Raw genomic sequence first — 51,483 nt, 5'->3', positions numbered from 1 at the left:
TCCCGCTGGAGCGTTCCTGCAAGCGTTGATACAGGGCTTGGGTGGTCTGCGGTGTGGGTTGGTCGAACAGCCCGGCTGCCTGCAATTGCACCAACAGCACCTGGCACAATAGTGTCTGCAAAGGCTCCAGCATTAGCCCGCCACGCAATTGCAGCGAGCCACGACCTTCGACGGCCATGGCAAACAGCGCGAGCATGTTTGCCATCCGTTGTGTTTCGCAAGGCATCACGCTGATCAGTTGCCGCGGGCATTCCAATGCCAGCGGCGTGCGTGCCTCCCGCCCCGTCCCTGCAACGCGCAGCCATGGCCGGGACAACGCCAGGTCAACCACCTCCATTGCCGCCGACAAACCGATCAAGCCGGCGCCTGTTTTCTCACGTAGCACTTGCAGCGCAGGCGAACCGGCCAATGCGCCTGCGTCCGCCCAGTAACCCCAGTCGATAACGGCGACCGCACAAGGCAAGTGCTGCGCCAAATAGCCGCCCAGTTCATCGATGAAACAACACCCGGCTGCATAGTTGCTCTGATTGGGCGATCGCTCGAAGGCATTGATCGAGGAGAAAAACACCAGGAAATCCAAGGGCGGTCGTTGCAGCGCCTGCTCCAGCGCCGCGCCGGTAGCGACCTTTGCCGCCAGCACCTGGCTGAACTCGTCGCGGCTCATACGTTGAACACTCTTGCCCCGCATGACCATGGCTGCATGGATCACGCCATGCACCTGGGCGTGCTGGCCATGCACCCAGTCCAGAGCCTCGCGCAACGCTTGCGGATCGCCCGCATCGGCAGGCAGGTAAATCGGGGCCGGCCCTTCACTCGCCAGACGCTCGATGTCGGCGCGGATGTTTTCGTCCAGAGGTCGCCGGCCTATCCAGTACACCTGAGCCTGGTAATCGACGATCAGGCGTCGCGTCCAGGCCACACCGATCCCGCCGGCACCACCGATGATGATGTAGCACCCACCCTTTCGGTAGACCGGAGGCGCCGCGCAATAATTGACCTCCCGCAGCACCTGGCAATACCACTGACCTTCGCGCCACGCCCCGCTCGCGCCTACCGGCAGGGCAGCCAGTGGCGCAAGCGACGGTGAAGCCGCCATCGGCGCCAGGGGCAGGTCCACCACGCGGACCTGCCACGTTGGGCACTCGTTCGCCAGCGTGCCCGCCAGACCGTGCACGGGCGCATGCGTGGGGTCATGGCGCTCGCCCGGCAGCACCTGCAGTGCCTGGCGAGTCACCACCAGCAACTCCAGCGGGTGCTCGCGCACCTTCAGCATCAACAGCCCCTGGCACAGCGCGAACAGCGCCATTACCCCGTGTTCCTGCGCAGCAGTGGCAGCCTGTGCAGACCAGGCTTCGCCGCTCGGGATCGGGGCCAGCCAGATCAGGCGTTCGAAAGAGCCGGCATTGCCGAGCGCGTCCCGCCATTGCTCTGCCGACCAATCCGATTGACCTGCCAGCACGCTGGCCTGGGTGCTGCCAGCTGACCAGGCCTGTGCCTGTGCCGGGTCGGCGCTGATAATCAACGTGCGGCGCTGTGCCTCTGCATGCCCTTCTTCAACAGGGTGCAGCACACGCCATTCGACGCTGTGGACCTTGGCCTTGGGCGATTGCTCTTGTTGGACTGGGGCGGCCTTGAGTACAAAATCTTTGGCCGTGGCGCAAACGCGTCCGTCCTCGGCGATCCATTCAATATTGAATCGGCACTGCTGCGCGCCCGTCGTGGCAGCGCTGACATGCACCCAGTAGCGCTCAGGCAACGGAGCCGACAGCTGCAACTGGCCGACCGAAAATCCCAGCCTGGCTTGCTCACCGGATTGACGTATGGCCAAAAGCACCGCTGCTTGAAAAGCCGCATCGACAGCGGCGGGAGAAAACGGCAGGTCATCGGCCGCACCCGCAGGCACCACGACCAACGCCAGCAACGATTGATCACCTTGCAGGTGGCTGTCCTGCAACACCCGGTATGTTGGCCCATATGCCATGCCGACGTTGCGTAATTGCTCATACAGCACCTCCCGCGTCAGCCAGGCGTCAGGGTGAGCCCGCCTCAACGCGTGCACGTCACGCCGCACCTCATCAGTCTGGCCGGGCGCCAGTGTGCCGCTGCACAACGGATGCACCAGGCCCTCGAGGCGCACCTCGAAATCGGTTGCCCCGGCGCTTGCTGGTCGCAGGCTCACACGCAGCAGCGCACCCTGTAGCGGCACGTCCAGGGCCTGCAGCCACGCCACCTGGCTGGCGCACCAGCCCCCCGCCGGCAGCGCCCCCCAGGCGCGAGCCGCGACCGCCAGCGTCACAGCCCCGGCGACCCGATGCTGGTCGGCAATCACATGGTCACCAATCGACGGGTCATGCCGTTGCAGGCGGTACTCCAGCAGATCGGTCGGCGCGGTCGGCAACCAGAAGCGGTCACGGGCGAACGGGTAACTCGGCAGGCCCAGGTGGTGGCGCGCCTGGTCACTGAACAGCACGCTGAACTTCACCGGCACCGCGCAGCAATAATGCTCGGCCAGCGTTTGCAGGTGGGCCAGGTAGGCCGACGGCTCGTGTGCCAGCGTCGGCAGTGCCTTGATCAGGCGTGCGGCATCAAGTTGGCGCACCGCTGCGCCCTCCTCGTCCATCTCAGGTGCCTGGACCTCGGCCTGCGAGGCAGCCAGTAGTTGAGCAGTCAGCGTGTCGCGATCACTGACCACCCAGGCCTGCCGGCAGGCCAGGTGTTCGCGGCCGGTGAGCAATGCCTGGCTGAGTTGCGCCAGGCTGGCAGATGCGCCGGCACCCTGCAGCCAGTCATGCAACGTGCTGCATTGGCGGCGCAAGCTGGCCGGTGTCTTGGCCGATAATGCGATGAGCCAGCCGGGACGGGCCGCCACGTCGACCTCGGCACACGCGGGCGGTTGTTCCAGGATAAGGTGACCGTTGGTCCCCCCGAATCCGAAGGAACTGACCCCTGCCCTGCGTACCCCTGACGCTGGTTCCCAAGGCTGCAGGCGGGTCACCGGGTAGAAGGGACTGCCTTGCAGGTCGATCCGCGAACTGAGTGCAGAAAAATGGCAAAGGGGAGCCAGTTGCCCGGCCTTGAACGAGAGCAAGACCTTGATCACCCCCGCGACGCCCGCCGCCGCCTCCAAATGGCCGATATTGGATTTGGCCGAGCCCACCCCACAGGTCTGCGGTTCGCTTGCCTGCGGGCAAAATGCCTGGCGCAGGCCTTGGATCTCGATAGGGTCACCCTTGGGGGTGCCGGTGCCATGGGCTTCGATATAACTGACACTCGACGCCGGAATGTGCGCATCCCCAAGCGCCTGCTCTATCACCTGCGCCTGTGCCGCAGAGCTGGGGTAGGTCAGCGTATGGGTCTTGCCACAGTGATTGACTGCGCTGCCCTTGATCACGCCGTGGATCGGATCACCGTCCGCCAGCGCCTTGGCCAGGGGCTTGAGCAGCAGCAAACCGGCGCCCTCGCTGCGCACATATCCGTCCGCCGCTTCATCAAAACTCTTGCAGGCCCCCGTGGGGGACAACATGCCGGTTTTCGCAAACGCGATATGCCGGGTTGGTGTCAGCAGCAGGTTGACCCCGCCAGCCAGGGCCAGCTCGGTTTCACCCAGGCGCAGTGACTGCACGGCATGATGGATGGCACTCAGCGAACCGGAACAGGCGGTGTCCACCAGCACGCTGGGGCCGTGAAGGTCGTAGAAGTGCGAAATACGGTTGGCAATCACGGCCGCTGCGTTGCCCGTGGAGTGATGGGCATCGATGGGCAACCCGGCGCTTTCCAGCAGTTGCTTGTAGTCATAATTGAACGCGGCAACGAACACCCCGGTGCGCGAGCCGGCCAGCGCGGACGGCACCACGCCTGCGTCTTCAAGGCAGGCCCAGCTCAGCTCCAGCATGATGCGTTGCTGGGGGTCCATGATCCGCGCACTGGCAGGCGCGATGCCGAAGAAGCGTGCGTCGAACGCATCGACCGCATCGATGCACCCGGCATGACGTGCGTGACTTCTATCGTCTTCACTCGTGGGGTCGCCCCAGAATGCTCGCCAATCCCAACGGCTCGCCGGAATCTCCGTGACGCTGTCCCGCGCGTTCGCCAGGTTCTCCCAAAACTGCTGGTAGTCGCCCGCGCCCGGTACCCGGCAGGCCATCCCGATGATCGCGATATCACCGGGGTGACGATGCTTGCCGGCCTCCGCGGCATCGCCGACGCCTCCCTCAGTGTGCGTGTGCCCGGCCAGACGACGAATCAAGGATGACAGTCGATTCTTCATGTCCGCACACTCCCGGCGATGCGTAAGGGGGCGCCCTCGTAGGCGGGCCGCCCCTCCGTCTGCGCCGGCGCTGCGGGCGTCAGCATGGCGCGCAAGCGGGTGTTCAAATAAGCGGCGGCGGCGTTCATCAGCCGCTCGGCCACGAGGTCGACGTGCCGGTTGCGCCAGTCCTCCAGGTCGGTACCCTTGACCCATTGGTTAAACGCGCCCATCGAGGGCCCGCAATGCACCTGGTAATCAACGCGCTGCGCCTCGCTGCCAGTCATGGCCAAGCGTGTGCTGTGAATGAAATACCAGCGGAACACCAGCGCCATTTTGTGCTTGGGGTTGCTAAGAGCCTTGTCGATTTCCTGCGGCGCAACCTTGCTGTAGTAGGCACGCGTTTCTTCGAAGACTTCATCAAAGCTACGCTTGAAGAAACTGTCCTGAATCTGCCGGGCGGTCTTTTCATCCAGCTCGTCCAGTGAGTCGTAACGACGCCACAGGTCGTAGAGTTTGTTGGCCCGTGCCGGGAAAAACACCCCGCGCTTGAGTACCTGTACCCTGGCACCCAGTTCGAACATGTCACCGGCAGGCGCGTAATCGGTGTCCTGCACGTTGATGTCCTGCAGCAGAGTCTTCACCACATCGCTGGTACCGGCCTCGGGCGTGCATTGGTTGATCGAACCGGTCACCACAAAGTCGGCCCCCAGCATGAAGGCCGCCGCCACAGACTCGGGTGAGCCGATGCCGCCTGCGGCCCCCACCCGTACCCGTTCGGTATACCCGGCAGCCTGGCATAGGCTGTCACGCAAACGGATGATCGTCGGCAGCAAGACCACGGTGACGCCCATGTCGGTATGCCCACCGGAATCGGCCTCTACGACCAGATCGTCCGCCATCGGCACCGACTGCGCCCATTGCGCCTGCTCGGGCGTCACCAGCCCTTGCGCAAGCAGCTTTTCCACCACCCGCGCAGGTGCCGGATCAAGAAACTGCTGGGCCACCTCCGGCCGCGAGACTTTGGCGACGATCCGGTGGCGCGCCTCGATCCGGTCACCCACCTTGATCAGGCCGCGCAACCGGTACAGCGCCAGCGCCGGGGTGATTTGCATGAAGGCCGCGGCTTCTATCACCGTAACGCCTTTACGCATGAACAACTCGACCAGCTCGATTTCCTTGTGGGGGTTGGACAGGTTGCAGACCAGGTTCATGCCGAAAGCGCGCGGTTGGGTGCGTTGAGCGATTTCGACAATGGCCTGTTCGACCGCTGCGGTACTCAAGCCGCCCGCGCCGAAGAACGCCAGATACCCTGAGTTGACAAGCTTGACCACCAGTTCCACCGACGCGATGCCCTTGTACATGCCACCGGCCATATAGGCATACCGCAGGTTGTAGGCCTGGCGGAATGCGGCGCTCCCCAACCCCTCGGCTGTCAGCGCCAGGCCCGGCACGCCGTCGTCATGCCGCGCAGCCAAAGGCAGCGGTGCAACCACGGCAGATGCCACGACTGGCTGGGCTGGCGAACGGTTTTTTTCGATTTTCGCTTGCAGATTGGTCAATACATTGCCGGGGCCGATCTCCTTGAACTGGGTGATGCCGGCCTGCAGTAAATACTCGATGCTTTCGACCCACTGCACCGATGACGTCATTTGCCGCGCCAACTGGCTGGCGATAGCTTCCTGCTCATAAGGGCGTGCGTCGACATTGGCGATCACCGGCAGCATCAGGGGCTTGAAGGTCACACGGGCCAGCTCAGCCGCAAACGCTTCTTGGGCGCCACGCATGTAGCGGGAGTGGAAAGGCGCGCTGACATTCAACGCGACACAAATACCCGAGGCGTCTTCAATCTGCGTACGCACGCTTTCCAGTGCGTCGAGCGGTCCGGCCAATACGGTCTGTTGCGGGGCATTGAAGTTGGCGAAATCCAGCTGTGTACTCCCAGCCTGGCGCAACACCTGTTTGATCGTCGCAAGATCCAGATTCAGCACAGCCGACATGCCGCCCCCGGTGGCCTCGGACATGAGTTCGCCGCGCCGCTTGACCAGGCGCAATCCGGTTTCGAAGTCATAGGCGCCGGCGGCAAACAAAGCGCAGAACTCGCCGAGGCTGTGCCCGAGCACATAGTCGGGGGGCGCGGCATCGCCAGCCTGAGCCAGGTACGACAGTACATTGACCACATACAGGGCAGGTTGGGTGAAGCGGGTCTGGCCAAGTTCGTTGCGCGGATCGTTTTCGCACAGCTCACGGATCGAGTAGCCCAGCACGCGATCGGCACAGGCCGTCAGTTCGGCAAAGCGTTCGAACAAGCCCTCACCCATTCCGCGAAACTGCGAGCCTTGCCCGGGAAACATGTACACCGTTTTGCTTTGTTTCATAGCCATGATCTCCGCGCTGACAACGCGCTGTGCCGAAGAAGTGATGCGCCGCTCGAAGGAGCGTGCCGAGGTATCGAAGGGACTCAGAATGAGGCTGTCGGTGGATGCCGAGTGGGCACTGCGACAGCGTTTGGCGAAATTGGCCATCGACCCGGACGGGCCGGCGTCGAGGTATTCATGGGGGCCCAGGCCTTCAAGGTATTCAATGGCGGGGGCCAACTGCAGTGTCGAGCGCACCACATGCCACAGGTGCTCGGGGGCGAACTGGCTGACGGGGCCGCCAAGGGTTGACGAGACATAGCCCATCCGCGGTGTGCGCAGTTGCAATGCCTGGCTGGTTTGAATGAATGCGTCGCGCAATGGATCCATGTGCGAAGAATGAAATGGGCGGTTCACATCAAGCCTCTGAAACACCACGTTGCGCCGCGCCAACTGCATTTGCGCCGCCGCCAATGCAGAGACTGTCCCGCTGATGACCAGATGTTGCGGATAGTTGATCGCCGCCAGCTCAACCTCGATGCCGTCGGCCTGCAATTGCTCGAACACGGCGATATCGGCCAGTACGGCGGTCATCCCTCCCGCCGGGCAATGCTCATGGAATAATCGAGCCTGACGAACCACAAAGCCCAACGCCTGCTCGGCGTCAAGCGCACCACTCACAGCCGCCGCAGCCACTTCTCCCAGGCTGGAGCCGAGTACATGGTCGGGGTATACACCGTGCTCGATCAGCGACTGCGCCAACGCATACTCGACCATGAAGATGGCCGGGTGCGTCACCAGAATGTCGTCCAGCGCCGCTGCCTGGGGCTGGTCGCCATACAACCCATCCAGCACCGAATACCCGCCGGTTTGTCGCACGACCTCATCCAGCGCGCGCATGTGCCGGCCAAACCCGGCGTGCCGCTCATACAACGCCCGCCCCATGTGACGGTATTGCGACCCCTGTCCTGAAAACATGAAAACAATGGACACGCTGGTTTCTCCTATGAACTGCTCAAACCCGGGCACGGCCGCGCCCTTGAGGCGGAGCCTTGCCGCTCCACCTTCAGAATTCGCCTGCGCGTCGCCCTTGGGACTTACCACCCGGTGTATCAAGGTGCAGGCGTAGCGCACGCGCCAAGGTATGGACGTTGCCCGGGTTGAGCATCGACATATGGCCACCGTCCACCGTGGCCACATGGGGGCTCGCGGTCAGGTAGGCGCAATAGCGCGCCAGGGTGTGGGGAAGACTGCTTGCGCCGAGAATGCTTTGCGCCGCGATGATCACGCAGGTGTCGCCGGTGAAGGTGTGGGTGGGGCGATAGTCGACACTCATGGCGATCTGCGCCGCCAGCCATGCACCCGGACCCTGTGCGGGGCCCTGGTTGAGGCTGGCATCACGCATCAGCTCGCGTACCTGCTTGAGGGACACCACGGCGCCTTTGTCCTGGGCGTCCAGCAGGCGTGCGCAGAGCGGTGTATCACCCAGGAAGTAGCGCAACTGCGCGCTGGTCAACACCTCACCTTGAAGCTCTTGAGGCACATAGAAAAAGCTGTCGAGCATGAACAACTGCACCTGGCGTCCGCGTGCCTGGAGTTCAACCGCCACCTCGAAAGCCACGCTGGCCCCAAAAGAGTGTCCGAGCAAACGGACGACGCCAGCGGGGCAGCGACGGGTGACGGTATGAACATGCGCAGCGACCATGCGCTGCATCGACAGATCTGGCGGTGCCTGCGTATCCAGCGGTGGGTACTCCAGCACCTGCAACTGCGCGACATCGCCAAGGGCCGCGGCCAATGCATGAAAAGACTGCGCGCCCGCACCCGCGGCGGGGAAACAGAAGAGCCCTTGCTCGCCAGCGTGATTGAGCAGCGTCACGACCGGGGCGGGCTCACGCAACGGCGACGCAGGCATGCGGCTGAGCGCGGACGCTGGCGAGTCCGCGCCCGCCAGCGAACGCCAATCCACGTCCAGGCCCTGGGACCACAGCTGCAATAACGGCAAGGTGCCGCCTTGATCCAGCCAGCCCTGCACTTGATCGGCCAGGCCTGGCAATGCCATGACGCGATTGAGCACACTGGCATCGACCTCGGCGTTACCCACTTGAGCGTAAGCGCTGTGCTCATCGGTTTGCAGATAGGCGCGCAACTGCTCGGCCAATGCCTCCAGGCTGGCCACACTGAGCCCCAACCGTACGGGCATCAAGCCACTGCCGGCCTGGGTCACCCTGGCGAGGGTGTGCAGGTCCACGTCATGGTCGGCCTGGCCGTCGATCAGGTGCAACAAGTTGTCCGCCACCTGCCGTAACTGCGCCGCACTGCCGGCCGATAACAGCACCACGACCGGGCTTTGCCGGTCGGCCCGTTGCTCAGGCTCCGCCAGGGTAACCACGCGTTGAGGAGCCGGGCGCTCCTGCACCTGCGGCACCCGCAGCGAAGCCGGCTCTGCGCCATGGCGCTGCGCCTGTACCTGAGCCACCAAACCGGCCACAGTCGCATCTTCCAGAACACTCCCGGGGTCGAGTTCGACGCCGTAGGTACTGCTGATCTGTGCCAACAGTTGAGTCAGCAGTACCGAGTCGAAACCGAAGTCATGCAGATCGGTGTGCGGGTCGATATCGCCCGCGACGGTTTTCAACAATTGACACACCAATGCCACCAACTCATCGAGCAGCGCTGTATCAGCAATTACCCCACCGCCAGCGCTGGGCTGGCGCTCGATATCGGCACACGCCATCACCACCTGGATGTCGGCAATCGCGGTGGTCAATTCAACCACGTTGCCAAAAGCCTGGAACGTATCGGCGGCCAATTGGATATCGAAGCGTTCGTTGAGCAGCCCGGTCATTTGGACACTGCTCACCGAGTCCATCCCGTAGTCACTCCAGGGATCATCATCGCCGATGTCCTCCAAACGCACTTTGAGGGCCTCGGCGACCACTTCCCGCACACCCTGGGCAACCTGCGCCCGGGTCAAGCCCGGTGCCGGCGGCTGCGATTCGGCCGTCCGCGCCCCTTGCAGGTGCGCCGCCAGCGTTTGCAGCGTCGGATGCTCAAACAGCGCCGCGGTACCCAGTTCGAGTGTGTAGGTGCGATTGATGGCGGTTGCCAGCTCGGTCAGCATCACCGAGTCAAAGCCCATGTCCGCAAATGCCGTGGTGTCGTCGATCTCTTGCGCGTCGACTTTGAGGATCTGCCCGACCAGCCCACGCAAAGTATCGCTTGGGTCCACCTGACTGCGCGGTGCCACGGCAGCGGCAACCCCCACGCCAAGCCCGGCTACCAGTGCCTCGAAGGTGGCGCCCTGCCCTGGCAGTACCAACCAGCGTGCGCCGCCTTGGTGGATGATATGGCGCAGCACCTGTAGTCCCTGCGTCGTCGCCAAAGGCCGCAGGCCGGTTGCCTTGGTCATCGCGCCCATGTGCTCAGGGCTCAACTGCATGCCTCCGTCCTCCCACAGCGGCCAGTCGATCGCGATGGTATGGCCCTGTCGAGTGCCGTCAGCCACCTGTCGATTACGATATTCAGCGAATTGATCCATGAACGCGTTGGCGCAGGCATAGTCGCTTTGACCCGCATTACCCAAGGCACCCGCGATGGAGGCAAAGGCCAGGAAGAACTCCAGGGGCTGGTCTTGCGTCGCGCAGTCCAGGTTCCACAGGCCGTCAACCTTGGGCAGCAACACCTGGCGCAGGTGCTCGGCCGATTTGTTCCTGAGCAACCCATCCTGACGACAGCCGGCGATGTGCAGCACACCCGTGAGCGATCCCACGCGAGCTGATACTTCCTGCACAAGTGCGCGTAAAGCTGTCGCGTCCGCGAGGTCGGCCGTGCGATGCAACACCTGCGCGCCCAAGCTCTCGAGTTGCTCGATATGGGCCGCCATGTCGTCATCCGGCACTCCACGCCCCACCAGTACCAGGCTCACGCCCTCTGCTGCGCGGGCGATATCCAGCGCGATGCTGCGTGCCAGGGCGCCAGAAGCTCCCGTGAGCAGGTAAACCCCCGTAGGTTTCCACGGCGCGGCACCCGGCTCGGCCGGCAGTTGTTCGTCAGGCCGGCGCTGCCAGCTGGCGCTGAACAGTTGACCATCACGACGGTGCAGGGCGAGTTCCGCATCTGCGGTGCAGGCGCTCTGCAGCAGTGGCGGCAACGCATCGCCCGGCTGCAGGTGGAGCAGTTGCACCCGCAATGAAGTTTGCTCGCGGGCAAATGATCGCAGCAGCCCGAACAACCCGGCGAACAGGCCTGAGCTATCGTCGTCGGCGACGACCAGTTGCGCCAGGCAACCTTGCCCGTCGTGCGGTAATTGGCGCAGGTGCTCGCTCAATGCTTGCGCGGCCCGGCAGTAGCGCTCAGGCAATGTCAGCCCCTGATCATCGCCGGATTCGAGCAGTACGCATTGGGCTTGGGGAAAGTGCTCGGCAACCTGGGCGGCGTAAGCTTCGCTGCCCGGGCACAGGTAAATCCGGTGAGCGTGTGAAAGGCCGGCCCAAGCAGGTTCGACAAATGCCTCAAGGCCGGGTGTCATCAAGGCCAGGCTGGGCGGCGCAGGCGCTCGTGCCATGACCCGTGAGCGCAGGCCATGCAGATGCACACAGGGCTCGCCTTGAGCGTCGAACACCTCCACATCGAAGGCAAAGCTGCCACGACCGCCACCCGATGTGTGTGCAGTAAGCCTCACCCAGGCGGGTGTGCGCCTGGAACGGCCCAGGGTCAATTGCTCCAGGGAGAAAGGCACCTGGGGCCCTTGCGATGACTCACTGCCTGTGGTGAAACCCATGGCTGCCTGCAGTGCACTGTCGAGCAGACAAGGATGCAAGCGGAACTCATCACCCGGCTTGAGGAAGTCTGGCAAGCGCACATGCCCCAGCACTTGCTCGGCGCCGCCACGCAAGGCATGCAGGCCCTGATGGCCAGGGCCATATTCGATACCCACGGCGGCAAAATGGCGATAGAACTCGGTGGTCGACGCCGCGCCTTGCGCCAGCGCCGCGAGTGCGTTCACGTCCAGGTGGGCCAGGGGGGCGGGCTCTGCAGGCACCGACGCCTGGCCGCGGCAATAGACCTGGCGCACCGGTTCGCCCCCCGGCTCACGGGTAAGCCAGGCAAAGAACTCGAACTCCCAACCGCTGCCCTTGCGAGCCTGTTCCACAGCCAGGGTAAGGGTGACTGGATCGTTAAAGCACTCGAAGGGGCGCACCCACAGGATGCTGTTCAGGGCCAGGTCGGCTTGCCCAGAAACCCGCGAAAGCGCCGCCAGCGCCATTTCGAGGTAGACCACGCCCGGCAGCACCTTGCGCCCGTTGACACGGTGGTGGTCGAGAAAAAATTCGTCGCCGCAAAACTGCGCTTCAAATTGCTGGCTGTCACCTGCCGTGATCTGTCGTGACAGCAGCGGATGCGGGCCGTCGCCGGGTGCAGCGAAGCGCCCGGGCACTGCAGTCTGCGGCGCAGGTGGCACCCAGCAGCGTTCCCGAACGAACGGGTACAGCGGCAGGCTGATTCGGGCCGGCTGGAACCCTTGATACAACTGCGCCCACTCGACCTGACCGCCGCTGACCCAGTGACGCATCACCGCCTGGTTATCGTCCATGGCCGGCGATTGCACTGGCACCGCCGTTTCGCCCGCACGCAGGCGTACCGGCTTGAGCGCCTGGCCAATGAGCACGTCGGGATGCTGGGCCCCGTCTGCCAAGGCAACCAAGCGTTCCTTGAGCACCTGCACTGATTGGGCCGTGAACGCGGCCCGCGCGTCCAGGGCTTCGCGGCCCACCTGCAAGGTGTAGGCAAGATCATGCAAACCCGCCAGGTCGCAGGCCAGTGGCGTTTGCTCCAGGCGCCCCAGCAACAGCGCCGCTACCGCCTGCAGGCGCTCATGCGTGCGTGCCGACAGCACGATGAGGACGTCGCTCGGCAACGTCGGTACGTGGGTGTGGGCCTGCGCCTGGGGGGAATACTCCTCGACCACCAGGTGCGCGTTCGAACCGCCGGCACCAAATGACGAAATACCTGCACGGCGCGGTTGCACAGCATCGGCGGCGCCCTTGGGTAGCCAGGGCTCCAGGGTTTGTTGGACGTGAAACGGGCTGCCGGCAAAATCAATATTGCGATTGAGCTGCGTGGAGTGCAGCGACGGCACCAACTGGCGGTGCTTGAGCTGCAACAAGACCTTGGTCAGGCCGGCTATCCCCGCGGCGCTTTCACAATGGCCGATATTCGATTTGATCGAGCCGATGGCGCAGGTTTGCGGTTCAAAGCCGTCAGCTTCGAACACGGTGCGCAAACCTTCGATTTCGATCAGGTCGCCTAGGGCCGTGCCGGTGCCATGCGCTTCTATGTAGCTCAGGTCGCTGGACGCCAGGCCGGCCTGGTGCAACGCCGAACGCACGGCCACGGCCTGGGCCGACGATTTGGGCACGGTAAACCCGGTCGCCCGTCCGCCATGGTTGATTGAACTGCCCTTTATCACTGCATGGATACGGTCGCCGTCGGCGATGGCCTGGGGCAACGGTTTGAGCAACACGGCGCCCACGCCTTCGGCCGGCACATAGCCGTCGCCCCCTTGGCCAAAGGTCTTGCAGCAACCCACACTGGACGCGAAACGGCCCTGGGCATGCAGCAGGTACTTGTTGGGATGGATCGACACATTAACGCCACCGGCAATGGCGTACTCCGACTCGCCACTGCGCAGGCTCTGACACGCCAGGTGAATAGTGGTCAGCGAGGATGAGCACATGCTGTCGAGCGTGAGGCTGGGGCCGCGAAAATCACAGAAGAATGACACGCGGTTGGCGATGGAGGCAGGCAGTGCGGCGACCAGCGTCTGTGCGGTGCTGAAGGCGGTGTATTCGGTGTACTGAACGCCAACATAGACGCCAACCCGGCCTTTGGCGCTCAAGCTCTGGCGTGTGTAGCCGGCGTCCTCGAGCACGTGGTAGGCGCACTGCAGAAACAGGCGCTCCTGCGGGTCCATGATCTCGGCTTCACGCGGTGAAATGTTGAAAAAGCGCGGATCGAATTCATCGACTCCACGCAGGAAGCCGCCCCACTTGCTGTAGGTCTTGCCGGAGACACCCTTGGATGGGTCATAGATCGCGTCGTGGTCCCAACGTTGCGAAGGGACCGTGGTAATGCAATCGCGACCCAGCTTGAGGTTTTCCCAAAGCTCCTCGATATTTTCGGCCTGGGGATAGCGGCCCGCCAGCCCGATAATCGCAATGTCGAAAGCATGCGGGTGGGTATCCGACCCGGACGCATTGCCGGCATTCTCATTGCTGTCGAAGTCTTTGACCATGTTCAGTATCGACCCTTGGAGAATTCTTGAGGAATGGCCGCCAGGCGACCCCACATCATTCTCAACTTACAAGAATTCGATCCTGACCAAACCTATGAGCGGTTATAGGTTTGCCCATACAGCCAAGGTAGCCCGCCGGTTTCAGGCATCACTCACCCGTTGCAACAATGTCTGGCAGCGCAGCCCATCGGCATTGGCAGTCAACATCACCAGGCCGCCATGCACCTGCTGCGCACGCGCCTGGTAATCGCACAGGTTGATCAGCGAATCAGCGGAAAAACAATGCCCCACCCGCGTCACGTTATCCACATACAACTGTGTACCGCTCACCCCCTGCCGGCCTTCCTTGATCTTGAGCACTGGCAGGAACACGTTGCTGCACACCACCTGTTCCAGGTCCGCCGTATTAATCTGCTGGCGGTGCATAAACTGCTCATGCACCTCACGGAACAGCCGGGTGTCATCCTCCTTGGGGTCGTGTGCCAGCCCGGCATTTGACCTGGCCAGGCTGCCGAGCATCTCGAAGCCGCGGCGGCGCCCTGAAGTCACCAGGCAACTGGCAGCACCATCACTGAACAACGCGTAATGCTGGAACCGGAAAGCTTCGTCTTCGATACGATTGGCCGAGACCACCAGCACATTGTCCAGCCCGGCCAATACCTGGGCGCGGGCGACCTCAAGGCCTGCCAACAGCATGGTGCAATCGCCCCATGTCACGCCCAGCGGGAAGGCGCGAGCCAGTTGCAGCTCGCGCAGCAGCGGCAGATAGTCCACCACCTGGCCCGACTCGAAATTGCTGCTGCACACCACCAGCGCATCAATGTCACAGCCCCGTAAGCCGCTGCTGGCCAATGTGCTGGCGACTGACTCAACCAGCAGTTCGCCGACCGAGCGTGTCGTACGCCAGTAGGTGCCCCAGCCAAACACACTGGCGAAATCGGGCATGCTGTGTTGCTTGCACACCGCCTCGAAAGAAGCCGCGTCGCGATAATCATGGGCCTGTTCACCCAGGACATAGGCGGTGGAGGCCAAATAGGCAGTTCTCATCGTTACTTACCTGCGACATTGAAAGTCATGGTTGCTACCGCTGCGCCAACACGTCTTCGACCACTGCGCAAGCGCTGTCAGCCGCCAAGGCGCCACTCTGCACCTGGTTCAGGATCGTATCGAGCAAGTCATCGGAGCTGTGTACAACCTGCACCCGGCGATCGACCTCATCCGCCAGGGACTTGAGCGTGGGCCAGGTGTAGATCGCGTCGGCCGCTAGTTGAATGGAAAAGTGCCGGCTGACCCCGCGCATCCATTGTGTGCCTGTGACCGAGTCCATTCCCAGGTCCAGGAACTGCGCGCCACTGCGCAACTGCCCAGGGTCGAGAAACAACAGTTCACCCAGGCTTTGCTTGAGGTAGTCCTGGATCGACTCGCGTTGCGCACTTGCCTGCGCGCCAGGCTGCGGTGCCGATGCCACTGGCTCGCGCTGGACCGGCGCAGCCGTTGCTTGAGTTGGCTGAAGCTGGGTGCCCACCCATTGCGTAAAGGCCTTGAATACCGGATAGGTATAAATGCCGTCGGCGGGAATCTTCAACTGGTAGTGCTTGTTGATTTCACGGATCCATTGCGCGGCGATCACCGAGTCCAGGCCCAACTCCAGGAAGCGGCTCCCGTCGCGTATTTGGCCTGGCTCGCAATACAGCATGGCCGCCAGGCTCTGGCGCAGGAACTGTGCACATTCGTCGTCGGCCACTGGGACGACCGGCGCCGCCTTGGCCGCTAAAGGCGCGGGTTGGCTGAGTATCCGCGGCGCGGGCGGCACGATGGGTGCGCTATCAGCCACAGGCAAAGTATCCAGTGCACGCAGGCGAATCTTGCCGCCCTGCGCCACGGACGCCACAGACTCAACCGAGACCGCCACCTCACTCGGCGCCCAATAACGTTGCCGGGCAAACGGGTACGTCGGCAGGCCAAGGCGCGCTGGACGGTGCGAGTGATACAGCGGTGACCAGTCAACCGCTTCGCCTTGCACCCAGCGACGCAGGATGCCCCCCAAGTCAGCCTGGTCGAACATCTGCCGAATGGCGGCGCAGGCTTGCTCACTGGGACGCGTCGCCAGGCTGTGCGCCTCGGGAAGGCAGCCGGACCACCAGGACGGCCCCTCTAGCGCGCCATCGATAAAGGCGCGCAGCTCACGCACCAGTTCGTCGCCCGAAGTGACCAACAGCGCCACCCGCCACTCCCAGGCCTCGCGCCCCACTTGCAGCGTGTAGGCCAGGGCTTGCAGGTCTGGCTCGCGATTGGCCGCAGCGTCCAACCACCAGTCCACGAGCCGCTGCGCCACCTCCAGCAAGGCTTCGCGAGAGCGTGCAGAGAGAACGATGGGTAACGGCGCAGTCACTGTCATCGCCGCGTGAGCAGCTTGGGCCAGCGGCGCCTCGCTGACGATCAGGTGAGCATTGGCCCCGCCGGCGCCAAAGGAGGAAATGGCAGCCATGCGCAGGCCCGGGACGCCATCGGAGCCGAGCGGGCGCTCCCAGGGTGCCAGCGTACGCTGCACACGAAAGGGGGTTTCGCTGAAGTCGATATTGGGATTGAGCGTTTCAGCGTGCAGTGAGCTCACCAGCAGTCCGTGCTTCATTTGCAGCAATACCTTGGTCAACCCGGCGATGCCCGCAGCGCTTTCGCAATGACCGATATTGGACTTGACCGACCCCAAGGCGCAGAACTGCCGGTCCGGCGTGTAAGCCCGCCACGCACGGGACAGGCCGGCCACCTCGATCGGGTCGCCCAACACCGTACCCGTGCCGTGAGCTTCTACATAACCGATCTGCCGCGGCTGCACGTTCGCCTGGCGCAAGGCACGGCTGATCACCGCGGCCTGGGCTGCCGGATTAGGCACTGCATAACCGTTGGTTCGCCCGCCATGGTTGATGGCACTCCCGCGAATCACTCCATAAATACGGTCGCCATCGGCCTGGGCCTGATGCAGCGGTTTAAGCAGTACAGCCCCCACACCCTCACTGGGCACGTAACCGCTGCCACTGGCACCGAAGCTTTCACAGCGGCCACGTCGGGAGGCAAATTTGCCTGCCCCCAGCATGAGGAACTTGGCGGGGTGAATCGATACATTCACGCCTCCGGCCAGCGCTACTTGGCATTCGCCACTGTGCAGGCTCTGGCAGGCCAGGTGAATAGTCGTCAGTGAGGACGCACACATCGCATCGATGGCCATGCTTGGCCCATGGAAACCGTTGACGAACGAAACGCGATTGGCAATCGACGATGGGCTCATGGACAGCACCAGCGGCCGCCCCTCGGCAGTCTGTTGCGCCCCATACAGTTGGTACTCTTCGTACGTTACGCCGACGAACACACCGACCATGCCCTCGGCATCTTCGTGACGGGCGCTGGCTGCCAGGCCCTGGCGGGTATAACCGGCGTCTTCAATGGCCTCGTGAGCGGTCTGCAGGAACAAGCGCTCCTGGGGCTCCATGGCCATCGCTTCACGCGGCGAGATACCGAAAAACGCCGGATCAAATTCAGCCACTCCATCAATGAACCCGCCCCAGCGCGCGTAGGTCTTGCCCGGCGCGTCTTCATCAGCGCTGTAATAACGGGAGTGGTCCCAGCGCTCGGTGGGAATCTCACTGATACAGTCGCGCCCTTGGCTGAGTACCTGCCAAAACTCTTCCAGGGTGCGGGCCTGGGGATAGCGCCCGGCAAGGCCAATGATGGCGACGTCAAAGCGTTGCGACGTCTCCTTGGCGGATGCAGGCGATTGCGCGGCGTCGGCAGGCACGGGGTCGTGGCTGGCAATACCGGCCACCCGCGCCTCATCGGGGCCTGACGCCAGCGTGCCCGCTACGTCGGCGACCAGCGCCACCAACGTCGATGCATGCTCGCGACACAGGTATGCGGCCAAGGCGCGCAGCGTCGAATACTCAAAGAACAAGGTTTTGGGCAGCGCGCCGAATTGCGCCTCCAGCGCGGCGGTGATCGTCATGACCATCATCGAGTCCAGCCCGTAGCGCTCCAGCGGCTCATCACTGTCCAGACGATCCTCCGGCCATTGCACCACAGGGGATAGCACCCGTTTGAGCACTTGCAACGCATGCTCAAGCAGCACTTGCGCTGAGGCGGTGCCGGCCACGGCACGCGGCGCAGTGCCGGCGTGTAGCTGGGCAGGCAGGTGGGCCACCAGATCGTCGAGGCAACGCACTTGCCGATAAACCAATGGCGACACCTCAAGCCCGCATTCGCGATCAAGTGCCTGGATCAATTGATTAAAGCGCGCCTGATCCAACCCATAGCTGTCAAAGTCGTGGTCACCCTCAAGCTCGCTGGTCGCGATGCCGAGCACTTGCCCCGCCAACCTTTTCACCACGTCAAGCATGCGTGTATCAGCGGGCAGCGTCGCCTCGTTCGACAGCGGATGCAGACGCCGGCGCAGGCGCTGTTCATCCCCTTCTATCACCACGATTCGGCACGCATCACTGTCCATCACTTGATGAAACGCCGCAACGCCGTGTTCGCGACTCAACGGGATCATGCCCGACTCACGCTCCAGCAACGCACTGGCCTGTGCATCCAATTGCATGCCGCCGTCGCGCCACAGCCCCCAGGCAATCGAAACGGTTCGGCCTCGACGCTCGCCCATCTGGACCTGCTGGGTGCGCTGTTCGGCGAACCCATCCATGAAGCCGTTGGCCGCCGCGTAGAACGCCTGGCCCGGGTGCCCGACGGCTGCCGCGGCGGATGAAAACAGCACGAAACAGTCCAGGTCGCAGTGACGCGTCGCCTGATCGATCGACCAGGTACCGCCCACCTTGGCCGCCAGCACCCCATCGCCGTGTTGGCGTTTGAAATTGCGCAAGAACTCATCGTGCAGCGTTCCTGCACAATGCAGCACACCATTGAGCGCACCGTACTGGGCTTGCACATCAGCCACGAGCCGTTCGGTAGCCGCCTCGTCACTGATATCGACTTGCTCATAGCTGACCTGGCCGCCCATGCGCCGCAGGGCATCCAGCCGATCCTGGCCGGCCTGGCCCAAGGGGGAGCGCCCCACCAGTACCACGGTTGCGCCTTCGACACGGCTGAGAATATCGGCGGCGAAACACTGCGCCAACCCGCCCATTCCCCCTGTCAGCAGATAGACACCCGCGTTCTTCCACCTACAGCGGTGCGTATCATCCAGTACTGTCGCCTGCGTCCACTGACGGGCATGGCCACCTTGAGCGTCGAACCGCAACCACGGATGAACCTCCAGGGCCGCAGCCTGCTCCACGGCGTGCCGAACCTGCGTAAAAGTGAAGCTCTGGTCGATTTCAACCAACTGCGTTCGCAGCTTGCTGCTTTCAAGTTGCGCCGACCTCAGCAGCCCATGAATGCCACTCAGCCACGCAGACCGATTGACGGGTATTACCACTTGTACCGAGATAACTTCGTGCGCCGCATCGACAATGATCTGGCGCAAATGCTCAGCAATTTGCCCGACACAGTGCACGTAGCGTTCTGTCGGCAAGCCCTTTGGCGTCAGCACCTGCCACCCTGGATGATCCGACCGTTCTCCAGGCCACTCACACAGGATGACGTGGCGCCGCCGAGGCGCCGCCGCCGCAGGTGAGGCCTGCACCGGCTGCCAGCGCGGGCGCACCAATAATGTCGCGGCGGTGGTAGGTGGTACGGGCGCCCTGCCAGGCTGCGCCGGGGGCCGGGCCACGCTGCCAAGAGGCACCAGTTGCGGTGCCCTGGGGATGGGTTCACGGTCGAACGAATAGCCCGGCAAACTGATACGACGGGCAGTACCCGGCGCCACCAGGCGCGCCCAGTCGATCACCTCCCCCGCTCTCCATAACTGGGCTAATTGCGCCCATTTGCTCTCGGCATACCACTGATCAAGCAACGTCAGCGCTGATTCATCTTGACCGAACAAACTCAGGCGGTCGGCGTCCTTGAGCGTCGTGGACTGCACGCCCGGGTGGGCCTCACCGGCACAATAGCGACGCAATGCATCCATGAGGTCGGCTGTCGACGTGGCGATGCAACTCAATCGCGCATTCATGGCCTGGCGGCCCACCTGCAGCGTGTAGGCAATGTCACGCAAGGGCAGCGACGGATTGCGTTCCAGAAACACTAACAAGGTGTCCACTTGTCGTACAAGTGCAGCCTCATGGCGTGCCGAAAGGACAATCAGGTAGTCGGCCCGCACATCTTCGGCGGGTTCGGCACGCACAGGGGCCTGGCGCAGGATCACGTGGGCATTGGCACCGCCGGCACCGAAGGATGACAGGCATGCAATGCGCTCTTGCGCGCCCTCGCCGTCGACGTCCCACGTTTCCAGCGCCTGAGGCACGCGAAAAGGCGAGAGGCTGGTGTCGATATCCGGGTTCATCTGCTGCGAATGCAGCGACGGCGCGATTTGCCCGTGGCGCATCTGCAGGAGGACCTTGCTCAGGCCGGCGATACCAGCCGCAGCTTCAAGATGGCCGATGTTGCTCTTGACCGACCCCAGGCGACAGAAGCCGGTGCGCTCGGTGTCCTGGCGAAACGCCTCGACCAGGCCGCGAAATTCGATGGGATCGCCCAGCGCCGTACCGGTGCCGTGGGCCTCCACATAGGTAACCTGGTCAGCACTGACGCCGGCCCGGTCCAATGCCAGGCGAATCATGGCGCGCTGGGCTTCGGGGTTGGGCACCGTGTAGCCATTGGCTTTGCCGCCATGGTTGACCGCACTGGCGGCGATGACGCCGTGAACCATATCACCGTCCGCCAGCGCGCGTTCCAGCGGCTTTAGCAACAGCGCCCCCACTCCTTCGCCGGGAACAAACCCATTGGCCCCCGCACCGAACGCTCGCGACTTGCCATCGGCGGATAACACGCCCAGTCGTGCGAACTCGGCAAAGGTGGAAGGGTGGGTGTAGGCATTGACGCCACCGACAACCGCCACGGTGCACTCGCCTGCCTGCAAGTGCAGGCAGGCCTCATGCACCGCGGTCAGCGAAGAAGAACAGGCGGTATCCACGGGCAGGCTAGGCCCGGTAAACCCGAAGCGATAAGACACGCGGTTAGCGATCGAAAAAAACGAATCTTTATAGTTATCGTGCCCGGCCTTGGACACTCCCACGAATACGCCGACCTTCTCCTGCTCCAGAGACGCAGGCGTATACCCGGCATCTTCCAGGGCATGCCATGCGCACTGGATGAATTGACGTTCCTTGGGGTGCATGTAGGTAGCTTCGGCCAGGGAAAAGTTAAAGAACATTGGGTCGAAGTCATCCAGGCCTTCGATGAAACCACCCCATTTACCGTAGCTTTTACCCTCTTGGATCGCACGCTGGCGGTCCGCGTTAAAATGCTCGTCAAGGCTCCAGCGTTGCTCGGGCACGGTTTCGATGCAGTCCCCTGCGTTTGCCAGGCAATCCCAGAACGCCGACAAATCCGCTGACTTGGGATATACCCCGGCCATGCCGATTATCGCGATCTGCCCACGCGCGCCCGGACTGGGCAGGTGGTAAGGGGCGGCAATGCGCTGCGCAGGCGCGCAAGCCAGCCAGGCCACCAGTCGCGCCGGCGTAGCGTGCTCGAACAGTACCGCTGGCTCGACCACGATGTCCTGGTCGCGCATATGCCGGCAGAGTTGACGCACCATCATCGAATCAAAACCCAACTCACTGAACTGCGCGTCCAGATCCAGTGATGCCGCAGGCTGTTCCAGCGCTTGGGCCAATGCTTCACGTACCGCTTGCTCGGCGGCGTCCGGGCTCCAGGCTCGGCGCCCTGTACGCGATGTACCAGGAGCCGGATACGCCGCCATGGGTGCAGGCGCGTCATACCAGAACGACTGGGTATCAAAGGGGGTCGTCGGCAGGGGCACCCGTGGTGCGCGGGTGGCCTTCGCCATCGGGCGCTCACCCGCCAGCCAGAGCTCGGCCCAAGGGTCAAGCGCCGCGTCCGTAGGCGCTGCGACGTCCTTGGCGAAGACAACTGCGCCCGTAAGATCGCCCGTGTGTAACTGGGCTAGCACATCGAGCAAGCCTGGGCGCTCCATGGCCACGATGACAACGGCGGCGGCAAATTTCTCGCGCCCGAATTTGAGCGTGTCACTGACACTTTCCAGGCACAGCGTCGGCTCATCGATCAAGGCCTGGTGCATTTGTGCCGCGAGCAGCGCCAGCAGCGCCGGGGTCGGCGCGCTAAGGGGGAACAGCAATGGGGCCTGACTCGGCACCACACGACCGGGCGCTTGGTGCACATATTCTTCGACTAGAATGTGTGCGTTGTTTCCGCCTGCGCCATAGGAATGCAAACCCGCCAGGCGCGGGGTAGCCTGGCGTGGCCAATCAACGGTATGGGTAGCGAGCCTGCAAGGCTGTCCGGCGGTATGCAGGTGGAGATTGGGCTGCTCAAAGTCGAGGATTTTATGAATCTTTTCGGTCTGCAAGCTGCGGATGATCTTGAATAGCGCGCCAATGGCTGAAGCGGCATGCATATGTCCGCTCATCGGCTTGAGCGTGCTGATAGCGCACTGGCCTTCCTGCAACTGCACGCCTTGCTCCCGTCCCAAGGCCAGCAAGCCATGATTAAGGGCATCCCACTCAGCGATATCTGCCACGGGGTTGCCCATGCCCTGGGCTTCGATGTAGCTGACGTGGCGTGGATCGATCCCCGCCCGTCGGTAGCAATCCTGTACCAGGCTTGAATGTGCGGACACACTGGGCGCAGCGATTGACGCCGCGTCGCCGCCGTTGTAATTGACCGCCGTATTGCGGATCAGCCCATAAATATGATCGCCGTCGGCCTCAGCCTTCGACAACGGCTTGAGCAACAGGCTGCACACGCCTTCGCCGCGCAGGTAGCCGTCAGCGCCGGCGCCGAAGGATCTCACGGTCGGTTCGGGGCTCATTTGCCCGCTTTGCGACAACGTCACGAACACGTCCGGGCGCAGCAGCAAGTTGCAGGCACCGACGATCGCAGCATTGATCTGGCCACTGCGCAGCGCGGTGACCGCGTGATGAAGCGCGACGGCACCGCCGGCACACATCGCATCGATTCGTTCGCTTGGCCCACGCAGGTCATAGAAATGTGACACCCGGTTGGCGAGCATACTGGCCGCCTGGTCCAGCCCTTCGCCGGGATCAATCTGGGCCTGGAGTAGGTTGAGGTGGTATTCGTTACGCTCGGCGGCGATAAATACACCGGTGGCCGAGCCTTTCCAGTCAGTGTGGCGATAACCGGCGTCTTCAAACGTCTGGCGCACCGACATCAGCAACAAGCGTTGTTGCGGATCCATCTTGCGCGCCTCCGCCGGCAACATGCCAAAAAAGACCGGATCGAATTGATCGATGGCGGGTATAAACCCGCCCCAACGGGTGCGCATTTTCCCTTCTTCAATATTCGATCCGGCGTACCAGGACGTGAAGTCAAAGCGCGTCGCCGGGATCTCCTCGATCAACGAACGATCATCATCCAGCGCCTGCCAGAACTGACGTACGCTAGCCGACTGCGCGACGTTGGCGGACAACCCGATGATCGCCACCGGTTCAGGAAAGGACGGGGCAGGCTGGGCCTTGAGCGAGGCATTGATGGCGGCGGCGAGGCGAGCTTTCTTGCGTTCGATATTCACTGTGCTGACCGCTCCTGGAACGAGGCTACGAGTTGTTCAAGGTAGGGCAAGGACTGATGCACCACGGCGTAGTCCACGCCGAAATCCATCAGGCAGGCAATCTCATCGACGCCGGTCTCAAGCACTTGGCCGACTCGATACCGAACCTCATCGACCGTACCGAACAACGCGCCGGTTTCGTAATACCGCTCAAATGCGTATTGCAGGACGTTTTCCTGCTCTGTGGCATCCAGGGGACGACCGTCAGGCGTCGCCCGTGCTTTCATGTGGGCTACCAGTGAGCTGCGGATATAGTCTTTGAACGGTGCTTCGACGGCTCGGCGAACCCAGGCGCTATCGGGCCCCACCAGGGTATGCAGCATAAGGGTGACGCGCCCGGAAGCCGGGTCGAATCCCGCATCGCGGCGCGCTTGGCGATAAAGCCCAATTTTTTCGGCCAGGTCCGGCAGGTCAATGCCGTACAACATCGTGAAGACGTTGAAACCCGCCTTGCCAGCGGCAATGAACGACTCTGTATTCTGCGCTACCAGGATCCAGACATTCAGGCTGGTCTGTAGGGGTCGGGGAAAGGTGACGACCGACACTGGATCGCCACCAGGCCCCGGGAATGAAAGGCGCTCACCCGCCCATAAGCGACGTACCTGCTCGATGCGTTGCCACATCACCTCGCGCCGGTCCTCGTAGGCATGCGGCGCCAAGAGAAAATCAGGCCGGCTCCAACCTGAGCCGAACCCAAGGTCTACCCTTCCGCCAGAGAGTACATCGTTCATCGACCAACTTTCGACCACGCGCGCCGGGTGATGCAGGGGCAAACTGATGCCTGCGGTGCGAAAACGAATGTGTCGGGTTTGGGGGATGAGTGACGCCGCCATTACTGCGGAATCGGGGTAAATCGCGCCAAACTCGTGGAAATGACGCTCAGGAAAATACACGGCCTCAAAACCCTGCGCATCGCCAAACAACGTCAACGACCGAGCGAACTCATATTTCTCGCTGGCGCTGATGTCTTCGCGCACATCGGAAAAAAACAACAGGCTGAAGGCAGGCTGACGCGGCGCACGCGCAGCGTTCGTCACACCCAGGCCGAGTAATTGTTCAACTGACATGTCTTGAGGCCTCTTGTAGATACATCGGGTTCACGCCACCACAGACGGTCGGCTGAAACACTGTTCCAGTTCGAAGAACTGCGGCTTCATAAACGCCAGGGGGCCACGTAACTTGTCCAGCTCCTCTCGGGGCCCATGCACTTCATAGCGAACAATTGAAGCCAGGTGAAACGCCTCGGAATTCAGCTCAGCGATATTGACCAAGTGGTTCAAAAGCCCTTGGGCATCGCTGTAGACCTCCCGGCAATGGCCTTGGGTGCCATTGAAGCTGAAACCGTAGTACAGGCATCCGGGCTCTTTAGAGGTCTTTTCGATAAACACGGCGCAATACGCCTTGAACGCTTCAAGGTGACGTTCGGGGATTTCGAAATAAGGCATGGCCATGCAGGTGCGATTCATCTTCGGCCGTTCCGTTAGAACCAATGTCCACGAGACCTTACCGCAGCAAGACGAACTGGCACTCCTATCAGCACTTAGGATTGACAAGGTTCTTCAATAGGGATAAAGGCTGCGCACGAACCCTGGAGGCGTGACGATTGACAGCGCAGGATTGGCGACCCAAATAAGACGATGAGGACGCTAGGATGGGCGAGCGAACGCTATGGTTGGAGAGGAACGGCGAGAAAAAATCCGGGCACAAAAAAAGCGGCCAATGGCCGCTTTGTTCGTAGTTTCCAGGTGTTCAGTGGGCCTGGAAGCAAAATATGGCGCAGCGGACGGGACTCGAACCCGCGACCCCCGGCGTGACAGGCCGGTATTCTAACCGACTGAACTACCGCTGCGCGTAACACTTGAAGCGAATGGTGGGTGATGACGGGATCGAACCGCCGACCCTCTGCTTGTAAGGCAGATGCTCTCCCAGCTGAGCTAATCACCCTTCGTTTCGGTGTGGGCGCATCATACACCAAAAAATCGTAATGTCTTGATTTAAATGCAATTTATTTAAAAAAAGTTCCGCGTACGATTTTTTGCCATATTCCGGACAAAGAAAAGCCCGCGATTAAGCGGGCTTTCTGTGGTGACCTGGCGTTCAGCGTTCCAGGTGACCGAATATGGCGCAGCGGACGGGACTCGAACCCGCGACCCCCGGCGTGACAGGCCGGTATTCTAACCGACTGAACTACCGCTGCGCGTAACACTTGAAGCGAATGGTGGGTGATGACGGGATCGAACCGCCGACCCTCTGCTTGTAAGGCAGATGCTCTCCCAGCTGAGCTAATCACCCTTCGTTTCGGTGTGGCGCGCATTCTACGTAGCGACCCCATGTCTGGCAAGCACTTTCTTAAATCTTTTTTTTCAGCCCTTCCAATGGCTTAGGCAGGGTTGGCCTACGGCGTGATCAAGAGAATAATGCCCCCCTTTGTATAGAGGAGAGACTCACCCCATGTGGTTCAAGAACCTGCTTATCTATCGCCTGACCCAAGATCTGCCTGTTGATGCCGAGGCGTTGGAAGCGGCCATGGCCACCAAGCTGGCGCGCCCGTGTGCAAGCCAGGAGTTGACCACTTACGGTTTCGTCGCCCCCTTCGGTAAAGGTGAAGACGCTCCCCTGGTTCACGTCAGCGGAGATTTTTTGCTGATCGCCGCGCGCAAGGAAGAACGCATCCTGCCAGGTAGCGTGGTGCGTGACGCACTGAAAGAGAAAGTCGAAGAGATCGAAGCCGAGCAAATGCGCAAGGTCTATAAGAAGGAGCGCGACCAGATCAAGGATGAAATCATCCAGGCCTTCCTGCCGCGTGCCTTTATTCGTCGCTCGTCGACCTTTGCTGCGATCGCGCCGAAACAGGGCCTGATCCTGGTCAACTCGGCCAGTCCCAAGCGTGCTGAAGATCTGCTGTCGACCTTGCGTGAAGTGATCGGCACCCTGCCCGTCCGTCCGCTGACGGTAAAAACCGCACCGACCGCAATCATGACCGACTGGGTCACTACCCAGAAACCGGCCGATGACTTCTTCGTCCTCGACGAATGCGAACTGCGCGACCCCCATGAAGACGGCGGCATCGTGCGCTGCAAGCGCCAGGACCTGACCGGCGAAGAGATCCAACTGCACCTGACCACCGGCAAGGTCGTGACCCAACTGTCCTTGGCGTGGCAGGACAAGCTGTCCTTCATGCTCGATGACAAGATGACCGTCAAACGCCTGAAATTCGAAGACCTGCTGCAAGACCAGGCGGAACAGGACGGCGGCGACGAAGCCCTGGGCCAACTGGATGCCAGCTTTACCTTGATGATGCTGACCTTCGGCGACTTCCTGCCGGCGTTGGTGGAAGCGCTGGGCGGGGAAGAAACCCCACAGGGCATCTAAACAACACCGATCCAATGTGGGCACGGTCAGTGTGGGAGCTGGCTTGCCTGCGATAACGGAGTGTCAGCCAGAGTAGTGCCGACTGATACACCGCTATCGCAGGCAAGCCAGCTCCCACATTTGATCGCGTCGCCCTATTCAACACTCTAATAACAAGGACATCCCCATGCGTGCACTCGCTGCCTTGAGCCGCTTCGTCGGCAATACCTTCGCCTACTGGGTGTTGATATTTGCCGTGCTCGCCTTCCTCGAACCCAGCTGGTTCATCGGCCTGAAAAGCGCCATCGTCCCGCTGCTGGGCCTGGTGATGTTCGGCATGGGGCTGACCTTGAAACTTGAAGACTTCGCCGAAGTCGCTCGCCATCCATGGCGCGTGGCCTTGGGCGTGGTCGCGCATTTTGTGATCATGCCGGGCGTGGCATGGTTGTTGTGCCAGGTCTTTCACCTGCCGCCGGAAATTGCCGTCGGCGTGATCCTGGTCGGCTGCTGCCCAAGCGGCACCTCGTCCAACGTGATGACCTGGCTGGCCCGCGGCGACCTGGCGTTGTCGGTGGCGATTGCCGCCGTCACCACCCTCCTCGCCCCACTGCTCACACCTGCGTTGATCTGGCTACTGGCCTCGGCCTGGCTGCCGGTATCGTTCATGGAGCTGTTCTGGTCGATCCTGCAAGTGGTGCTGCTGCCGATTGTGCTCGGCGTGGTGGCGCAACGGGTGCTGGGCGAGCGGGTTCGTCATGCGGTGGACGTGCTGCCGCTGGTGTCGGTGGTCAGTATTGTGATCATCGTCGCGGCCGTGGTTGCCGCAAGCCAGGCGAAGATCGCCGAATCGGGCCTGCTGATCATGGCGGTGGTGATGCTGCACAACAGCTTCGGTTACCTGCTGGGCTACTTCACCGGGCGCTTGTTCAAGTTGCCGCTGGCGCAACGCAAGTCGTTGGCGTTGGAAGTCGGTATGCAGAACTCCGGGCTGGGTGCCGCGCTGGCCAGTGCGCACTTTTCGCCGCTGGCGGCGGTTCCCAGTGCGTTGTTCAGTGTCTGGCACAATATTTCCGGCGCATTGCTGTCGACGTATTTCCGCCGCATGAGCGAAAAGGAAGACCGTCGCGCCCTGGAAACCGCCCCGTAAGCTTGATCGCCTGATCCATTTTCGGCACTCTACCAAGCTTCGCGAGGACGACCTCGCGACGCTATCAAGCGCTTACCAGGGGACGACCCCACTTTGTAGAAGCGAGGTCATCATGTCCTGGATCATTCTATTTTTTGCCGGGTTGTTTGAAGTTGGCTGGGCCGTCGGCCTGAAATACACCGACGGTTTCAGCAAGCCACTGCCCACCGCCCTGACGATTGCCGCCATGGCCGTCAGCCTTGGGTTGCTGGGGCTGGCCATGAAAGAGCTGCCGCTGGGCACCGCCTATGCCATCTGGACAGGCGTAGGTGCCGTGGGCACTGTGATTGCCGGGATTATCCTGTTTGGGGAGTCCATGGCGTTGTTTCGGTTGGCGAGTGTGGCGTTGATTATTTGCGGGCTGATTGGGCTCAAAATTTCCACTTAAGCCACTACGCTATCGCAGGCAAGCCAGCTCCCACATTGACTGTATTCACAATTCAAAAGGTGGGAGCTGGCTTGCCTGCGATGAGGCCCTGACAAACAACGGAAAACTACCTGACACTCCCCCGCAAACCACCCACTACTGCCTGCAACTGCACAGGCGTTGCCGCCTCCACAGCAATCGGCTCACCCGCCACCAACACCACCCGCGACCAGATCCGATGAAAGAAGCCCTTGTGCGGATCGCGACTGAAGAAACTCCCCCACAGCCCCTGCAACGCCATCGGAATCACCGGCACCGGTGTCTCCTCCAGAATGCGCGTCACCCCACCACGAAATTCATTGATCTCGCCATCGGCTGTCAGCTTGCCTTCCGGGAAGATGCACACCAACTCACCTTCCTTCAGATACTGGGCAATCCGCGCGAACGCCTGTTCGTAGATCTGCATATCTTCATGGCGCCCGGCAATCGGAATCGCCCCGGCGGTGCGGAAGATAAAGTTGAGTACCGGCAAACGGTAGATCTTGTAGTACATGACAAAGCGAATCGGCCGACGCACCGCGCCGCCGATCAACAGCGCATCGACAAACGACACATGGTTGCACACCAGCAACGCCGCGCCTTCATCCGGAATAGCCTCCAGGTTGCGATGCTCCACGCGGTACATGGAATGGCTGAGCAGCCAGATCATGAAGCGCATGGTGAATTCGGGGACGATCCTGAAGATATAGGTGTTGACCGCAATATTGAGCAGCGACACCACCAGGAACAACTCGGGGATCGACAGCTTGGCCACGCTCAACAGCAGGATCGAAACGATGGCCGAGACCACCATGAACAATGCGTTGAGAATGTTGTTGGCCGCGATAACCCGTGCCCGTTCGTTCTCGGCAGTGCGCGATTGGATCAGCGCATACAGCGGCACAATATAGAAGCCACCGAATACGCCCAGGCCGAGGATATCGAACAACACCCACCAGGCCTGGCCGTAGCTGAGCACCGCGAGCCAATCGTTGGCTTGCACGTTCTGCGGGAAGCCGCCGGAGTGCCACCACAGCAGCAGGCCGAACACGGTCAGGCCAAACGAACCAAACGGCACCAGGCCGATTTCCACCTTACGCCCGGAAAGCTTTTCGCACAGCATCGAGCCCAGGGCGATGCCCACGGAGAAAACTGTGAGGATCAGGGTCACCACGGTTTCGTCGCCGTACAACCACTCCTTGGCGTACGCCGGGATTTGCGTGAGATAGATCGCACCGACAAACCAGAACCACGAGTTGCCGACAATGGAACGCGACACCGCCGGCGTCTGCCCCAGGCCCATGCGCAACGTCGCCCAGGACTGGGTGAAGATATTCCAGTCCAGGCGCAGTTGCGGCGTCGAAGCCGCCGCGCGCGGGATGCTGCGGCTGGCAAGGTAGCCCAGCACCGCCACGCCGACAATCGCCACCGCCACCACCGGCGCGTAATGGGTGGAAGACATCATGACCCCGGCGCCAATGGTGCCGGCCAGGATCGCCAGGAACGTGCCCATTTCCACCAGGCCGTTACCGCCGACCAGTTCATCGTCGTGCAATGCCTGGGGCATGATCGAGTATTTGACCGGGCCGAACAGCGCCGAGTGGGTGCCCATGGCAAACAGCGCCAACAGCATCAATTCAAGATGATTGGTCAGGAAGCCCGCCGCGCCGACGGCCATGATCACGATCTCGCCGATCTTGATCGCACGGATCAACGCGTCCTTGTTGAATTTCTCGCCAAACTGCCCGGCCAACGCCGAGAACAAAAAGAACGGCAAGATAAACAACAAGGCGCACAGGTTGACCCAAATGGAGCGGTCGCCCTCGATGCTGAGCTTGTAAAGGATGGCCAGGATCAGCGATTGCTTGAAGATGTTGTCGTTGAACGCGCCCAGCAACTGGGTGATGAAAAACGGCAAGAAACGCCGTGTGCGCAGCAGGGTGAATTGGGAAGGATGGCTCATCGTCGTCCGTGTTCCTGCGTGGCCTTTATTTATCAGGCCACGACTTTACCTAATCCTGCTTACTTATTCGCTAGTCCTGCAATGCAGGGCGAAACAAAAAGCTCGCCTTTATAAGCCCCCTGCACGGTGCGCTTGGCCACAATCAGCCACATCAACGCCAACGCCACCACCAGCGCACTGCCGAAGATGCTGAAGAACCCCAAATGCAACACGTTCGCCAGTTTCAGCGTGGCCAAGGCGTAAACCCCCAGCGGGAAGGTGAAGCCCCACCAGCCCAGGTTGAACGGGATCCCGGCGCGCAGGTAACGCAGGGTGATCAGCACGGCGATCAACATCCACCACAGGCCAAAACCCCATAGGGTGATACCTGCAATCAGGCCCAGGCCATGGGCCATTTCACCGACATTCTCCAGGCCATTGGCGGCGAAGATCGCTGGCGCATCGCCCCCCAACAGCAACATGCCCAAGGCACCGGTACCAATCGGCCCCAGCGCCAACCAGCTCGACGCCGCCATATTGGCGTGGGGCAATTTATGCAAGGCCATGCGCAGCATCAGGATGGTCAGGATGCTGAACGCCACCGGCAGGGAAAACGCCCATAGTACGTAGCTGGTCACCAGCATCACCAGTTGCGCATGGGCATCGGCCAGGTGCGGCGCGAGCAAGCCGCCGCTGGCCGCCGCCACTTCTGCCGCCACCACGGGCAACAGCCAGACGGCGGTCATCTGGTCGATGCTGTGCTCCTGGCGGGTGAACATCATGAACGGGATGAGTACGCCGCAGGCCAGGGACATGGCCACGTCCAGCCACCACAGGGCTTCGGCCAACGGGATGACATCACTGCCCCAACGTGGCAGGCCGAACAACAGCAATCCGTTGAGAATGGTCGCCAGCCCCATGGGGATGGTGCCGAAGAACATCGAAACCGTGGAGTGCCCGAAAATGCGCCGCGCCTCGTGGAAAAACATCAACCAACGGGCGGCATACAACACGCTGAACAACACGAACAGGCCGATGGTGAACATCCACAGGCCTTCAGCGACAGCGTGCAAGCCTGGCAAAGTGACCGGCAACTGAGCCAGGGCCAGCGCCAGCACCCCGGTGCCCATGGTGGCGGCAAACCAGTTCGGGGTGAACTGGCGAATCACTTCCCGGGGACGGGTCAGGTGGCTGAAAGGTTTGTAACGGTGGGTGGTCGAGCAGGTCATGATTTGATCCTCTTCCTCGCATGAGGTTGAGGTCATGGTAGAACCTGAATGAATATCTATATAACGGGTAATATCTCTAACTGTTATCTACTTTATAGATATTTGCCATATCTACGCAGCTGCCCGGCCCCGGGCAGAGCCCTGCCACAACTGCCCGCCAAGAGCCCCCAACGCCAACAGAATAAGGACCGCAGCGTAGCCATCGGTGGTGACGACGAGGCCAAACTCCCGGCTCAGATTGCCCGCCACCAACGCCGGTACGCAGAATGCCAGGTAGCTCAGTACATAGAATGCCGACATCAACCCCGCGCGCTCATGGGGCAACGCCAACCCGACGATACTGCGCACGCTGCCCATAAAGCCGCCGCCGAAACCAAAGCCGGCGATCACACTGGCGACAAAGAACAACCACAGGCTGGCCGTCTGTACGGCAACCAGCAACAGCCCCATGCCGACGGCCAGCAGCGCCGCCGACAGGCGCATGACCTTGTCAGCCGCACGGTTGCGCAGGCTGTAGATCATGACCGCGCCACTTAACGTGACCCCCGCGACCAGCCCCCCGCCGATCAAATGCGAGGTCGACCCGGTGGCGACCCGCACCAGCGAAGGCGCCAAAGAAGAAAAGAACCCACCCAGCGCCCATACCGCCACATTCAACGGCATCGCCAACCACAAGGCCCGACGCGCTTGCGGTGGCACATGCAGGGTGGGCGCCAGGGACTTCAAGGCCCCCGGTATACGACTGACCGTCTCGGACAACCGCCAGACATACACGGCCTGCAGCACCATCAAACCCAGCAGAGTGAGATAGATCAATTGCGTCGGCCGTGGCGCGTACTCCACCAGCAAACCGCTACCCAGCCCGCCACTGGCCATGCCCAGCATCGGCGCAAGGCTGTTGAGCATCGGGCCGCGCACCCGGTCAGTATCGAGCAGCGTCGCACTCAGCACCGCTGTGGCAGTACCGGTCGCAAAACCCTGTAATGCACGTGCAGCGAGCAGATAGGCCGTACTGTCCGCGTTGATAAACAGCAGCATCGCTACGATATTCAGCAGCAACGCGGCAAAGATCACCGGCTTGCGCCCCAGGTAATCCGAAAGCGAACCCACCGTCAGCAGCGCCGCCAACAGGCTTAGCGCATAGACGCCAAAGATAGCCGTCAGCATCGCGGCCGAAAAATGCAGGTTGTCCTGATACACCTGGTACAACGGCGTCGGCGCGCTGGAGGCGGCGAGAAAGGTCAACACTGTGATCACGAGGAACGTCAGGCTGGACCGCTGGGAATTGACGCTGATCATGGCACACTCCGCTAAAGCTAATATTTTGCTTTTGTAGAGTGTGCTACTCGCTGGCGCTTAAAGCAAATTCTTTGTGTTAAGGTTTTACCCATGGCAATCAAAGAAGGCCTCCGCCCGGGGGGCCGTAGTGCCCGGGTACAAGAATCCGTCCACAGGGCGGTGCGCCAATTGCTGGAAACCCATGAGCGTTCCGGTGTCACCGTGCCAATGATTGCGGCGTGCGCCGGCGTCACGCCGTCGACCATTTACCGGCGCTGGGGCGACCTGTCAGTACTGCTCGCCGACGTCGCCCTGGCACGTATGCGCCCCGATACCGAACCGGCCAACACCGGCAGCCTGCGCGGCGACCTGCAAGCCTGGGCTGAGCAATATCTGGATGAGATGAGTTCGGACGTTGGGCGCAATATGATGCGCGACGTGCAAAGCAGCCCGACGCCGGGGTATTGCGTGAGCATCCTGAGCGGGCAGTTGCAGGTGATGGTTGATCGCTATCCGCTATCAGCGCCACCGAGCGTCGACCGGCTGATCAACCTGCTCGCGGCGCCGACGGTGTTTCGTATTCTGTTTTCGGCCCAGCCTTTGGCGGTTGAAGAACTGCATGCCCTGATAGAGCTGGCCCTGAAAAACTAAAAACCTACACAAACCAAATGTGGGAGCAAGTCGAATCGTCGCACCGCCCCTCCCACATTTTTACTGCATTAAGCTCAGTACTTATGTACGCATCCCGCGCCCACTCACCAGCAGCCGGGCACAACCGATATACAGCACCACGGTCGCCACGATCATAAAGGTGATCGCTACGCTGATCTTGATATCCGACACGCCCAGAATGCCGTAGCGGAAGGCGTTGACCATATGCAGCACCGGGTTGGCCAGCGACACGGTCTGCCAGAACGGCGGCAGCAAGGTAATGGAATAGAACACCCCGCCCAGGTAGGTCAGCGGCGTCAGCACGAACGTCGGGATGATCGAAATATCATCGAAGTTGCGCGCGAACACGGCGTTGATAAAGCCCAGCAGCGAGAAAATCGTCGCCGTGAGCACCACCACCAGAATGGTGACCCCAAGATGATGCACTTGCAGGTGGGTAAAGAACAGTGACAGCAGCGTCACGATCACCCCGACCATCAGGCCACGCAGCACACCGCCCAGCGTATAGCCGATCAGGATGGTGTGCGGTGACACCGGCGAGACCATGAGTTCTTCGATGGAGCGCTGGAACTTGCTGCCGAAGAAACTGGAGACCACGTTGCCGTAGGAGTTGGTGATCACCGACATCATGATCAGGCCCGGCACGATGTACTCCATGTAAGTGAAACCACCCATGTCGCCAATCTGCCGGCCAATCAGGTTACCGAAGATCACAAAGTACAGAACCATGGTGATCGCCGGCGGCAGCAGGGTCTGCGGCCAGATCCGGGTAAAGCGTTTCACTTCGCGATAAACGATGGTTTGCAGCGCGACAAGGTTGGGTTGCAGTTCGGAACTCATACCGCCACCTTCGCCAGATTTTTCTCCACCAGGGACACAAACAACTCCTCAAGGCGATTGGTTTTGTTACGCAGGCTCAACACTTCGATGTTCTGAGTCGCCAGCTGGGTGAACAGCGCGGTGATGCCCATGGCTTTGTCCACCTGCACCTCCAGGGTGTGGCTATCTACCAGGCGGCTTGGGTAACCCAGCAGGTGCGGCGCCACCGACAGATTGTTCTTCAGGTCGAGCAGGAAGGTTTCCACATGCAACTGGCCCAGCAGGTTGCGCATGCTGGTGTTCTCGACAATGGTGCCGTGGTCGATGATGCCGATGTTGCGGCACAACTGCTCAGCCTCTTCCAGGTAATGGGTGGTGAGGATGATGGTGATGCCTTTCTCGTTCAGCTCGGTGAGGAAGGTCCACATCGAGCGACGCAGTTCGATGTCCACGCCTGCAGTGGGTTCGTCGAGGATCAGCAGGCGCGGCTCATGCACCAGCGCACGGGCGATCATCAGGCGCCGCTTCATGCCGCCGGACAACGAGCGCGAAGGCACATCGCGCTTGTCCCACAGGCCCAGTTGGGTCAGGTACTGCTCGGCGCGTTCCTTGGCGATTTTCGCCGGGATGCCGTAATAGCCAGCCTGGGTCACAACAATGTCGTAGGTCTTTTCGAACTGGTTGAAATTGAATTCCTGGGGCACCACGCCGATGGAGCGCTTGAGCGCCGCCGGGGACTTGTCCAGGTCGTGGCCGAAGATGTTCACCGTGCCGCTGGTCTTGTTGACCAGGGTAGAGAGAATGCCGATGGTGGTGGATTTGCCGGCGCCGTTGGGGCCGAGCAAGGCGAAGAAATCACCTTCGGCGACGTCCAGATCGATACCACTCAGGGCCTGGAAACCGTTGCCGTAGGTTTTGGTTAGCTGCCGGATGGACAGAGCGGAACTCATATCGGAATACGCACCAAAGAAGGGAATAGAAAGAATAGATGAGGGCGCAGCGCAGGTAGTTCAACCGACGATGCAATGCGTGCATGGTGCTTGCCCATGCCGCACAAGTACAGTCACCCGTATTAATAGTGTGTATTAAGTCAACGCGGTCATCACCGCTTTGCGATACGCCGGGCGCTGTTGCAGGCGCTGGTACCAGGCCTCCAGATGGGGCATTGCCGGCCGCTCGATGGGCATCTCGAACCAGGCATAGATGAAGCAACCCAGAGGGATATCACCCATGCCGAACGCCTGACCGGACAGGTAGGGTTGCTCGGCAAGGGCCTGGTCGACGGTTTTGAGCGCGTCGATACAGGCTTGGCGCCCGGCATTGATACTGTCCCAGTTTTGCCTGTCAGCCGGGGTGCGCACGATCCCCCAGAACACCGCCTTGAACGGGTCGGCGAGCGTGGAGGTGGTCCAGTCCATCCACTTTTCGGCATTGGCCCGGGCTTGCAGGTCGCTGGGGTAGAAGTCCGATGCCTGTTTGGCGCACAGGTAGCGCACGATGGTGTTGGATTCCCACAGCACAAAATCGCCATCTTCGATCATCGGCACCCGGCCATTGGGGTTCAGGGCCCGATATTGCGGGGTGTCGACCACACCAAAAGCCCCGCCCGCATCAATTGCCTCATAGTCCAGGCCGAGTTCCTCGGCGCACCACAGTGCTTTCCTGACGTTTGATGAATTTTTACGACCCCAGATTTTCAGCATGACCGCGCCTTATTGTGGATGAACTTGGCTGGATGAAGGCAGCAGCATACGCCGGATCAGCCACGGCTTAAATCGTCCTGCAGATCGCCCAGCAGGGTCGGTGCATTGTCGGCAAACAAGTGCGGGTAACACTGGCGGATATGCGCGAAAAAGAATGCCTCGGGGACGTCAGCAAATTGCCCGTGATCCACCACATATTCCATTGAGCGACGGCCCTGGCGATTGAACGCGTGGAAGACACTGTCATGCAAGCCATCGAATTCCAGTGGCGGCACATCAAACACGTCGCACAGTTGCTGATTGAACGCCGGAGTCGCTTTGACCCAGCGGCCGTTCAGGTACAGCTCGGTATAACCGTGCATGGCGAACACGTCACTTTTGAGCAGGGCAAGCAGGCGCGGTGTGGACAGGTGGTTGCGCACGTCTGCCAGGCCAATGCGCGCGGGGATGCCACAGTGACGGGCGCAGGCGGCCAGCAAGGTGGCCTTGGGCACGCAATAGCTTTCGCCGGCAGCGAGTGCGAAGCTGGCATTCAATGTGTTGGGGTCGCGGCTGAAGGTGTAGGGGTTGTAGCGAATCGCCTCACGTACGGCGTAATAAAGACTGACTGCCTGGTCACTTAAATCCGTGCGGGTTCCGCGATGTTTTTCGGCGAACTCCACCACCGCAGGGTGGTCACTATCGATGAAGCGGCTGGGACTCAAGTACGCATTCATAAGCTTGATCTCCGAAGTGAGCCTGGAGTTTAACGACAGGCCTGCCACAGAGATAACGACGATTACGCCAAATGTCGGCGCCTGCTGATGGGTATCCCCAGTACAACTTGTAACACCCTGATCACCCGGCTTGTTCGGATGCGGACTAAGCTCCCTGGTGGTTTCGCCCCTGGTTTCACGGAGGATTGCATATGCTGTTGTTGTGGATACTGGTGCTGGTGGTCGGCATTGCCTACCTGGCACACCGCCGAACTGCCCCCCTGCCCGCCCTGGGCGTGGTCGCCGTCTACCTGCTGGCGATGGGCGCCTGGAGCCACGCGCCGGGCTGGCTGCTGCTGATCTTCTGGGTGCTCATCGCCGTGGTGGCCGCGCCGTTGCTGCTGCCTGACCTGCGCCGCCAATACTTCACCAAGCCGCTGTTCAGCTGGTTTCAGAAAGTACTGCCACCGATGTCCGAGACCGAACGCGATGCGATCGATGCCGGCACCGTCTGGTGGGACGGCGAACTGTTCAGCGGGCGCCCCGACTGGGATAAATTGCTGGCCTACCCCAAGGTTCAATTGACCGAAGAAGAACAGGCGTTCATCGACGGCCCCACCGAAGAACTCTGCGCCATGGTCAGCGACTGGGAGATTGGTCAAGCCATGGACCTGCCGCCAGCGGCCTGGGAGCACATCAAGACCCACGGATTCTTCGCCCTGATCATTCCCAAGGAGTATGGCGGCAAGGGCTTCTCTGCCTATGCGCACTCTCAGGTTGCGATGAAGCTTGCGACCCGCAGCGGTGACCTTGCGTCCACCGTGATGGTCCCCAATTCCCTGGGCCCGGCCGAGTTGCTGCTGCACTACGGCACCGAAGAACAACGCAACCACTACCTTCCGCGCCTGGCGCGTGGCGACGACATCCCGTGCTTCGCCCTCACCGGCCCGCTGGCCGGTTCCGATGCAGGCGCCATGCCCGACACCGGGGTGATCTGCAAAGGCGAATGGCAAGGCAAGGAAACCCTCGGCCTGCGTCTGAACTGGGAAAAACGCTACATCACCCTTGGCCCGGTCGCGACCTTGCTCGGCCTGGCGTTCAAGGCTCATGACCCAGACCACCTGCTGGGCGAAGAAGAAGACCTGGGCATCAGCCTCGCGCTGATTCCAACCGATACGCCCGGCGTAGAAATAGGCCGTCGTCACCTGCCCCTCGGCGCTGCCTTCATGAACGGCCCCAACTCCGGCAAGGACGTGTTCATTCCCCTGGAATACCTGATCGGTGGCCAGGAAATGCTCGGCAAAGGCTGGATGATGCTGATGAACTGCCTGTCGGTAGGCCGCTCGATCTCCCTGCCTGCCGTCGGCACCGGCGCCGCCAAGTTCACCAGCCTGGTGACCGGGCAATACGCGCAGGTGCGCGAGCAGTTCAATGTGCCACTGTCAGCCTTCGAAGGTATCCAGGAAGCCCTGGCGCGCATCGGCGGCAATGCCTGGCTGATGGACAGCGCGCGTATGCTCACCGCCAATGCCGTTGACCTGGGGGAGAAGCCCTCGGTGTTGTCGGCGATCCTCAAATATCACCTCACCGAGCGTGGCCGCGAGTGCATCAGCCACGCCATGGATGTGCACGGTGGCAAGGGCATCATCATGGGGCCTAACAACTACCTGGGCCGCAGCTGGCAAGGTGCGCCGATCTTCATCACCGTGGAAGGCGCGAATATTCTCTCGCGCAACCTGATGATCTTCGGCCAGGGTGCAATTCGCTGCCATCCTTTCGTGCTCAAGGAGATGGCCCTGGCCGGTCGCGAAGACCATGACCAGGCGTTGAAAGAGTTCGACGGCCTGCTGATGCAACACATCGGTTTTGCCGTGAGCAACGCCGCCAGCACCCTGGTGCTGAACCTGGGCTTCGGCCATTTCGAAAAAGCCCCCGGCAACCGTTTGAGCCAGGGCTACTTCCGCGCCCTGAACCGCCAGGCGGCTGCATTTGCCCTGCTGGCCGACCTGAGCATGATGCTGCTGGGTGGTGAGCTCAAGCGCCGCGAACGCCTGTCCGCCCGCCTGGGTGATGTACTGAGCCATATGTACCTGGCGTCCGCAGCGCTCAAGCGTTATCACGACCTGGATTCGCCAGACCATCTGGAGCCGCTGTTTGCCTGGGCCATGGAAGAGAGCCTGGGTGAATCGGAACGCGCACTGGATGAACTGCTGAGCAACTTCCCGAACAAGGTACTCGGCTGCCTGCTGCGGGTGATCGTATTCCCGTTCGGGCGTCGGCATACCGGGCCCTCCGATGCACTGGATGCCGAAGTGGCGGCGGTAATCGGTCGTGCCAAGGGCGACCCGACCCTGGAAGAACTGCTAGCCGGGTGCTATCGACCGCAAGCGGCGGAAGATCCAGTAGGCGCTCTGCAACATGCCTACGATTTGCTCGGCGCCAGCCATCCGTTGCAGAAAAAACTGCATACCGCGCTTAAAAGCGGGCAGGTCAAACCGACTGCCGGTGAGTCTGCCATCGATGCCGCCTTGCATGCCGGCGTGCTGCAACCAGGTGAAGCGCAAACCCTGCGCGATGCCGAAGCGGCACGGCGCAAGGTGATTGACGTGGATGATTTCAGCAAGGAAGAGCTGATGCAGGTTGAGGGTAAAGTCCGCTGATACCGGCGGTCATATAAAAACGGGCGCGAGAGGCATATACTCTCGCGCCCGTTTTTGCTTTAGAGGACTTATCTCGTGTCCAACGTCGTTGCCGATCATCTCGTCTTGCTCGACCACTTGCGCAGCATCCTGGTTGCCGTCGGCGAAGCCGAACAGGTACCCGAGGAAAGCCACTCGCTGTTCCTGGAGCGTTTCGACGAACTGCGCGCCCTGTTGCCGATCGATCCGATCGAAAGCCAGTACCTGGGCCAGGACCTGATGAGCCAGGTCATCCTGCGCTACCCGCAAATCGCCCACTTGGTGCCACGCGACCTGCTGTGGTTCTTTGGCGGCGACTGCCTGCACTTCATGCCCGACGAAGAACTGGACCTGTACCAGGCCCTGGAAGAACGTCGCTATGAGGCCGAACAGAACGACGAACCGTTCGACTGGAACCAGGAAAAGCAACTGCTGGCCATGCCCCAGGACCAGAGCAAGCACTGACTTTTCAAGCACTGAGATTCAAATGTGGGAGGGGGCTTGCCCCCGATAGCAGTGGGTCAGTCAATGTAAAGGTGACTGACAGACCGCTATCGGGGGCAAGCCCCCTCCCACATTTAGTTTTGGCTCCTTGGCCATGCACTCCACCAGATAATCGATAAACACCCGCAACTTCGGCGGCAAGTACCGCGTTGGCGAATGCAGCAACCACGCCTCGCCATGGTAAGACGCAATAAAGTCCCACGCTGGCAACACTTGCACCAACTGGCCCGCCGCCAACGCATGCCGCGCCGTGAAATACGGCAAGCTGCCAATCCCCACATGCTGCAATACCGCATCCAACCGCACCCCAGTGTGGTTCGCTGCATAACGCCCGCGTACGCCAACCGTCACCGCCTTGCCGGCCTGGCGAAATTTCCAACGTGAATCGCCGGACGTTTCCCCCAGGTAAATGCAACTGTGCTCGAGCAAATCATGAGGATGGCTTGGGGTGCCATGCTCGGCCAGGTACTGCGGCGTCGCGCACAGCAGGTGTTCGATGGGCAATAGCTGGCGCCCGACCAGGCCGGGAGGTGGACTGTCAGTGATACGAATGCTCAAGTCGACATTGTCGTCGATCAGGTCCACATGCCGATCTTCAAGGATCAATTGCACATCCACCTTGGGGTAGCGCCGCAGAAATTCCGGCATATGCGGATGCACCACGAACCGCCCCACCGCCTTGGGCACGCTGACCCGTACCAGGCCCTCGGCTTCATCGGTGAACTGGCCGCTGATTTCCATCACCGAGCGGGCCGCGCTGACCATCTCCTGGCAACGCTTGAACACCTCTTCACCGCCCTCGCTCAGGCGCAGTTTGCGCGTTGTGCGTTGCAGCAAGCGCGTGGCCAGGGCTTGCTCCAGGCGTGAAATGCTGCGGCTCACCGCCGAGGGGGAGACGCTCAGTTGCCGCGCCGCTTCGGAGAAGCTGCCGGTTTCCACGACCTTGACGAAAATCGCCATTTCACCCAACAACGGCAAAGGAAGATTGATGCTCATGACGCACAGGTCCATTGATAATTGAGCGGATTATCACTCATCTGCGCACTATTTATACTGCCCACAGAACCCTGATGCGGATGTAGACCATGACCGAGCGCCTGTTTTTTACCCATGACCACCTGACAGCCGAGCTGGAAGTGCTCAGTTGCACCCCGCACGAAGAGCAATTCGCCGTGATTGCGCAGTCGACGATTTTTCATCCCCAAGGCGGCGGCCAGCCGTTCGACACCGGCTGGCTCGGCGATAGCCAGGTACTGCGGGTCGTGCAGGAAACCGAACAGGTGGTGCATTACGTCGACCGGCCTCTGGAACCTGGACCGGTCATTGCACGAGTCGACGCACAGCGTCGAGCCTTGCACAGCCGCTTGCATTCGGCGGGCCATTTGATCGGCAACGCCGGCGAACGTCTGGGCTGGATGCCGATCAAGGCCCACCACTGGCCGGGCGAAGGCAAGATCACCTTTATCCGTGGCCAAAGCGCGCAAGACATGGATGCGCAAACGCTCCAGCAATGGGTCAACCAATGGATCGCCGCTGACTATCCACGGCATATGACGCTGGATGAAGGCACCCGCGAAGTCGGCTTCGGTGAATTGCCGGCTTACGCCTGTGGCGGCACTCATGTGCAAGCGTTGAGCGAGCTGGGCCAGGTGACGATCCTGGCGCTATCGGAGAAAAAGGGCACATTGTCGGTGCGCTATGAAATTGAAACTAATGTGGGAGGGGGCTTGCTCCCGATAGCGGTGTGTCAGTCAGCTTACCTGTAACTGATCCACCGCTATCGGGAGCAAGCCCCCTCCCACAGTGGACCGATGCGCCACAGAGAAATAGGCTAGACGGCAATCGCCCCTGCCCTGCCCGGCTCGACCACGAACGACTTCAACGTCGACACCGTCGCCGCCGGGTCACGCGGGTCACTGATCGCCCGAAAATTCGTCAACATGCTGTCGGCCGCCAACTCCACCGACACATACCCGCGCTGGCGGCTGTCGAAGAACTTCACATGGGGGTTAAGCGGCATGATCTTCATGAACGCGTCATAGGGCGGGCCGTCAGAGGTCACCGACGAGCCAACGAACTCGGTGGCAACCACCGCCGAGTCCGGATTGTCGGCGTTAGCATGCAGGTCAGTGGCCCAGAACGAATGAATGTCCCCGCCCCAGAACACCGGGTTCTTCACGCGATTGCGCACAATCGACGCCAGCATCCGTGAGCGGTTAGCCATGTAGCCATCCCACCCATCGGTCCAGCGCCCCGGCTTGTGGTTGGTGAGATCGCGCTGGATCAGCGGCGCCACCAGCAAATCCTGGGCGATCACATTCCAATGCGCCTTCGACTGGGCAAAACCCTGGTCCAGCCAGGCTTCTTGTTGCCAGCCGAGCAACGTGCGGGCGGGGTCGCGCAAGTTGCTGCAAGGGGTGGTGACAACATGCCCCTGGTGGCTGCCATTGGCTGCGATGCACGGTTGCTCGGAACGATACTGACGCCCGTCGAGCACATGGAAACGTACAAGCCGACCGTAGTCCAGACGTCGATAAATACGCATGTCCGCGCCCTTGGGCACGCTACTGGCGCGCAAGGGCATGTGTTCGTAAAACGCCTGGTAAGCCGCCGCCCGTTGCTGGAGAAACTGCGCCACCGCAACCTTGGGATCCTGGGACCAGCGGTTGGCATAGTCATTCTGCACTTCATGATCGTCCCAGGTCGCCACGCTGGGTGCGGCGGCGTGCAGGGCTTGCAGGTCCGGATCGGTCTTGTACAACGCGTAGCGGTTGCGATAGTCGCTCAGGCTTTGCGCATTGCCACTGCCGTGGGCACGAAAAACCTTGCCCGAATCCGCCGCGTAGGAGCTGTCATAGATATAGTCGCCGAGGAAAAACACCAGGTCGGGCTGCTCCGCGGCAAGGTGTCGGTAGGCGCTGAAGTAACCGCGCTCCCAGTGCGAGCACGACACAAACCCCAGCCGGGCCGATGCCATGGCCTGCAGCGGCGGCATCGTGCGGGACTGGCCCACCGGGCTCTGCGCACCGAGCCCTTCAAACTGGTACCAATACGGCCGATCCGCCGCCAGCCCCGCCACTTCGACATGCACTGCGTGAGCGAAACGCTGCGTCGCCAGCACCTCCCCCTGCCTCACAATACGCGTCATCGCCGCATCGCTGGCCACCCGCCAACGCACTGGCACTGAGCGACTCAGGCCGCCACGGCCATCCGCGGCGTTGAACAACGGCGCCAGGCGCGTCCATATCACAAAGCCATCCGGCAACGGGTCGCCGGAAGCCACGCCGAGGGTGAACGGATAATCCACCCCGGCACTGCGCGCAAACGGGCTGAGGATCGAAAACGCGGTAGCGACCGCCAGCCCGCCAAGTATCCGGCGCCGGTTGTGGTCTACCCCGCCGCTCACAGACAGCGCTCCCAGTCGTCACGCACGGCGGCAAACCCGAGCAAGTCCTCATACACGCCGTTCTTTAGAAACGCCTGGCGCATGCAGCCTTCATAGCGCAGGCCGATCTTTTCCATGACCCGCGCCGATTCCTTGTTGCGACCAAAGCACTGGCTGCCCACGCGCTGCAAACCCAGCTCGCCGAAGCCGAAGTCCATCACCGCGCTTGCCGCTTCTGCCGCGAACCCCTGGTTACGGCAGTGCGCCGCCACCCAGCCCCCCAAGTGCCCATAGTGATGACGAGCATTGATGCGCAGGCTGACCATGCCAATCAACTCGTGTGTGCCCAGCACATGCATCCCCAGGTTCAGCAGTTCACCAGTGCGGTATTTATCGGCAATCCCTGCAATAAAATCCTCGGCGGTTTCCAGAGTGTAGGGCGATGGAATATTCGCCGTGTTGTCGGCAATTTTCGGGCCGTTGGCGAGCGTGAAAAGCAACTGGGCCTGGTGCATTTCCAGTGCTCGCAACAGCAGCCGCGGGGTAGTCAATTGAGGCAATGCTGTGTCCATGGAAGCTGGCTCTCAAGATAAATTTCTCAAGCATGTACGCCCCGAGTGTCAGTTTCATTACGTGCCAAAACTGACCGGTAAGTTTTCTGAAAGACCCGTCCTAGAGCCTTTAAACCGTCAATTAAAGTTAACCATTCGGTCATTTTTGCTTGCTAGCGTGTTGCCCCTAATTCAATAACGGGGTAACGGAATGAGAACCTGGGACGAACCCAAGAAACGCAAGGCGCACATCGAACTGATCCCGATGATCGACGTGATGATGTTCCTGCTGGTGTTTTTCGTACTGGTGAGCCTGAACGTGATTCCCGCGCTCGGCATGAAGACCCAATTGCCCAGCGCCAGCAGCTCGCAGCAGCTCAAACCGCAAAACAAATTCATCCTTACCCTGGGCCTGGAAGGCCAGTTGCAACTGGACGGCAAGGACCTGACGGTGGATGCCCTGGTGCCGGCCTTGAAGGCGGCCGAGAAGCCCGACACCAAGTCGACGATCATCGTCAACAGCGACAAAGGCGTAGAGGTTTCGCGCCTGGTGGAAGTGATGGACACCCTGCGCCTGGGTGGCTTCACCTCCGTGTCCATTGCTACGCGTAAGTCTTGATCATGTACGTTCTGTTTCGTGCGCGTCAGCTGCTGGGCAGTGTCCCGGCCCTGATCGCCCTGGTGCTGATTGCACTGGGTATCCAGTCCCAGACCTTGAAGGTCGAGCCGGTGTATGACGAGTCGGCGGTCGAATTGGCCTTGGTCGAGCCGGAACCGGAAGTCATACCGGAACCGGTGGTGGAGCAAGAGCCGCCACCGCCGGTGATCGAAGAGGAAGAGGCCGAACCGGCGCCACCGCCCAAGCCGCCCAAGCCGCTGCCTAAACCCGAACCCAAACCCAAGCCAAAACCTGTGCCCAAGCCGGCGCCCGTGGTCGCCAAGCCCGCGCCAACGCCGCCACCGGTGGCCGCCAAGCCAGCCCCGGCCGCCGTCGCCCAAACGGCACCGACGCCCGCCCCACCGGCGCCACCGAAGGTCGATGGCCAGGCCCTGGAAGGCGGTTACCTCAAAGGCTTGCGCAACGAGTTGGACACCTACAAGCAGTACCCCACCGGGCGCCAGGCGTCGCTCGAACGCCCCAGCGGCGAGGTGGTGGTGTGGTTGCTGGTGGACCGCCAGGGCCGTGTGCTCGATTCCGGCTTACAGACTCAGGCCTCAAGCATGTTGCTCAACCGGGCCGCCACCAACAGCTTGCGTCGCATCAAGCAAGTCAAACCGTTCCCCGAACAAGCCTTCGGGGGCCGCAATGAGCAGCGCTTCACCGCCACCTTCAACTACAGCGTGCAATAAGCACCCGACATCAGGACGACAGTGATGAAGTTCACCCGCATTCATCTGGCACTCGTTGCCGCGACCAGCATGAGCCAGGGACTGGTCATGGCAGAGACCAGCGACAGTGATGTCGGCACCATTGGGGTACAAGGCAAGGCGAGCGCAGGGGGCGGTTACATGGTCCCGGAAGAAAGCATCAAGGGCCGCTCCACGGTGACCAAGGAAGCACTGGACAAGCAGGCAGCAACAGGCAATGCCATCGATAAGCTCAAGTACACCCCAGGCTTGAACATCTCCAGTGAAGACAACACCGGCCTCTCGGGTTTTCGCTTCACCATGCGCGGCATGAACTCCGACCAGGTGGGCATGTCGGTGGACGGCATGCCGATCAACGACTCCGGTAACTACGCGCTGTACTCCAACCTGCTGGGCGACCCGGAAAACATCGACCAGATCTTCGTCACCCAGGGTGCCTCGGAGGCCGATGGCCCGCACATCGGTTCCAGTGGCGGCAACATCGGCATCGTGACCATTCGCCCGACCAAGGAAACCGGCGCGTTCGTCAAACAGGTGGTCGGCAGCAACGCCACGCGCAAGACCTTCGCCCGCCTCAATACCGGTGAAATCAACGGTCTTAGCAACTGGCTGTCGGTGTCCCATACCGAAGGGCAGATGTGGCGTGGCTCAGGCGCGGTGCGTGCGGACAAGGTGGAGTGGAACAGCTTCTTCGACGCCGGCAACGGCAACACCGCCAACCTGATCCTCAAGTACCACGAGCAGGACAACAACAGTTACAGCCAGTTGACCAAGGCGCAGTTCCAGCAGAACGGCCGCAAGTACGATCCCTACCCGGCCACGCCGAGCGTGGGCAGCAACGGCAAGTACAACAGCTACTACGCCCTGGCGCAGAACCCGTTCCAGACCTTCACCGCCGTGCTCAACACCCAGTTCAAACTGGCCGACAACCTGGCGCTGTCGGTGATCCCGTATTACTACTGGGGCAACGGCAGCGGCGTCGGCTCGTCCGCCTACGCACTCAACCGTGGCTCCAATCAGGGTGGCGTGTTCGACCTCGGCAACCTGCCCACCGCCGCCCAGTACAACGCCGATGGCACACCGAACAGCGGCGTGTACTACCGCCCTTCACGCACGCAAACCTGGCGGCCGGGCATCACCACCAAACTGACCTGGGACCTGGGCGACCACAGCCTGCAATTCGGCTACTGGTACGAGCGCGCACGCCAGAGCCAGACCCAGCCGTTCATTCCCCTAAAGAGCAACGGCAAGCCGGTGGACACCTGGCCGGATTCCAACAGCGCCATCGTCGATGCCAACGGCAACCAGGTCCAGGGGCGCGACCGCTTCACCGTGACCCCGGCGCAAAAGGTCTGGGCCCAGGACACCTGGTACATCAACCCGGATTGGACCTTCATCGCCGGCCTGGCCTACATGAACGTCGAGCGTGAAGGCACCAACCATGGCAGCCTTAACGAACGCCCGGAAAAACGTAACCAGACCTACAACAAACTGCTGCCCAACGCCGGCCTGAAATACCAGCTGGACGAGCGTGACCAGTTGTTCTACAGCCTGTCGCGCAACATGCGGGTACCGCAGAACTACGTGCTCTACGACAAAGGCGCCGGCTCGATCGACGCCGAACCGGAAACCAGCTGGAACCATGAACTGGGCTGGCGCTACAGCGGCGACGACATGACCCTGGCCGCCACCCTGTTCTACATGGACTTCAAGAACCGCCAGGTTTCGTCCCGGGACATCAACGGCGACTTTGCCGACATCAACGCGGGCTCCGTGGTCAACAAAGGCCTGGAGCTGGAATGGAGTGGCCAGTTGCCCCACCACTTCAACTACTACACCTCCTACACCTACACCAAGGCCGAGCAGCAAGACGACATGACCGTCTACAACGCCGGCAAACCCATCGTGCTGCCCACCAGCGGCAAGCAGTTCGCCAACGTGCCCAAGAACATGCTGGCGGCCAACGTTGGTTATGACGACGGGCGCTTCTACGGCACCTTCGGCGGCAAGTACACCAGCAAGCTCTATGGCGACCTGACCAACGACGAAGCCATTTCCGGACGCACCGTGTTCAACCTTGGCGCCGGTATCTACCTGCCGGTGGACAAGAAAGTCGTCAAGGACGCGACCCTGCGCCTGAACGTCGACAACCTGTTCGACAAGAAGTACCTGGACGGCGTGTACACCACCAAGACCAACGCGGCCAGCTACAGCGGTTTTCGCGATGGCGACCCGGCCTACATCGTTGGCCTGGACCGCACCGTAACGGTTTCGCTGGAAGCGAATTTCTAAGACTGACCCAAGAGGAACACCAGCATGGATATGAACCTGCTCCACGACGTCACCTTCTATGTGATGTACGCAGCGATGGCCATTGCGATCTTCATCGCCATCGAACGCGGCATCTACTTTGCCTACGTGCGCCGCCAGGCTCGGGCGTTGATCGACGCCCTCGGCGCCCCCGTGCACAGCGAGCGTGACCTGCCGGAAAACCTGAGCCGTCGCGACAGCCTGCCGCTGAACATGATCCTGCCGGTGCTGGCGCAGAAAGCCTCCAACGGTTCACGCAAGGACCTGGACGACGAAATCGACACCCAATACCTCAAGACACGCGCCCCGCTGGCCCGCAGCCTGTGGATCATCGAGACCATTACCACCGCCGCCCCGCTGCTGGGCTTGCTGGGTACCATCCTCGGCATTATCGACACCTTCAAGGCGCTGGCCACGGCGGGTGTTTCCGACCCAGGGCAGATTTCCGGTGGTATCGGCACGGCCTTGTTCGCCACCGGCCTGGGTATTGCCATCGCGCTGTTCTGCGTAGTGTTCCACAACTTTTTCCAGGACAGCCTGGAACGCATCAACGACCAGTTGAAGATCCTGTTGATCCGCGCGGCCAGCGGAGCCCGCGTACAAGGCGAAGTGCCGCACCTTGTACCGACCTCCCTGCACAGCCGCACAGCGTGACCCGTCGGGCGGGCGCGTAATACGCCCGCCCCTTTGTTTTGTCCGATGAGACGCCTATGTCCCTTTCGATGAAGTTGCGTATCGCCAGCCTCGCCGGCGTGTTGCTCAGTCCGCTGGCCCAGGCGGACTTTTCCATTCCGGGGTTTGAGCTGGTGCACACCGTGCCGGTGGATACCGCCCTGGTCACCGCCGATTTGCGCCAGACTGGCCCAGTATGGATCGAGCTGTTCGACAGTGCGAAGAGCCGCATTGATATCGGCCAGTTCTACGCCGTCGACCATGCCGGCTCGGTGATGGACACGGTCATCGAACGCCTTGAGGCTGCCGGCAAGCGCGGCGTGAAAATTCGTTTTTTGCTGGAAGAAAAAGGCATCAGGCTGTCGGAAGCTGCCACCCTGGAACGCCTGCGTGCAATCCCCAACCTGACCTTGCGGGTGCTGCCCTACGGGCAACTGAGCGGCGGCATCATCCACGCCAAATACCTGCTGGTGGATGGCACGCAGGCGTTTATCGGCAGCCAGAATTTCGACTGGCGCTCCCTGGAACATATCCACGAAACCGGGCTGCGCATCAGTGACGCAGCCGTCGTGGGCCAGGTGCAGGCGATCTTCGATCAAGACTGGCAAGCCCAGGCTGCGCTCGCCGATAAGCAACCGGTGCCGCTGCCGGCCACCGGCCAGGCGCCCGCACGCACCGGCAACTACCTGGTGGCCAGCCCGCAACGCTACAACCCGCCAGGCGTAGGCGACTCACAGCTGGAACTGCCACGCCTGCTAAGCGAAGCCAAAAAAGAAGTGCGTGTGCAATTGCTCGATTACGCGCCACTGTCCTACGGGCCTGATCGAACCCGCCCGTACTACGCGGTGATCGACAACGCCGTGCGTGCCGCTGCTGCCCGTGGGGTGTCGATCAAACTGATGGTGTCCAACTGGAACACCGACAAGCTGGAACTGCCCTACCTCAAGAGCCTGGCGGTATTGCCCAACGTCGAAATCAAGATCGTCACCCTGCCCGAAGCCAAGCAAGGTTTTATCCCTTATGCCCGAGTGATCCACAGCAAGACCATGGAGATCGACGGGCAAGTGGCGTGGATCGGCACCAGCAACTGGTTGGGCGGTTACCTGGATAACTCGCGCAATCTGGAGGTGGTGATGCGCAGTGAAGCGATGGCCAGGCGTGTAGGGCAATTGCATGAGCAACTGTGGGACGGGCCCTACGCCAGAGCCTTGAGCGTGACGGATGAATACCCTGAGCCCCATCCTGGCCAGCATTGACCTTGGGCACCTGAGTAGTGGTAGTGTGTGGAAATGTTTCCGACTTACCTGTCAGAAACACCCTACTCACTACCTGCAAAGGAATGCCTTAAACAATGCACTTTCCACTCAAGCAATTGGCCGTTGCCACCCTGTTCGCGGCTAGCCTTTCGGCACTCTCAACCCCCGCTTTCGCCAACATCAGCGCAGACCAAAGCGCGGCGATTGTGAAGAGCTTCGGCGAGACATCGGTCACCGATTTCCGCAGCTTCCTCGGCAACCTGGCCAAGGGCGAGCTGGGTAAATCGGCTGACGTCGGCCCGGCTATCAGCGCCTTTCTCGACAACAAAACCCTGAACGCCGAGCAACAGAACGAGATCAATCGCCTGCTCGGTATCTACACCCGTGTGAAGTACGGCAAGGCTGCCCTGGAAACCTTGCGCGAACTGGTGGAGATTCCGACCTTCAACGTAGACGGGCTGCCACAGTACAAAAACCCGGAATTCCTCAAGATCGCCGACAAGATCCAGGCCCTGGCCAAATCCTTCAACCTGAACTTCCGTAATGTCGATAACCGTGTGTACGAAATCTCCCTGGAAGGCAGCGGTGATGAAGTCGTCGGCGTACATGCCCATGCCGATGTGGTGCCGGTCACGCCGGAAAACTGGGTGCTGCAAGATGGCACCAAGCTCGACCCGTTCAAGGTCACGCTGATCGGCGACCGCATGTATGGCCGTGGGACCGAAGATGACAAGAACGGCATCGTCGTGGCGATGTATGCCATGAAGGTGATCAAGGAAGAAAAACTGCCGCTGGCGCGCACGTTCAAGCTGCTGGTGGACACCACCGAAGAAACCGCCGGTGACGCGATTCCCTACTACTTCGAACGCAACCCCGTGCCGCAATACAACCTGGCGCTGGATGGCGGCTACCCGGTGGTGATCGCCGAGAAAGGCTCGGGCACCGTCATGGCGACCTTCCCGGTGCGCAAAGGTGAAGGCACAGGCGCGGAAATCATCGCAATGACCGGCGGCAAGGCCACCAACCAGATTCCATCGGTTTCGGTCGCTACGCTGGTCAGCGATAAGCCTGCTGAGTTAGCGGCCAGCCTGCAGCAGGCCGGTAATGATTATGCCAAGCGCAACGGCGGCAATTTCCAGGTCAGCGCCAAGGTCGATGGCAAGGACGTCAAACTCACTGTCACCGGCGTATCCGCCCACTCCTCCGAACCCGAAACCGGGGTCAACCCGGTGGCTCGTATGCTGGAACTGATCCACGGCGTCGACGGCAAGATTGCCCTCAAGCACAACCACATCACTGATGCGGCGCGTTATGCAGCGGACAACTGGGGCCTGGATTACCTGGGCGGCAAATTGGGCGTGGGCTTCGCCGATGACTTCATGGGGCCGTTGACCACCTCGCCGACCTTTGTCGGCCTAGATGACAAAGCCTTCAAGCTGGCGGTGAACCTGCGGGCGCCGAAGGGTAAAACCCCGGAGGCACTCAAGGCACAGATCGAACAGAAACTGAATGCCTGGAACCAGCAAGCCAAGGTCAACGTGAGCTTCGCCTATTCGCTGGATACACCGATGTACCGCAACCCTGAAGGTGAGTGGGTCAAAGCCTTGCTGGCGGTCGCCACGGAAAACCTGGGCATGCCGCACAAGTTCGGCACCTCGGCCGGTGCAACCTCGGTGCACGACTTGCCCAACGGGGTGCAATTTGGCCTGGCCCGTCCGGAAGAGAAGTACACCGGGCACACCGACAGTGAGTTCAAAACGGTTGAGCAGTTCCTGCTGGACCTGCAGATCGTCACTGAAATGATGGGCCGCGTCGGGCAGTTGCCGAAGCTCTGACCCATCCTCATCGCCTGAACCACCGCTTTCGCGGCCTCGCTGAAGCTCGACAGCTCCCACAGGGGATCGGCAGTGCTGGGTTGAT

At 61.3% G+C, this 51,483-nt stretch carries 30 protein-coding genes and 4 tRNA genes; 13 read left to right on the top strand and 21 right to left on the bottom strand.

The genetic code is table 11. The features are described 5' to 3' along the window. The 11 genes from E4O97_RS13655 to E4O97_RS13605 all read right to left on the bottom strand — a co-directional run. The coding region (locus tag E4O97_RS13655; protein ID WP_248161523.1) for an SDR family NAD(P)-dependent oxidoreductase at nucleotides 1-4,267 on the bottom strand (4,267 nt) is incomplete at its 3' end. Continuing rightward, nucleotides 4,264-7,596 (bottom strand): ACP S-malonyltransferase, encoded by a 3,333-nt coding sequence (gene fabD, locus E4O97_RS13650; protein ID WP_248132130.1) that lies wholly within the window; start codon nucleotides 7,594-7,596, stop codon nucleotides 4,264-4,266. The genes E4O97_RS13655 and fabD, both read right to left, overlap by 4 nt. A 73-nt stretch (nucleotides 7,597-7,669) precedes the next feature. Continuing rightward, complete coding sequence (locus E4O97_RS13645) at nucleotides 7,670-13,900, bottom strand: SDR family NAD(P)-dependent oxidoreductase (RefSeq protein ID WP_248161521.1); 6,231 nt, start codon at nucleotides 13,898-13,900, stop codon at nucleotides 7,670-7,672. A 141-nt stretch (nucleotides 13,901-14,041) separates the two neighbouring features. Continuing rightward, nucleotides 14,042-14,947, bottom strand: a complete 906-nt coding sequence (locus tag E4O97_RS13640; protein ID WP_216090984.1) for a hypothetical protein — start codon at nucleotides 14,945-14,947, stop codon at nucleotides 14,042-14,044. Nucleotides 14,948-14,981: 34 nt separating this feature from the next. Next, nucleotides 14,982-23,519 carry an SDR family NAD(P)-dependent oxidoreductase gene (locus E4O97_RS13635; RefSeq protein ID WP_248161519.1) on the bottom strand — a complete coding sequence of 2,846 codons (8,538 nt, stop codon included), beginning with the start codon at nucleotides 23,517-23,519 and terminating at the stop codon, nucleotides 14,982-14,984. Beyond that, nucleotides 23,516-24,625 (bottom strand): MupA/Atu3671 family FMN-dependent luciferase-like monooxygenase, encoded by a 1,110-nt coding sequence (locus E4O97_RS13630; RefSeq protein ID WP_032877031.1) that lies wholly within the window; start codon nucleotides 24,623-24,625, stop codon nucleotides 23,516-23,518. Before E4O97_RS13630 ends, E4O97_RS13635 begins: the two co-directional genes overlap by 4 nt. A gap of 30 nt (nucleotides 24,626-24,655) precedes the next feature. Further along, nucleotides 24,656-25,024: a hypothetical protein gene (locus E4O97_RS13625; protein WP_032877032.1), complete on the bottom strand. Its 369-nt coding sequence runs from the start codon at nucleotides 25,022-25,024 to the stop codon at nucleotides 24,656-24,658. Nucleotides 25,025-25,330: 306 nt separating this feature from the next. Further along, nucleotides 25,331-25,407 (bottom strand) — tRNA-Asp (locus E4O97_RS13620). 19 nt (nucleotides 25,408-25,426) lie between these two features. Then, nucleotides 25,427-25,502 (bottom strand) — tRNA-Val (locus tag E4O97_RS13615). Nucleotides 25,503-25,678: 176 nt separating this feature from the next. Then, nucleotides 25,679-25,755: transfer RNA gene (locus E4O97_RS13610), tRNA-Asp, on the bottom strand. A 19-nt stretch (nucleotides 25,756-25,774) separates the two neighbouring features. Beyond that, nucleotides 25,775-25,850: transfer RNA gene (locus E4O97_RS13605), tRNA-Val, on the bottom strand. A 159-nt stretch (nucleotides 25,851-26,009) separates the two neighbouring features. Between E4O97_RS13605 and rdgC the strand changes: the two genes are divergently transcribed. The 3 genes from rdgC to sugE all read left to right on the top strand — a co-directional run bounded on the left by rdgC (nucleotide 26,010) and on the right by sugE (nucleotide 28,483). Next, complete coding sequence (gene rdgC, locus E4O97_RS13600; protein WP_248161518.1) at nucleotides 26,010-26,930, top strand: recombination-associated protein RdgC; 921 nt, start codon at nucleotides 26,010-26,012, stop codon at nucleotides 26,928-26,930. A 166-nt stretch (nucleotides 26,931-27,096) separates the two neighbouring features. Beyond that, a complete protein-coding gene (locus E4O97_RS13595) occupies nucleotides 27,097-28,056 on the top strand; it encodes a bile acid:sodium symporter family protein (protein ID WP_032877033.1) in 960 nt (319 codons plus the stop codon). 112 nt (nucleotides 28,057-28,168) lie between these two features. Continuing rightward, nucleotides 28,169-28,483: a quaternary ammonium compound efflux SMR transporter SugE gene (gene sugE / locus E4O97_RS13590; protein WP_010211634.1), complete on the top strand. Its 315-nt coding sequence runs from the start codon at nucleotides 28,169-28,171 to the stop codon at nucleotides 28,481-28,483. A 106-nt stretch (nucleotides 28,484-28,589) separates the two neighbouring features. Here the strand turns inward: sugE and E4O97_RS13585 are convergent, their stop codons facing one another. From E4O97_RS13585 to E4O97_RS13575, 3 genes are all read right to left on the bottom strand, one after another. Further along, a complete protein-coding gene (locus E4O97_RS13585) occupies nucleotides 28,590-30,464 on the bottom strand; it encodes an MFS transporter (protein WP_216090981.1) in 1,875 nt (624 codons plus the stop codon). 59 nt (nucleotides 30,465-30,523) lie between these two features. Further along, nucleotides 30,524-31,672, bottom strand: a complete 1,149-nt coding sequence (locus tag E4O97_RS13580; protein ID WP_103735114.1) for a TDT family transporter — start codon at nucleotides 31,670-31,672, stop codon at nucleotides 30,524-30,526. A gap of 111 nt (nucleotides 31,673-31,783) precedes the next feature. Further along, nucleotides 31,784-32,971 carry an MFS transporter gene (locus tag E4O97_RS13575; protein WP_248161517.1) on the bottom strand — a complete coding sequence of 396 codons (1,188 nt, stop codon included), beginning with the start codon at nucleotides 32,969-32,971 and terminating at the stop codon, nucleotides 31,784-31,786. A 90-nt stretch (nucleotides 32,972-33,061) separates the two neighbouring features. Between E4O97_RS13575 and E4O97_RS13570 the strand changes: the two genes are divergently transcribed. Next, nucleotides 33,062-33,601, top strand: coding sequence for a TetR/AcrR family transcriptional regulator (locus E4O97_RS13570; RefSeq protein WP_032877039.1), 540 nt, complete (start codon nucleotides 33,062-33,064; stop codon nucleotides 33,599-33,601). 81 nt (nucleotides 33,602-33,682) lie between these two features. On the opposite strand, the gene E4O97_RS13565 is transcribed toward E4O97_RS13570, so the two are convergent. The 4 genes from E4O97_RS13565 to E4O97_RS13550 form a co-directional block, all read right to left on the bottom strand. Continuing rightward, nucleotides 33,683-34,462 carry an ABC transporter permease gene (locus E4O97_RS13565; protein WP_005786689.1) on the bottom strand — a complete coding sequence of 260 codons (780 nt, stop codon included), beginning with the start codon at nucleotides 34,460-34,462 and terminating at the stop codon, nucleotides 33,683-33,685. Continuing rightward, a complete protein-coding gene (locus tag E4O97_RS13560; protein WP_248161516.1) occupies nucleotides 34,459-35,391 on the bottom strand; it encodes an ABC transporter ATP-binding protein in 933 nt (310 codons plus the stop codon). The genes E4O97_RS13565 and E4O97_RS13560 overlap by 4 nt, the downstream gene beginning before the upstream one ends. A 135-nt stretch (nucleotides 35,392-35,526) precedes the next feature. Next, entirely contained in the window at nucleotides 35,527-36,144 is a 618-nt protein-coding gene (locus tag E4O97_RS13555; RefSeq protein ID WP_005786686.1) for a glutathione S-transferase, read from the bottom strand. A gap of 56 nt (nucleotides 36,145-36,200) precedes the next feature. Continuing rightward, nucleotides 36,201-36,860 (bottom strand): transglutaminase family protein, encoded by a 660-nt coding sequence (locus E4O97_RS13550; protein WP_103735112.1) that lies wholly within the window; start codon nucleotides 36,858-36,860, stop codon nucleotides 36,201-36,203. Between the two features lie 191 nt (nucleotides 36,861-37,051). Between E4O97_RS13550 and E4O97_RS13545 the strand changes: the two genes are divergently transcribed. Then, entirely contained in the window at nucleotides 37,052-39,499 is a 2,448-nt protein-coding gene (locus tag E4O97_RS13545) for an acyl-CoA dehydrogenase (protein ID WP_032877043.1), read from the top strand. Nucleotides 39,500-39,574: 75 nt separating this feature from the next. Further along, nucleotides 39,575-39,982 (top strand): PA2817 family protein, encoded by a 408-nt coding sequence (locus tag E4O97_RS13540; protein WP_003190109.1) that lies wholly within the window; start codon nucleotides 39,575-39,577, stop codon nucleotides 39,980-39,982. 60 nt (nucleotides 39,983-40,042) lie between these two features. Here the strand turns inward: E4O97_RS13540 and E4O97_RS13535 are convergent, their stop codons facing one another. Next, nucleotides 40,043-41,017: a LysR family transcriptional regulator gene (locus E4O97_RS13535; protein WP_078820764.1), complete on the bottom strand. Its 975-nt coding sequence runs from the start codon at nucleotides 41,015-41,017 to the stop codon at nucleotides 40,043-40,045. An 89-nt stretch (nucleotides 41,018-41,106) separates the two neighbouring features. Here E4O97_RS13535 and E4O97_RS13530 point away from each other — a divergent pair, with 89 nt between their 5' ends. After that, nucleotides 41,107-41,787, top strand: a complete 681-nt coding sequence (locus tag E4O97_RS13530; RefSeq protein WP_248161515.1) for an alanyl-tRNA editing protein — start codon at nucleotides 41,107-41,109, stop codon at nucleotides 41,785-41,787. Between the two features lie 65 nt (nucleotides 41,788-41,852). On the opposite strand, the gene E4O97_RS13525 is transcribed toward E4O97_RS13530, so the two are convergent. After that, on the bottom strand, nucleotides 41,853-43,427 hold the full coding sequence (locus tag E4O97_RS13525) for an alkaline phosphatase D family protein (protein WP_032877046.1): 1,575 nt from the start codon (nucleotides 43,425-43,427) through the stop codon (nucleotides 41,853-41,855). Beyond that, entirely contained in the window at nucleotides 43,424-43,978 is a 555-nt protein-coding gene (locus tag E4O97_RS13520; protein WP_148852256.1) for a GNAT family protein, read from the bottom strand. Before E4O97_RS13520 ends, E4O97_RS13525 begins: the two co-directional genes overlap by 4 nt. A 190-nt stretch (nucleotides 43,979-44,168) precedes the next feature. Here E4O97_RS13520 and E4O97_RS13515 point away from each other — a divergent pair, with 190 nt between their 5' ends. The 6 genes from E4O97_RS13515 to E4O97_RS13490 all read left to right on the top strand — a co-directional run bounded on the left by E4O97_RS13515 (nucleotide 44,169) and on the right by E4O97_RS13490 (nucleotide 51,398). Then, entirely contained in the window at nucleotides 44,169-44,576 is a 408-nt protein-coding gene (locus tag E4O97_RS13515; protein WP_005786670.1) for a biopolymer transporter ExbD, read from the top strand. A gap of 2 nt (nucleotides 44,577-44,578) precedes the next feature. Next, nucleotides 44,579-45,307: an energy transducer TonB gene (locus E4O97_RS13510; RefSeq protein ID WP_248161514.1), complete on the top strand. Its 729-nt coding sequence runs from the start codon at nucleotides 44,579-44,581 to the stop codon at nucleotides 45,305-45,307. Nucleotides 45,308-45,331: 24 nt separating this feature from the next. Then, nucleotides 45,332-47,617 carry a TonB-dependent receptor gene (locus tag E4O97_RS13505; protein WP_248161513.1) on the top strand — a complete coding sequence of 762 codons (2,286 nt, stop codon included), beginning with the start codon at nucleotides 45,332-45,334 and terminating at the stop codon, nucleotides 47,615-47,617. Between the two features lie 24 nt (nucleotides 47,618-47,641). Further along, on the top strand, nucleotides 47,642-48,289 hold the full coding sequence (locus tag E4O97_RS13500) for a MotA/TolQ/ExbB proton channel family protein (RefSeq protein WP_005786664.1): 648 nt from the start codon (nucleotides 47,642-47,644) through the stop codon (nucleotides 48,287-48,289). Nucleotides 48,290-48,345: 56 nt separating this feature from the next. Then, complete coding sequence (locus tag E4O97_RS13495; protein WP_248161512.1) at nucleotides 48,346-49,563, top strand: phospholipase D-like domain-containing protein; 1,218 nt, start codon at nucleotides 48,346-48,348, stop codon at nucleotides 49,561-49,563. A gap of 95 nt (nucleotides 49,564-49,658) precedes the next feature. Continuing rightward, complete coding sequence (locus E4O97_RS13490) at nucleotides 49,659-51,398, top strand: dipeptidase (protein ID WP_032877050.1); 1,740 nt, start codon at nucleotides 49,659-49,661, stop codon at nucleotides 51,396-51,398. Nucleotides 51,399-51,483: the final 85 nt, after the last annotated feature.

The sequence above is a fragment of the Pseudomonas sp. W15Feb34 genome (genome assembly GCF_023127765.1).
Lineage (GTDB): Bacteria > Pseudomonadota > Gammaproteobacteria > Pseudomonadales > Pseudomonadaceae > Aquipseudomonas > Aquipseudomonas synxantha_A.
Note: the sequence above shows the minus strand (reverse complement) of the source record. Positions and strands in the feature narration are given on the sequence as shown.

Excerpts from the sequence above, each read along its gene's own strand:
- E4O97_RS13645 (WP_248161521.1), bottom strand. The coding sequence starts at position 13,900 with ATGGTCAAAGACTTCGACAGCAATGAGAATGCCGGCAATGCGTCCGGG.
- E4O97_RS13640 (WP_216090984.1), bottom strand. The coding sequence starts at position 14,947 with ATGAGAACTGCCTATTTGGCCTCCACCGCCTATGTCCTGGGTGAACAG.
- E4O97_RS13630 (WP_032877031.1), bottom strand. The coding sequence starts at position 24,625 with ATGTCAGTTGAACAATTACTCGGCCTGGGTGTGACGAACGCTGCGCGT.
- E4O97_RS13625 (WP_032877032.1), bottom strand. The coding sequence starts at position 25,024 with ATGAATCGCACCTGCATGGCCATGCCTTATTTCGAAATCCCCGAACGT.
- rdgC (WP_248161518.1), top strand. The coding sequence starts at position 26,010 with ATGTGGTTCAAGAACCTGCTTATCTATCGCCTGACCCAAGATCTGCCT.
- E4O97_RS13595 (WP_032877033.1), top strand. The coding sequence starts at position 27,097 with ATGCGTGCACTCGCTGCCTTGAGCCGCTTCGTCGGCAATACCTTCGCC.
- sugE (WP_010211634.1), top strand. The coding sequence starts at position 28,169 with ATGTCCTGGATCATTCTATTTTTTGCCGGGTTGTTTGAAGTTGGCTGG.
- E4O97_RS13585 (WP_216090981.1), bottom strand. The coding sequence starts at position 30,464 with ATGAGCCATCCTTCCCAATTCACCCTGCTGCGCACACGGCGTTTCTTG.
- E4O97_RS13580 (WP_103735114.1), bottom strand. The coding sequence starts at position 31,672 with ATGACCTGCTCGACCACCCACCGTTACAAACCTTTCAGCCACCTGACC.
- E4O97_RS13575 (WP_248161517.1), bottom strand. The coding sequence starts at position 32,971 with ATGATCAGCGTCAATTCCCAGCGGTCCAGCCTGACGTTCCTCGTGATC.
- E4O97_RS13570 (WP_032877039.1), top strand. The coding sequence starts at position 33,062 with ATGGCAATCAAAGAAGGCCTCCGCCCGGGGGGCCGTAGTGCCCGGGTA.
- E4O97_RS13565 (WP_005786689.1), bottom strand. The coding sequence starts at position 34,462 with ATGAGTTCCGAACTGCAACCCAACCTTGTCGCGCTGCAAACCATCGTT.
- E4O97_RS13560 (WP_248161516.1), bottom strand. The coding sequence starts at position 35,391 with ATGAGTTCCGCTCTGTCCATCCGGCAGCTAACCAAAACCTACGGCAAC.
- E4O97_RS13555 (WP_005786686.1), bottom strand. The coding sequence starts at position 36,144 with ATGCTGAAAATCTGGGGTCGTAAAAATTCATCAAACGTCAGGAAAGCA.
- E4O97_RS13550 (WP_103735112.1), bottom strand. The coding sequence starts at position 36,860 with ATGAATGCGTACTTGAGTCCCAGCCGCTTCATCGATAGTGACCACCCT.
- E4O97_RS13545 (WP_032877043.1), top strand. The coding sequence starts at position 37,052 with ATGCTGTTGTTGTGGATACTGGTGCTGGTGGTCGGCATTGCCTACCTG.
- E4O97_RS13535 (WP_078820764.1), bottom strand. The coding sequence starts at position 41,017 with ATGAGCATCAATCTTCCTTTGCCGTTGTTGGGTGAAATGGCGATTTTC.
- E4O97_RS13530 (WP_248161515.1), top strand. The coding sequence starts at position 41,107 with ATGACCGAGCGCCTGTTTTTTACCCATGACCACCTGACAGCCGAGCTG.
- E4O97_RS13520 (WP_148852256.1), bottom strand. The coding sequence starts at position 43,978 with ATGGACACAGCATTGCCTCAATTGACTACCCCGCGGCTGCTGTTGCGA.
- E4O97_RS13515 (WP_005786670.1), top strand. The coding sequence starts at position 44,169 with ATGAGAACCTGGGACGAACCCAAGAAACGCAAGGCGCACATCGAACTG.
- E4O97_RS13510 (WP_248161514.1), top strand. The coding sequence starts at position 44,579 with ATGTACGTTCTGTTTCGTGCGCGTCAGCTGCTGGGCAGTGTCCCGGCC.
- E4O97_RS13505 (WP_248161513.1), top strand. The coding sequence starts at position 45,332 with ATGAAGTTCACCCGCATTCATCTGGCACTCGTTGCCGCGACCAGCATG.
- E4O97_RS13500 (WP_005786664.1), top strand. The coding sequence starts at position 47,642 with ATGGATATGAACCTGCTCCACGACGTCACCTTCTATGTGATGTACGCA.
- E4O97_RS13495 (WP_248161512.1), top strand. The coding sequence starts at position 48,346 with ATGTCCCTTTCGATGAAGTTGCGTATCGCCAGCCTCGCCGGCGTGTTG.
- E4O97_RS13490 (WP_032877050.1), top strand. The coding sequence starts at position 49,659 with ATGCACTTTCCACTCAAGCAATTGGCCGTTGCCACCCTGTTCGCGGCT.